Origin of the sequence: Streptomyces sp. NPDC048349, from assembly GCF_040651925.1 — a bacterium.
In the GTDB taxonomy this organism is placed as follows: domain Bacteria; phylum Actinomycetota; class Actinomycetes; order Streptomycetales; family Streptomycetaceae; genus Streptomyces.
The window spans coordinates 1-57,671 of sequence record NZ_JBEZLA010000030.1; the positions used below are offsets into that span (position 1 = coordinate 1).

The window sequence follows — 57,671 nt, forward strand, 5'->3', positions numbered from 1 at the left end:
GTACTGGACGTACTTGGGCTTTCGGCCGGTGCGGCGAGAGTGCGTGCCGGGCACCGCGACGCCGCGGACCTCCGTCAGACACCCCCTAGTGCTCCGACCGGCAAACCATTCCGGTACTAGAACCCGTGCGGGAGCCAGGGCGCCACGTCCCCGGCGAAGGCGCGGGAGGCCCGGGCCGCAGCGCCCGGGCGCAGCTCGCGGACCCGGCCCGCCGCGGCCAGTGACGTCAGGGTGATCCCGCCCAGGTACGCCGCGCCCAGCTCCCGCACCGACAGCTCCAGGTCCGCCGGCTCCGCGGTCCGCGTGCACGTGGCGGAGCCCGACCCGTCGGCCACCAGCCGCCACCGCCCCTCGTTCCACGGGCAGAACGCGTCCTCGACCTCCAGCACCATGTCCAGCGGGGCCGCGTACGACCGCGCCGCGAGTGCCGCCGCCACGTCCACCAGCCGTACGTGCAGCGAGTCGCGCATGCTCGGCTTCGACCGCCGGACGTCGCTGACCAGGTGCAGTACCGGATCGTCCACCGGCCGCCGGGACGCCCGCACCGTCCAGGTCAGGTCGATCCCGAACAGGTAGCGCCACAGCGCCGCCGTCGCCTCCGGGCCGAGCGCGTCGAGGTCCACGACCTCGACCTTGCCCTGAGAACCGGAGTGGTCCCACTCGGGCCTGACCCGGTAGCGGGCGTAGCCGGAGATCTCGCCGTCCGGGCCCTCGGCCACCACGCACTGCAGCGGGGAGGCGCCGTTGCGGTCCTCCGGGGGATCCGCCAGCACGTACCGCTCCCAGCCGGGCTGCCGGGCCGGCATGCCGGGCCGCCGGGTGGTCAGTTCCGCGTACACCCGCTCGCAGTCCGCCATCGCCTTCTCCGGGTCGACGCGCCGCACCCGCACCTCGTCCGTCCCCGGGGGCACGGAGAGCCGGACGCGGGTCGTGTCGATGTCCACGGCCAGCGCGTACGCGGCCGTGCCGTAACCGAAGCGCCCGTAGATCGCCGGATCCGAGGCCGTCAGCACGGCGAGCGGCTCACCGGCCGCCCGTACGTCGTCCAGCAGGCGCCGCATCATCGAGCGGAGCAGGCCGCGCCGCCGGTGCGTGGGGGAGACGCCCACCATCGTCACCCCGGCCGCGGGCACCAGCGCCCCGCCCGGAACCGAGAGGCGGAACGTGAACGCCGAGGCCGAGCCGACGCAGTCCCCGCCGTCCCAGACACCGAGGGAGCGTTCAGGCTCGGTCAAGGACCGGTAGAGCTCCCGGCCCTGTGCGACCTCGGGCACCCCGCCGAACGCCAGTTCCAGCTGATCGAACCAGACATCCCACTCATCCCGTTTCAACACGCGCATCTCAAGTGCCATACGGCCATCCCTATCAGGGCACTCGGTCCCCGTCGAAGAGTTTTCGGGCGGCGCGAGGACCCCCGGACGCGGGGTACCCCTGCGCGGCCACAGGCGGGATGGATAAGGTCCCGGTGCAATGGCCGGAGCACGCGTGGACACCGTCATGGCCCGGATGCGCATGCTGTCGCACCGGGCCCGCACCTCCCTGCGCAAATCCGCCGTCGACTACTTCCGCGGGGACGCCTCCGACTGGCTCGCCTTCGCCGGACTGCTCCTCACCATCCCCGCCATCGCCTGCGGCACGATGATGCTGCCGGTCTGGTTCTCGCCCTCGGCGCTCGTCCTGCCGATCGTGGCCGGCGGGCTGCTGCTGCGCCCCGCCAGCCTCCTCGCCCTGTACGCGGCCTCCGCGACCGCGCTGATCGTCGAGGCCCTGGTCCTCGGCCCCTACACCCAGGGACCGGCACGGGTCACCCCCGGCACCGTCCTGGTGGTCGCGGCCTGCGGATTCTTCGGGCTGGTCATCGCGCAGTTCCGCAGCCGCGTCGGCGTCCCCTGGCGGCGCGGCGGCACCATGCTCTTCGACCTGCGCGAACGGATCCGCGTCCAGAGCAAGCTGCCCGCCCTGCCGCGCGGCTGGCACCGCGAGATGGCCCTGCGGCCCGCCGGCGGCCAGTCCTTCTCCGGCGACTTCGTCGTCGCCGCCCGCACCAACGGAGGCCGGACCCTGGAGATCGTCCTGACCGACGTCTCCGGGAAGGGCATGGAGGCCGGCTCCCGGGCCCTGCTGCTCTCCGGCGCCTTCGGCGGCCTCCTCGGCGCGCTGCCGCCGCAGGAGTTCCTCCCTGCCGCCAACGGCTACCTCCTGCGCCAGGACTGGGAGGAGGGCTTCGCCACCTCCATCCACCTCGTCCTGGACCTGGAGACCGGCGATTACGAACTGCTCTCCGCCGGCCACCTCCCGGCCCTCCAGCTCTCCGCGGGCACCGGACGCTGGCAAGAGAAGACCGGCGAGGGCCCGCTGCTCGGCGTCTACGACGGCGCCGAATTCACCCCCGCCCGCGGGAACCTCCGCCGCGGCGACGTCCTGATGCTCTTCACGGACGGCCTGGTCGAGACGGCCGACCGCGAGATCAGCGAGGGGATCGACCGCCTCACGGGCGAGGCCGACCGCTACGTGGCCTCCGGCTGGGACGGCGCGGCCTGGCACCTGATCGAGAAGGTGGCGAAGGACGTCAACGACGACCGGGCCCTCCTCCTCATCCGCCGCTCCCCCTAACCCCACCCGCCCCCGCCGGCTCGCCGACCTCCGGTCCCGATGCGACACGGCCGCCGACGAAGCTGCGCGGACGCACACGCCCGGGGACACCCCGCACGGCCCACAGGGCCGCGAAGCCGCACCCTCGGCCCGGCAGGGCCGGACGGAGGCCGCCGGGAGCCGTGTGCGGCCACCAGGGGTCCTGGACGCCGCGGGCCGGGCCGTGCGCCGCCGGGGGCGGTACCGGCCCGCGCCGCCGGGGCCGTACCGGCCACCTGGTGCGGATTGGCACGCCCCCCGCGTCCGCGGTGGCGCCTACCGTGCCCCCATGGACCGCACGCTCGCCGCCGACCTCGCCCGGCTCCCCGACCTCCTCGACGCCACCCGCCGCGCCGCCGCCGACGCGCTCGCAGCCCTGGACGCGCGTCCCGTCGTACCTCCCGCCGGGAAGCCGGACCACGCCGCCGAGCCCCTCCCGGAGCACGGAGCGGGCGCCGAAGCCGCCCTCGCCGCCTTCCGGGAGCGCTGGGAGCCGCGGCTGTCCGCCTCCGCCGGCCCCCGCTACCTCGGGTTCGTCACCGGCGGCGCCACCCCCGCCGCCCTCGCCGGGGACTGGCTCACCGCCGCCCACGACCAGAACTCCAACTCCGCCCTCGACGGCGCGGGCCAAGACCTGGAACGCGAAACCGTCGGCTGGCTCCGCTCGCTCTTCCACCTCTCACCCGCCCACTGCGGCACCTTCGTCAGCGGCGCCACCATGTCCAACACCACCGGTCTGGCCATCGCCCGCGAATGGCTCGGCGAACGCCTCGGCGTCTCCCCGGCCGAGGACGGCGTCGCGGCCCTCGGCCCCGTCCGCGTCCTCTCCGGCGCCCCCCACTCCTCCATCGCCAAGGCCCTGTCCGTCCTGGGCCTGGGGCGGGCCGCACTCGTCAAGGTCCCGACCCTGCCCGGCCGCGAGGCCGTGGATCCGGCCGCCCTGGACCGGGCCCTGGCCGACACCCCCGGCCCGGCCGTCGTCGTCGCCAACGCGGGCACCGTCAACACCGTCGACTTCGACGACCTCCGCGCCGTCGCGGCCCTCAAGCGGCGCCACGACTTCTGGCTGCACACCGACGCCGCCTTCGGCGCCTTCGCCGCCCTCTCCCCGGACCACGCCCGCCTCGCCGACGGGCTCGACGCCTCCGACTCCCTCTGCGTCGACCTGCACAAATGGCTCAACGTCCCCTACGACAGCGCCGTCCAGTTCACCCGCCGCCAAGACCTCCAAGCCCGCGTCTTCCAGAACTCCGCCGCCTACCTCGGCCCCCTCGGCGAGCACCCCGACCTGGTCCACCTCACCCCCGAGAACTCCCACCGGCTGCGCGCCCTCGCCGCATGGTTCACGCTCCGCGCGTACGGCCGCCAGGGCCACCGGGAGATCGTCGAACGGGACATCGCCTGCGCCCGCGCGCTCGGCGAGCACCTGCGCGCGGACCCCGCCTTCACCCTGCTCGCGCCGGTCCGCCTCAACGTCGTCTGCTTCACCCTGGCCGCCGACCCCACCCCGGCCCGGCTGACCGCCCTGCGCGAGGCGGCGGCCGCCGAGGTCTTCGTCACCCCGACCGTCTACGGGGGAACCCCCGCCCTGCGCGCCGCGTTCTCCAACTGGCGTACCACGCAGGCGGATGTGGACCGGGCCGCGCAGGCCCTGCGGACAGCGGCAAGGGAGATCGCATGACGAGCAGCCCCCTGACCCTCATCGAGGTCGAGGCCCTGGCCCGTGCCGCGCACGAGGGCCAGACCGACAAGGCCGGCCGGCCGTACGCCGAGCACCTCGCGGCCGTGGCCGAGGGCGTCCGCCTGCGCGGCGGCACCCCCGAACAGCAGGCGGCGGCCTGGCTCCACGACGCCGTCGAGGACGAGGCGCTCAGCCTGGCCTGGCTGGATTCCGCCGCCCTGCCGCAGTCGGTGAAGGACATGGTCCTCGCCGTCACCAAGCGCCCCGGCGAACCGGTCGAGCAGTACACCGCCCGGATCCTCGCCACCCCCGGCGCCCTGCTGGTCAAGGAGGCCGACCTCGCGCACAACGCCGACCCCGCGCGCCTGTCCGTGCTGGACGGCCCCACGCGCGAGCGGCTGTCCGCCAAGTACGCCCGTGTCCGCTCCCTCCTGGGCCTCGCCTAGCCGCAGCGCCCGGCAGGCCGGCGGAAGCGGAACGATGGCGATTCGTCACGGGGCGGATAGTCAGGGCCCGTTGGTGGGAGGATGGTCCATGTGGGTGTGCGTGGCCGTACGCCCCGGGCCGACCAGGGGACGACCGAAGGTGTGATCAGTTGTGGCCATTTCGCTGTCAGTGGTGGTTCTGTTGGGGGTCATCCTGGTGGTGCTGATCCGCGGCAACCACATCAAGACGGGACCCGCCATCGTCGCGGCCCTCTTCGGCTTCTTCCTGGCGTCCAGCTCGATCTCGGACGACGTGAACCGTTTCCTCAACTCGCTCGCCACGATGATCGCGAACATCAAGCTCTAGGCGGCGATCCCGCACCCTCTGGGCGGCGATCCCGCACCGGCCAACCCGCCGCCCCCCGGGACCCGTTGGCCGGGCCGACGGGACGGCCGGGCAGAACGACCGAGGGCCGGGCCGGAGGAAACATCCTCCGGCCCGGCCCTCGAGTGCTCAGAGCGGGTGACGGGAATCGAACCCGCGTAGCTAGTTTGGAAGACTAGTGCTCTACCATTGAGCTACACCCGCAACGCACGCGCCGCAGGTCCGAGGACCGCGGCACGGACAGCATCCTAGCGGGTCGCGCCGCGGGAGTGCACACCGCTTTCGAGCGCGCCGCGAGCCCCCGCCGAGAAGCCGGCCCGGAAACTCCGTAAACCCCGCACATCAGAGGGTCTCCGGGCATGTACCCTACGTGTCGCACCGACGGGGTGTGGCGCAGCTTGGTAGCGCGTCCGCTTTGGGAGCGGAAGGTCGTCGGTTCGAATCCGGCCACCCCGACCACCAGCAGTGTCTCCTTCGAGCCATCGGGGGCCACCACAAGATCGCGTTGTGGGCTGATTGCCGCTTGCGGTTACTATGCAAGCTGCGTGCCCGTGTGTCTGATGTACCGGGCCGAAGTCCGCTGAACCGCTGAATCGCAGCGTGACGGCAGAATCCCCAGCAGTCAGCCACAAGGAGACCGAACCGTGAAGAGCGCCGTGGAGACCCTGAACCCGACTCGGGTTCGGCTCACTGTTGAGGTGCCCTTCGAGGAGCTCAAGGACAGCCTCGACGCGGCGTACAAGAAGATCAACCAGCAGGTCACGGTGAAGGGCTTCCGCAAGGGCAAGATCCCGGCCCGCGTCATCGACCAGCGCTTCGGCCGCGGTGCGGTGCTGGAGGAGGCCGTCAACGACGCCCTCCCGAAGTTCTACACCGAGGCGGTCAACGAGGCCGACCTGAACCCGCTGGGCCAGCCCGAGGTCGACATCACGGAGCTGAAGGACGGCGAGCTGCTGGCCTTCACCGCCGAGGTCGACGTGCGCCCCGAGATCGAGATCCCGGACTACTCCGGCATCGAGGTCGAGGTCGACGCCATCGAGGTCTCCGACGAGGACGTCGAGAAGTCCGTCGAGCAGCTGCGCGGCCGCTTCGCGTCCACCAAGGACGTCGAGCGCGCCGCCGCCGAGGGTGACGTCGTCACCATCGACCTCGAGGCCAAGGTCGACGGCGAGGTGCTGCCCGACGGCGTCGCCTCCGACGTCTCCTACACCATCGGCTCGGGCGAGCTCCTCGAGGGCATCGACGAGGCCGTCACCGGTCTCGAGGCCGGCGGCGAGGCCACCTTCACCTCGCAGCTGAAGGGCGGCTCCGCCGAGGGCAAGGACGCCGAGGTCACCGTCAAGGTCACCAAGGTCTCCGCCAAGGAGCTCCCGGAGCTGGACGACGAGTTCGCCCAGATGGCGAGCGAGTTCGACACCCTCGAGGAGCTCAAGGCCGACAGCCGCAAGCGCCTCGAGAACATGAAGCAGTACGACCAGGCCACGCAGGCCCAGGAGCGCGTCCTGGAGAAGCTGCTGGAGCTCGTCGAGGTCCCGATCCCCGAGAAGCTGCTCGCGGACGAGGTCCAGACCCGCAAGCACAACCTGGAGCACCACCAGCTCGGCCAGATGGGTCTGACCATCGAGAAGTACCTGGAGTTCCAGGGCAAGACGGTCGAGGAGTTCGACGCCGAGACCTCCGAGCAGGCGATCAAGGGCATCAAGACCCAGTTCGTCCTCGACGCGCTGGTCAACAAGGAGAAGCTGGGCGTCAACCAGGAGGAGCTCACCGAGCACCTCATGCGCCGCGCCGCCTCCTCCGGCATGTCCCCGGACCAGTTCGCCCAGGCCGTCGTCGAGGGCGGCCAGGTCCCGATGCTGGTCGGCGAGGTCGCCCGCGGCAAGGCCCTCGCGGTCGTCGTCGAGGCGGCCAAGGTCGTCGACACCAACGGTGAGGTCGTCGACCTCTCCGACGAGGACGAGGAGCAGGCCGCCGAGACGGTCGAGGCGGCCGTCGAAGGCGACGCCGAGGCGCCGGCCGACGAGGCCAAGTAACACCCCGGGCGAAGCCCGCCGAGCAGTGACCCGAAGGGCCCGGACGCCAGTGCGTCCGGGCCCTTCGGCACTGCCCCCGGACGGGCCGAGGACCTTGCGCTCCGAGCGAACAGTTCGGGAAGCGGGATGGCGTTGTCCTACCTGCGCGTTAGGGTCCATGAATACGAGGGCACGGGAGTACCCGGATGCCGGCGGACCCGTCCGCACGGCAGGGCCGCGCCCCAGAACGAGACGCTGAGACGGCACATGGCCGTCGGAGACGAGCAGGTGGATACGTGACGAATCTGATGCCTTACGCCGCGGGTGAGCCGTCCATCGGTGGCGGCCTCGGCGACCATGTCTACAACCGGCTGCTCGGCGAGCGCATCATCTTCCTCGGCCAGCAGGTCGACGACGAGATCGCCAACAAGATCACCGCGCAGCTCCTCCTCCTCGCGGCCGAGCCCGAGAAGGACATCTACCTGTACATCAACAGCCCCGGTGGCTCCGTGACGGCCGGCATGGCCGTCTACGACACCATGCAGTTCATCAAGAACGACGTCGTCACCATCGGCATGGGCATGGCGGCCTCCATGGGCCAGTTCCTGCTCACCGGCGGCGCCAAGGGCAAGCGCTTCGCCCTGCCGAACACCGACATCCTGATGCACCAGGGCTCCGCCGGCATCGGTGGTACCGCGTCGGACATCAAGATCCAGGCCCAGTACCTGCTGCGCACCAAGCAGCGCATGGCCGAGATCACCGCGTTCCACTCGGGCCAGACCGTCGAGGCGATCATCCGCGACGGCGACCGCGACCGCTGGTTCACCGCCGAGGAGGCCAAGGAGTACGGCCTCATCGACGAGATCATCTCGGCCGCGTCCAACGCGCCGGGCGGCGGCGGCACCGGGGCCTGATCCCGGCTCCCACCGTCAGTACCCAGCAGCCGACAGCCCGCAGAACGCCACCAGGATGGTGAACACCCAGATGCAGAACAACTTCTCCGCGAGCGGCCTCTACACCGGCCCGCAGGTGGACAACCGCTACGTCATTCCGCGCTTCGTCGAGCGCACCTCGCAGGGCGTGCGCGAGTACGACCCGTACGCGAAGCTCTTCGAGGAGCGCGTGATCTTCCTCGGCGTGCAGATCGACGACGCTTCCGCCAACGACGTGATGGCGCAGCTGCTGTGCCTGGAGTCGATGGACCCGGACCGCGACATCTCGATCTACATCAACAGCCCCGGCGGCTCCTTCACGGCGCTGACGGCGATCTACGACACGATGCAGTTCGTGAAGCCCGACATCCAGACGGTCTGCATGGGCCAGGCGGCCTCCGCCGCCGCGGTCCTGCTCGCCGCCGGCACCCCGGGCAAGCGCATGGCCCTGCCGAACGCCCGTGTGCTGATCCACCAGCCCTCCGGCGGCACCGGCCGTGAGCAGCTCTCCGACCTGGAGATCGCGGCCAACGAGATCCTGCGCATGCGCGACCAGCTGGAGACCATGCTGGCCAAGCACTCGACGACGCCGATCGAGAAGATCCGCGACGACATCGAGCGCGACAAGATCCTCACGGCCGAGGACGCACTCGCGTACGGCCTGATCGACCAGATCGTCTCCACCCGTAAGAGCAGCGCGGTCTGATCCTTGCCGCCAGTTGGCGTGGCACGCCGCCGGATTCCGGCGATGTGAACCACGTCAAGGGGGCCCCGCACGGGGCCCCCGGCAAGGTACCGTCGGATATGAGGCACCAGGAGCGCTGAACCAGGCGTCTCCCAGGCGAAGGGGAAGCACCTCGTGGCACGCATCGGTGACGGCGGCGATCTGCTCAAGTGCTCGTTCTGCGGAAAGAGCCAGAAGCAGGTGAAGAAGCTCATCGCAGGACCCGGTGTGTACATCTGCGACGAGTGCATCGACCTCTGCAACGAGATCATCGAAGAGGAGCTCGCGGAGACCTCCGAGGTCCGGTGGGAGGAACTCCCCAAGCCCCGTGAGATCTACGAGTTCCTGGAGAGCTACGTCGTCGGCCAGGAGCCGGCGAAGAAGGCGCTCTCCGTCGCGGTGTACAACCACTACAAGCGGGTCCAGGCCGGCGAGAACGGCGGCGCGCAGGGCCGCGAGGACGCGATCGAGCTCGCGAAGTCCAACATCCTGCTGCTGGGCCCCACCGGCTCCGGCAAGACCCTCCTCGCCCAGACGCTCGCGCGCATGCTGAACGTCCCGTTCGCCATCGCCGACGCGACGGCGCTGACGGAGGCCGGGTACGTCGGTGAGGACGTCGAGAACATCCTGCTGAAGCTGATCCAGGCGGCGGACTACGACGTCAAGAAGGCCGAGACCGGGATCATCTACATCGACGAGATCGACAAGGTCGCCCGCAAGAGCGAAAACCCGTCGATCACCCGCGACGTCTCGGGCGAGGGCGTGCAGCAGGCCCTCCTCAAGATCCTCGAGGGCACGACGGCGTCCGTCCCCCCGCAGGGCGGCCGCAAGCACCCGCACCAGGAGTTCATCCAGATCGACACGACGAACGTGCTCTTCATCGTGGGCGGCGCCTTCGCCGGCCTGGAGAAGATCATCGAGTCGCGCGCGGGCGCCAAGGGCATCGGCTTCGGGGCGACGATCCGCTCGAAGCGGGAGATCGAGGCGAGCGACCAGTTCCAGGAGGTCATGCCGGAGGACCTGGTGAAGTTCGGGATGATCCCCGAGTTCATCGGCCGCCTCCCCGTGCTGACCTCCGTGCACAACCTGGACCGCGAGGCCCTGCTCCAGATCCTCATCGAGCCGCGTAACGCGCTGGTCAAGCAGTACCAGCGGTTGTTCGAACTCGACGGTGTGGAACTGGACTTCGAGCGGGAAGCGCTCGAAGCCATCGCGGACCAGGCGATCCTGCGCCAGACGGGCGCGCGCGGCCTGCGCGCCATCATGGAGGAGGTCCTGATGTCGGTGATGTACGAGGTCCCGTCCCGCAAGGACGTGGCCCGCGTGGTCATCACCGCCGACGTGGTCCGCTCCAACGTCAACCCGACGCTGGTCCCCCGCATCGTCCCGAAGGACCAGGGACCGCACGAGAAGTCGGCGTAATCACAGAGCGGCAAGCAGAAGGGGCGTCCCCGACCGGGGGCGCCCCTCCTCGCATTCCGGACTACCTTGATCGATAGTCGGACAAAGATTCCCGTGAGCCGCGTGGGGCCCCCGCCCTCTTGATCAACTGTGTCTCGAGTCGTCTTTCAGTGAAGGGAACGAGGCATGAAGTTGAAGCGTGCAGCGGGAGTCCTGGCGGTGGCACTCGCCGCCACTGCGCTGCCGATCGTGGTGGCGTCACCCGCGTCGGCGGATCAGGGCGATTGCCAGCTCTACCTGTTTGACAGGGGCTACAACGTCGGGCCGAAGGTGGAGTCTGCTTGCAGGTCTGGCGCCAACTATTCGAACGTGGGGCGCTGGGTGAACTGCTATTGGGGCCTGACCGGTATAGGGGTCAGGACCGAAGACGCCGCGGGGGCGTGCAACGCAGCGTAGCGATGATCTGGCCGCGGCCGGCTTGCACGGAGACAAGTGCCCGTGCAAGCCGCTGGCTCGATCAGGCCTTGGTGCGGGAGGTGTTGTAGAGCTTCGCCGCCAGCGCGGCCACCTCGTCGAGGGTGCCGCTACTCCCGCCGAGCACGACCGCTGCAGGATCGGCGGCGTTGATGCCGACCAGGGTGGAGTGGTCGCCCCAGGCGCAGGAGGGGATCTCGGCGTCCTTGGGCGTCTTGCCCGTGCCGGGCTTGGTGCTGATCATCTTGATGTTGGCGCACTTCATCACCGCGCCCTCGAACCCGGCCGGGGTGAACTCCTTCGGAGCGCCGACCAGCTCGTACTTGAAGCCGAGCTTCTCGGTTTCCTTGTTGTTCTGGCCGATGCCGGCGTAGTAGCCGTCCACCGCCTTCTCCGGGTCGGCGATCTCGCCCCAAAGGCCGTTGGCCGCGAGCTGCTTGCCCTTGTCGTCATTGCCGATGCGGTACTTGGCGGTCGCGTTGTGCGCGTTCTGCACTCCGAGCGCCTCGGCCTTGGCCTTGCCCTCCCCGGTGACCGGGGTGTCGGCCGCGGGGGCACCGGAGGCGTCCGGCGCCTTCTGGTAACTGTCGACCGCAGCGGGGTAGGACAGCTTGTAGCCCTTGGTGTCGGCGGCGATGGCGCCGCCCGCTCCACCGCCCAGGAAGTACCAGCCGCCGCCCGCGATCACCGCGATCGCGACGACCACCGCGGTGATGACGCCGGCCTTCGACTTCTTCGGCTCCTGCGGGGGCATCCCGCCGTACGGGGGCTGCTGGTAGCCGTAGCCCGGCTGCTGCTGCTGCGGGTATCCCTGCGGCGGGACGCCCGGCTGCTGCGGGTAGCCGTAACCGGGCTGGGGCGCGGGCTGTCCGTAGGGCCCCGGCGGCGGCGGGGGCTGCTGCCCGTACGGCCCGGGCTGCTGCGGCTGCTGTCCGTAAGGTCCCGGCTGGTTGTAGCTCATCCCGCGTCCCCCAATGAGGTTGCTTATACGTTCCACACATCCTGTCGGAAGCCGTGGGCGGGCAGGGCTCCGGGGGCCCCCGATTACCGGTTTCATGACTGGACTGTTACGGCCCTAAACTGTGGCTCGTGACCGAGAACACGCAGACACCCAGCAGCCCCAACTCCGAACTGCCGACGACCTACGCGCCGGCCGAGGTAGAGGGGAAGCTCTACGAGCGCTGGGTAGAACGTGGGTATTTCGAGGCCGACGCGAAGAGCGAGAAGCCGCCGTACACCATCGTCATCCCGCCGCCGAACGTCACGGGCTCGCTCCACCTGGGGCACGCCTTCGAGCACACGCTGATCGACGCCCTGACCCGCCGCAAGCGCATGCAGGGCTACGAGACGCTGTGGCAGCCCGGCATGGACCACGCCGGTATCGCCACCCAGAACGTCGTCGAGCGCGAGCTCGCCAAGGAGGGCAAGTCCCGCCACGACCTGGGCCGCGAGGCGTTCGTCGAGCGCGTCTGGCAGTGGAAGGGCGAGTCCGGCGGCCAGATCAGCGGCCAGATGCGCCGCCTCGGCGACGGCGTCGACTGGTCCCGTGAGCGCTTCACCATGGACGAGGGCCTGTCCCAGGCCGTCCAGACGATCTTCAAGAAGCTCTACGACGACGAGCTCATCTACCGTGCCGAGCGCATCATCAACTGGTGCCCGCGCTGTCTCACCGCGATCTCCGACATCGAGGTCGAGTACCAGGACGACGACGGCGAACTCGTCTCCATCCGGTACGGGGAAGGCGAGAACTCCATCGTCGTGGCGACCACGCGCGCCGAGACGATGCTCGGCGACACCGCCGTCGCCGTCCACCCCGAGGACGAGCGCTACCGGCACATGGTCGGCACCGAGATCGAGCTGCCGCTGACCGGCCGCCGCATCCCGATCGTCGCGGACGAGCACGTCGACCCCGCGTTCGGCACGGGCGCCGTCAAGGTGACCCCGGCGCACGACCCGAACGACTTCGAGATCGGCCAGCGCCACGGCCTGCCGAACCTCGCCGTCATGGACGAGCACGCCGTCATCACCGTCCACGGCCCCTTCCTGGGCCTGGACCGCCTGGAAGCCCGCTCCGCCATCGTCGCCGCGCTGCGCGCCGAGGGCCGGATCATTGCCGAGAAGCGTCCGTACCCCCACTCGGTCGGCCACTGCTCGCGCTGCAAGACCGCCATCGAGCCGCGCCTGTCCCTCCAGTGGTGGGTCAAGGTCGGCCCGCTCGCCAAGGCCGCCGGCGACGCCGTCCGCGACGGCCGGGTCACGATCCACCCGCAGGACATGGAGAAGCGCTACTTCGACTGGGTCGACAACCTCCACGACTGGTGCATCTCGCGCCAGCTGTGGTGGGGCCACCGCATCCCGGTCTGGTACGGCCCGAACGGCGAGATCGTCTGCGTCGGCCCGGACGAGCAGCCGCCCTCGGGCGACGGCTGGACCCAGGACACCGACGTCCTCGACACCTGGTTCTCGTCGGGCCTGTGGCCCTTCTCCACGCTCGGCTGGCCGCAGCAGACCGAGAGCCTGGCGAAGTTCTATCCGAACTCCGTCCTGGTCACCGGCTACGACATCCTCTTCTTCTGGGTCGCCCGGATGATGATGTTCGGCCTGTACGCCATGGACGGCACCCCGCCGTTCCACACCATCGCCCTTCACGGCATGGTCCGCGACGAGCGCGGCAAGAAGATGTCGAAGTCCTTCGGCAACGCGGTCAACCCGCTGGACTGGATGGACGCGTACGGTTCCGACGCGGTCCGCTTCACCCTGGCCCGCGGCGCCAACCCGGGTGTCGACGTCCCGATCGGCGAGGACTGGGTCCAGGCCTCCCGGAACTTCGCCAACAAGATCTGGAACGCCACCCGCTTCGCGCTGATGAACGGGGCGACGATCGAGGGCGAGCTGCCGCCGGTCGAGCAGATGTCGGCGACCGACCGCTGGATCCTGTCGCGGCTGAACAAGACCGTGGCCGAGGTCGACGCGTACTACGAGGACTACCAGTTCTCGAAGCTGTCGGACTCCCTCTACCACTTCGCGTGGGACGAGGTCTTCAGCTGGTACGTCGAGCTCTCGAAGACCACCTTCTTCGCGGGCGGCGAGCAGGCCAAGGTCTCCGGCCGGGTCCTCGGCGAGGTCCTCGACGTCATGCTGCGCCTGCTGCACCCGGTGGTCCCCTTCGTCACCGAGACGCTGTGGACGACGCTGACCGGCGGCGAGTCGCTGGTGATCGCCGACTGGCCGAAGGACAGTGGTTTCCGCGACGAGGCCGCCGAGGCCGAGATCGGCTCCGTCCAGGCCGTGGTCACCGAGGTCCGCCGCTTCCGCAAGGAGCAGGGCCTGCAGGACGGCCAGAAGGTCCCGGCCCGCCTGGACCTGTCGGGTACGCCGCTGTCCGCGCACGAGGGCGCCATCCGCCAGCTGCTGCGCCTCCAGCCGGAGGGCGACTCCTTCAGCGCCACCGCGACCCTCCCGGTCGCCGGCGCCACGGTCGCGCTCGACCTGTCGGGCACCATCGACGTGGCCGCCGAGCGCAAGCGGCTGAGCAAGGACCTGGCCGCCGCCGAGAAGGAGAAGCAGCAGGCCGAGGCCAAGCTCGGGAACGAGGCCTTCCTGGCCAAGGCTCCCGACAACGTCGTGGACAAGATCAAGGGCCGGCTGGCCAAGGCCGAGGCGGACATCGCCCGGATCCAGGCCCAGCTGGACGGGCTGCCCGCCGCCTAGTCCGCGCGGGCACCAGAGGTACGAAGAAGGCCCCCACGCCGTCGGTCGACGTGGGGGCCTTCCCCGTACCGGAACAGCGGGCAACGCCCGTGACGTCCACGACTTCGTGGGGCGGGAGCTGACGCAGCTGACTCCGTGTGTCGCGGCTGGATGCCGTCTGATGCTGTCGTGTTGCTGCTGGCCTGCGGCATTTGTTCCCACATCTCCTGCCCGCAGGCTTGCATAACGATTCGGTCGCCCCGGCGGCCGAAGGTCCCGAAACGCCCGGGCCGAAGGTCGCGCAGGTCGGCGTCCGTAGACTGGGTTCCGTGAGTGAGCAGCAGCCCGAGAGCCACGACCGCGACCGCGACGGCGCCTTCGACGAATCCGACGAGTTCGACCAGATCGTGGCGGAAGAGTCCGACCGCGACCCCGACCTGGCGGTGATCGAGGCCGGCAGCCGTACCCTGCGCGCCCAGGCCGGACCGCCCCAGGGCGACCCGGTGCCCGCCCGCCCCCTCGACCCGGAGGTCGCGAAGGCGCTGCTGGAGGTGGAGCAGGAGCTGGCCACCCGCTGGGGCGAGACCAAGCTGGAGCCGTCCGTGACGCGGATCGCCGCGCTGATGGACCTCCTGGGCGAGCCGCAGCGCGCGTACCCCTCCATCCACGTCACCGGCACGAACGGCAAGACCAGCACGGCCCGCATGATCGAGGCCCTGCTGAACGCCTTCGAGCTGCGCACCGGCCGCTACACCAGCCCGCACGTGCAGTCGGTCACCGAGCGGATCAGCCTCGACGGGGCGCCGGTCACCGCCGAGCGGTTCATCGAGACGTACCACGACATCAAGCCGTACGTGGAGATGGTCGACGCCTCCCAGGAGTACCGGCTCTCGTTCTTCGAGGTGCTCACCGCAATGGCGTACGCGGCCTTCGCGGACGCCCCGGTGGACGCCGCCGTGGTCGAGGTCGGCATGGGCGGCACCTGGGACGCGACCAACGTCATCGACGGCTCGGTCGCCGTGGTCACCCCGATCAGCCTGGACCACACCGACCGGCTCGGCACCACGCCCGGCGAGATCGCCCAGGAGAAGGGCGGCATCATCAAGCAGGGTGCCACCGTGATCCTGGCGCAGCAGCCGGTGGACGCGGCGCAGGTGCTGCTGAAGAAGGCCGTCGAGGTCGACGCGACGGTGGCCCGCGAGGGCATGGAGTTCGGCGTGGTCTCGCGCGAGGTCGCGGTCGGCGGCCAGCAGCTGACGCTGCGCGGGGTCGGCGGGGAGTACGAGGGCGTCTTCCTGCCGCTGTACGGGGCGCACATGGCGCACAACGCGGCGGTGGCGCTGGCGGCGGTCGAGGCCTTCTTCGGGGTCGGCACCGGCGGTCAGGAGCACGCGCGGGTGCTGGACGCGGACACCGTGCGCAAGGCCTTCGCCTCGGTGACCTCGCCGGGCCGCATGGAGGTCGTGCGGCGCAGCCCGACGGTGGTGCTGGACGCGGCGCACAATCCGGCGGGGGCTGCGGTCACCGCGGAGGCGGTCACCGAGTCCTTCGGCTTCAGCCGGCTGATCGGCGTCGTGGCCGCGAGCGAGGGCAAGGACGTCCGCGGGGTGCTCGAGGCCTTCGAGCCGATCTTCGCGGAGGTGGTGGTGACGGAGAACTCCAGCCACCGGTCGATGGGCGCCGACGAGCTGGCGGCCATCGCGGTGGAGGTCTTCGGGCAGGACCGGGTGCAGGTGGAGCCGCGGCTGGACGACGCCCTCGAGGCGGCGATCACCCTGGCGGAGGAAGAGGCCGAGTACGGAGGGGCCGGGGTCCTGGTGACCGGTTCCGTGATCACGGTGGGCGAGGCCCGCCTGCTGCTGAAGAGGGGCTGAGGATGCGCACGCTGTGTGCGAGCACGCTGATCGGCGAGTTCTTCGTGATCGGCTTCGCGGGCCTGGTGGCCATGAAGAACCCCGACCTGACCCAGGCCGCGGTGTGGACGGTGTGCGGGGTCACGATGGCGCTCTCGGTGCTGCTGTGCGGGATGCTCTCGCGTCCCGGGGCGGTCCAGCTGGGCTGGGCCCTGCAGATCGGCCTGATCGTGAGCGGGTTCGTCGTCCCGACGATGTTCTTCCTCGGCGCGGTGTTCGCGGGGCTGTGGTGGTGCTCGGTGCACTACGGCCGCAAGATCGACACGATCAAGGCCCGCTGGGCGGCCACGGCGGAGGCCGCGCCGGCGGCTCCCGGGACGCCTGACGCTGCGTGACAGCTCCCCCGATAGGGCCTGTAGATTCGTCCTACCGCACCCGTATGCCGCAAGGAGCCGCAACATGACCCAGCGCACCCTCGTCCTGCTGAAGCCCGACGCCGTCCGTCGCGGTCTGGTGGGCGAGATCATCGGCCGTATCGAGCGGAAGGCCGGCTGGACCATCCCCGCGCTGGAGATGCGCACCCTGGACCAGGAGACGCTCGAGGCGCACTACGGCGAGCACAAGGGCAAGCCCTTCTACGAGCCCCTCATGGGCTTCATGGCCAGTGGTCCGATCGTGGCGCTGGTCGTCGAAGGGGAACGCGTGATCGAGGGCGTCCGCCAGCTGGCCGGTCCCACCGACCCTATCGCCGCCGCGCCCGGCTCCATCCGGGGCGACTTCGGCACCATCGTCCGGGAGAACCTGATCCACGCCTCGGACTCCGAGGAGTCCGCGGAGCGCGAGCTGAAGCTGTTCTTCCCGGCGCTCTGACCCTGACGCGACATCAGCCAAATAGCGCTCATGACCTGGGGCGACCGAAGTAATTTCGGTCGCCCTTCGGTATTTCCGGGCAGGAGCGGGAACGCCTGGGCAGGACACGTCGTCACCAGTAAGGGGGCGGGTATCCATTCCGGCGGGATTGCCGGAGTCCCGTCGCGCGGTGTTCGCACTCGCGGCACTACGATGGGGCCTCCACCCACACACCCACTCGCCGACCTGACAGCAGCCGCTATCAACTGGAAGGCCAGACGCTCCTCATGGGGAACAAGGGGAACAACATGTCGTTCATCGGCCGTGACATGGCGATCGACCTCGGGACCGCCAACACGCTGGTGTACGTGAGGGGCCGGGGGATCGTCCTGAACGAGCCGTCCGTGGTCGCCATCAACACGAACACCGGCGGCATTCTGGCGGTCGGCTCCGAGGCGAAGAAGATGATCGGGCGCACGCCCGGCAACATCGTCGCCGTAAGGCCCCTCAAGGACGGCGTCATCGCCGACTTCGAAATCACCGAGCGCATGCTCCGGTACTTCATCCTCAAGATCCACAAGCGACGCTACCTGGCGCGTCCGCGCGTCGTGGTCTGCGTGCCCTCCGGCATCACCGGAGTGGAGCGGCGCGCCGTCATCGAGGCGTCCACGCAGGCCGGCGCCCGCCAGGTGCACATCATCGAGGAGCCCATGGCCGCCGCCATCGGCTCGGGTCTGCCCGTCCACGAGGCCACCGGCAACATGGTCGTGGACATCGGCGGCGGGACCACCGAGGTCGCCGTCATCTCCCTCGGCGGAATCGTCACGGCGCAGTCCATCCGGGTGGCCGGCGACGAGCTCGACAACGCGATCATCCAGCACATCAAGAAGGAGTACTCGCTCCTCCTCGGCGAGCGCACCGCCGAGCAGATCAAGATCACCATCGGGTCGGCGTACGACCTCGACAAGGACGAGCACACCGAGATCCGCGGCCGCGACCTGGTCTCCGGGCTGCCCAAGACGGTCGTCATCTCGGCCGCCGAGGTCCGCAAGGCCATCGAGGAGCCCGTCAACGCCATCGTCGACGCCGTCAAGACCACCCTCGACAAGTGCCCGCCGGAGCTCTCCGGCGACATCATGGACCGCGGCATCGTCCTGACCGGCGGCGGCGCCCTGCTCCGCGGCCTCGACGAGCGTCTGCGGCGCGAGACCGGCATGCCCATCCACATCGCGGAAGACCCGCTCGACTCCGTCGCGCTCGGATCCGGCAAGTGCGTCGAGGAGTTCGAGGCCCTCCAGCAGGTCCTGGACGCCCAGCCCCGTCGCTGACCACACCCCTCCGCGCCGGAGGGACCATGCGGAACACACAAGGATCCGCCGTACGGGTGCTACCGGGCCCGTGCGGCGGATCGTTGATATACAGGCAAAACAACATTCCGACGAGGAAGGCACGGCCGCCGCACGTGAGGGACACACGAGAAAGCCGGCTGCTCCTGGTGCTTCTGATCGCCATCGCGTTCGCACTGATCACGGTGGACATCAGGGCAGGCGAGGAGTCGCCGGTCGACGGTGCCCGGCAGGCCGCCGCAGCGGTCTTCGGCCCGGTCGAGAAGGGCGTGGCCACCGCCGTCGACCCGGTCGCCAACGCCATAGGGGCGGTCCGGGACTCCGGCGAACGCCACAACCGCATCGCCGTGCTGGAGCAGCAGAACGCTGCCCTGAAGGCCAAGCTGGGCAGCGAGGACCAGACCCGCAGCCGCATCCGCGAGCTCGACGAGATGCTCAAGCGGGCGGGCGCCGGACAGTACGGCATCAAGGGTGCCGAGGTCATCGCCATAGGAGCGGCCCAGGGATTCTCCTGGACCGTCACCATCGACGCGGGGAGCAAGGACGGCATCGAGCGCGACATGACCGTCCTCAACGGGGACGGACTCGTCGGCCGGGTCACCACCGTCGGTCCCGACACCGCCACCGTCGTGCTCGCCAACGACCCCGACTTCACCGTCGGCACCCGCCTGGAGAAGACGGGCGAACTCGGCTTCGCCACCGGACAGGGCGACCGCGCCCTGTCCGTCCAGATGCTCAACGGCAAGGCCAAGATCGGCCCCGGAGACCGCCTCGTCACCTTCGGCTCGCACGGAAACAAGCCCTTCGTGCCCGGCGTCCCGATCGGCGAGGTCATCAAGGTCGACCCCGCCCGCGGCGACCTGACCCGCACCGTCTGGGTACGGCCGTTCGTGGGCTTCTCGCGCCTGGACATCGTCGGCGTCGTGGTGATGCCGCCGCGCGAGGACCCGCGCGACGCCGTCCTGCCGCCCAAGCCCGAGGCCCCCAAGCCCATCCCGACGGTCACCGTCACGGTCACCCCGTCCGGGTCCGCCAGCGCGCCCGGCCAGCCGGCCGACGAGTAGGAGCACACCGACCATGCGCTTCAACCGGATCCTGCTCTCGGCCACGCTCATCGTGGTCGCCCTCGTCGTGCAGGTCACCGTGCTGGGCCGGCTCCAACTGCCCGGCGCCGTACCGGACCTGCTGCTGCTCACCGTCGTGGCCCTCGCACTCGTGTACGGGCACGTCAGCGGCGCCCTCATCGGCTTCGCCGCGGGGCTCCTCGCCGACCTCGCGCCCCCCGCCGACCACGCCGCCGGACGGTACGCCCTCGTCCTGTGCGTCATCGGCTACGTGGCCGGCCTGGTGCGCCCCGACAACGGACGGTTCCGCTCCGCCTGGGGTCCCCTGCTCACCGTCGTCGCCGCGGCGATCGGCTCCACCCTGCTCTACGCGAGCGTGGGCGCCCTCGTCGGCGACACCGCCGCCCGCCACGTGGGCCTGACCGGGCTGCTGTTCACCGCCACCCTCTACGACCTGCTGCTCGCGCCGTTCACCGTGCCGTTCGTCATGGCGCTGGCCCGCCGGGCCGAGAACGACCCGATGGCCGTCGAAGCCGGCGGCGGACCGCCGCAGGGCAAGGACGTGTCCTCCGGCTGGCTGGCCGGCGGCACCGGCCTGCGCATCGGCAGCCAGCGCGGCGGCCTGCGCCTCAAGACCGCGCGCTCCCGCGCCAACAAGGCCGTCCGCATAAAGGGCGTCAAGGCCGTCAAGGGCGTGAAGAGCGTCAAAAAGCTGTGAGGGAGGAGCCGACGTGACCAATGTTCCGGAGACCGGCCGCACCTCCCGGGTGCAGATCCGGCTCGTCATCATGCAGGTGCTCGTCCTCTCGATGCTGATCACCCTCGGCGGGCGCCTGTGGTACCTCCAGATCCGCAACGGCGAGGAGTACTACCACGAGGCGAAGAGCAACCACGTCCAGCGCGTCGTCCGGCCCGCCGTGCGGGGGTCGGTCCTCGACGCCCGCGGGGTCCCGCTCGCCGACAACGAGACCCGGCTGGTCGTCTCCGCCAGCCGCACGGCGCTGATGAAGATGAAGGACAAGGGCAAGGGCGTGATGACCCGCCTGGCCGACGTCCTGGGCATGGCCCCCAAGGAGGTCATGGACAAGGTCCGGCTCTGCGACTCCCAGACCCCCAAGCCCTGCTGGAACGGCTCCCCCTACCAGCCGATCCCGATCACCCTCGAAGCCAGCACGCAGCAGGCGCTGCAGCTGCGCGAACGACCCGAGGACTTTCCCGGCATCACCGCAGAGCCCACCGCCGTCCGCCGCTACCCGGCCCCCGGCGGGGCCCGTACGGCCCAGGTGCTCGGCTACCTCTCGCCGGTCACCGACGAGGAGATCCAGAAGGCCAAGGACACCGACTCGCCGCACCTGCGCTCCGACCAGGTCGGCCGCTCCGGCATCGAACGCACCTATGACAAGCAGCTGCGCGGCAAGGCGATGGTCACCTCCTACGAGGTCGACAACCTCGGCCGGGTCATGCACCAGACCGAGTCCGATCCGGGCGTGCCCGGATCCACCCTCGTCACCAGCATCGACGCCCGTGTCCAGTCCGTCGCCGAGTACGAGCTCCAGGCGGCCATGAAGACCGTCCGCCAGGAGACCGACAAGATCACCGGCCGCAAGTACGAGGCCGACTCGGGCGCCGTCGTCGTCATGGAGACCAAGACCGGCCGCATCGTCGCCATGGCCTCCCAGCCCGACTACGACCCCAACGCCTGGGTCGGCGGCATCTCCGCCAAGGACTACGCCCGGCTCACCAGCAAGAACTCCAACTACCCGTTGCTCAACCGGGCCATCCAGGGCCAGGCCCCCGCAGGCTCCATCTTCAAGGTGGTGTCGGCGAGCGCGGCCGTCCGGGCCGGCTACGACTTCGACGACAAGTACAACTGCAGCGCCTCCTACAGCATGGGCAACCGCAGCTTCGCGAACTTCGAGTCCAAGGGGCACGGCCCCATCACCCTCGGCGAGGCCCTCAAGTTCTCCTGCAACACGGTCTTCTACGCCCTCGGGCACAAGGAGTGGCAGCGCGACGGCGGCCTGAAGCCCAAGAAGGACGCCCACGACTGGTTCTACCGCACCGCCCGCGAGTTCGGGCTCGGCTCGGAGACCGGGATCGACCTGCCGAACGAGGTCACCGGCCGCATCCCCGACCGCCGGTGGAAGAAGAGCTTCTGGGCCGCCAACAAGGACTCCTGGTGCAAGCAGGGCAAGAAGGGCGGCACCTACGTCGAGCAGATCGCCTACGAGAGCTGCCTCGAAGGCAACCAGCTGAAGGCGTTCGACAGCATCAACTTCGCCATCGGCCAGGGCGACGTCCTCGTCACCCCCATCCAGATGGCCACCGCGTACTCCGCCATCAGCAACGGGGGCACCCTCTTCAACCCCACCGTCGGCAAGGCCGTGATCAGCCCCGACGGCAAGCGCGTCGAGATGATCAAGCCCAGGTCCCACGGGAGGCTGCCGATCGACGCCAAGACGATCGCCAACCTCGACAAGGGCCTGCGCATGGTCGTCGAGCCCGGGGGCACCGCCGCCTGGCGGTTCGGCGGCTGGCCGCTGGACAAGATCCCCATGCGGGCCAAGACCGGGACCGCCCAGGTGTACGGCAAGCAGACCACCTCGTGGCTGGCGACCTACACCGACGATTTCACGATCGTCATGACCATCTCCCAGGGCGGCACCGGCTCCGGGGCCTCCGGTCCCGCCGTCCGCAACATCTACAACGCCATCTACGGCCTCGACATGTCGGGCAAGCAGGACGTGAAGAAGGCCCTGCTGCTGGGGCCCGAGACGAAACTGCCCAGGATCCGCCCCGACGGCTCCATCGACTCGCCCGACATCCGGCCGTACGTGCCGCCGTCCCCGGAGGAGCTGGCGCCGCCCGCGCTCGCCGGCCCGCCCGCCCAGCGCCCCGCGCAGCACGACTGAGGACCGAAACGACATGCAGACCGCCAACAAGTTCTCCGTCTCCCGGTATGCGCCCGAGCGCGGGGCCCTCGCCAAGCTCACTGCCCGCGACTCGGTGGTGCGCCGGCTCGACTGGCCGATCCTCCTCTCCTCGCTGGCGCTGTCCTTCATCGGCGCCCTGCTGGTGTGGTCGGCGACCCGCAACCGGACCTCCCTGAACCAGGGGGACCCGTACTACTTCCTGGCCCGGCACGCCCTGAACACCGGCATCGGCCTCGTGCTGATGATCGGCACCATCTGGCTCGGCCACCGGACGCTGCGCGGCGCGGTGCCGATCCTGTACGGGATCTCGCTCCTGCTCATCCTCGCGGTGCTCACCCCGCTCGGCGCCACCATCAACGGCGCCCACGCGTGGATCGTGATCGGCGGCGGATTCTCCCTCCAGCCCTCCGAGTTCGTGAAGATCACGATCATCCTGGTCATGGCGATGCTGCTGGCGGCCCGGGTGGACGCGGGCGACCTCACCCACCCCGACCACCGCACGGTCGTCAAGGCCCTGTGCCTGGCGGCCGCGCCCATGGGCATCGTCATGCTGATGCCCGACCTCGGCTCCGTGATGGTCATGGTCGTCATCGTGCTCGGCGTGCTGCTGGCCTCCGGCGCCTCGAACCGCTGGGTGCTGGGCCTGCTCGGCTCGGGCGTGGCCGGTGCCGTCCTGATATGGCAGCTCGGCGTCCTCGACGAGTACCAGATCAACCGCTTCGCGGCCTTCGCCAATCCCGAACTCGACCCCGCCGGCGTCGGTTACAACACCAACCAGGCGCGCATCGCGATCGGCTCCGGCGGGCTCACCGGCTCCGGGCTCTTCAAGGGCTCGCAGACCACCGGCCAGTTCGTGCCGGAGCAGCAGACCGACTTCGTCTTCACGGTGGCGGGGGAGGAGCTCGGCTTCGTCGGAGCCGGGCTGATCCTGCTGCTCCTGGGCGTGGTGCTGTGGCGGGCCTGCATGATCGCCCGTGAGACCACCGAGCTCTACGGGACGATCGTGTGCGCCGGCATCATCGCGTGGTTCGCGTTCCAGTCCTTCGAGAACATCGGGATGACCCTCGGGATCATGCCGGTGGCCGGGCTCCCGCTGCCCTTCGTCTCGTACGGGGGCTCGTCGATGTTCGCCGTCTGGGTGGCCATCGGGCTGCTGCAGTCCATCAAGGTGCAGCGGCCATTGTCGGCCTGATCCCCGTTTCACCCTGCCGTCCTGATCCGGTCGGGATTAAGTTCGGTCTATGGCGGACACGAAGCGCGAGATCGAGCGGAAATTCGAGTTCACTAAGGCGTCGGCGGCCCGGCGCGGGGTGCCGGACCTGACGGGCACGGCCGCCATCGCGGCCGTCTGCGACCAGGGCACGGTCGACCTCGACGCCGTCTACTACGACACCCCGGACCACCGGCTCGCCGCCGACGGCCTGACCCTGCGGCGCAGGACCGGCGGTGCCGACGCGGGCTGGCACCTCAAACTGCCCGTCTCCCCGGGCGTCCGCGACGAGATCGCGGCGCCGCTGGGCGACACCGTCCCGGCCTCCCTGACCGCCCTCCTGCGCTCCCGGGTGCGCGGCACGGGCCTGGAGCCGCAGGTCAGGCTCCTGTCCTCACGCCAGGTCAGCCACCTCCTGGACGCCGAGGGGGCCCTGCTCGCGGAACTGAGCACCGACACGGTCCGCGCGGAGCGCGGCAAGGCCACCGCCGCCTGGACCGAGGTCGAGGTCGAACTCGCCGACGGGGCGGACCCCCGGCTGCTCGACGCGGTCGAGAAGACCTTCCGCAAGGCCGGGCTCCGTCCCTCCGGCGCCCCCTCGAAACTCGCCCGGGCCCTCAGCGAGACCGGCGCCGGGGACGAGGCCGAGGCCGGCGCCGGGGCCCCGTCGCCGGCCGCGGCGGATCCCGGTGAAGGCACGGCGGGCGCGCACGTCCTCGCGTACCTGCGCGAACAGCGCGACACCCTGATCGCCGCGGACCCGGCCGTGCGCCGCGGACTGCCGGACTCCGTCCACCGGATGCGGGTCGCCACCCGACGGCTGCGCAGCACCTTCAAGAGCTACCGCAAGGTGCTGGACCGGGCCGTCACCGACCCGATCGGCGAGGAACTGCGCTGGCTCGCCGGCGAACTCGGCGTCGACCGCGACCAAGAGGTCCTGCACGAGCGGATCCAGACCCGCCTCGACGAACTGCCGCGCACCCTGCTGCTCGGCCCGGCCCGCGGCCGGCTGCGGACGTGGAACAACACCCGCCGCTCGGGGTCGCGCCGCCGGGCGCTGGCGGCGCTCGACAGCGCCCGCTACCTCGCCCTGCTGGACCGTCTCGACGCGGTGCTGGCCGAGCCCCCGCTGCGCAAGGCCGCCGGCGGGCGGCCCGAGCGCGTCCTGCCCAAGGCGGTGCTGCGCGACTTCGAGCGCCTCGCCGGCCGGGTCGAGGGCGCGCTCGCCATGGAGCCGGGTGCAGAACGCGACCTGGCCCTGCACGAGGCCCGCAAGGCGGCCAAGCGCGCCCGCTACGCGGCGGAGGCGGCCACGCCCGCACTCGGCAAACCGGTGAAACGCCTGGCCAAGGCCGTGAAAGCGGTCCAGAGCCTGCTCGGCGACCACCAGGACAGCGTCGTCTCCCGCGAGGCCCTGCGCGGCCTGGGCGTCGAGGCGTCCGCCGCGGGCGAGCCGTCCTTCACCTGGGGCGTGCTCCACGCCCGGGAGGAGGCCCTGGCCGAGCGGAGCGAACGGGAGCTTGCCGGCGTCTGGGCGAAATCCTCTGATCCGGCGCTGCGGGCGGCGCTTGGATGATCATGTGGATGGGGGCGGCCGGGCCTAGAGGTACGCTTGAGAGCTGCCCCCTGCCCGCTTCACGAAAGTCGCGTGATGACCGAGTCGGTCTTCCCTCAGCTTGAGGCCCTGCTTCCGCATGTGCAGAAGCCGATCCAGTACGTCGGTGGTGAGCTCAACTCCACGGTGAAGCCGTGGGAGTCGTGCGACGTCCGCTGGGCGCTCATGTACCCGGACGCGTACGAAGTCGGGCTGCCCAACCAGGGCGTCATGATCCTGTACGAGGTGCTGAACGAGCGCGAGGGCGTGCTCGCGGAGCGCACCTACAGCGTGTGGCCGGACCTCGAGGCCCTGATGCGCGAGCACAAGGTGCCGCAGTTCACCGTGGACAGCCACCGCCCGGTCTCGGCCTTCGACGTGTTCGGCCTGTCCTTCTCCACGGAGCTGGGCTACACCAACATGCTCACGGCCCTGGACCTCGCGGGCATTCCCCTCGAGGCCAGGAACCGCACGGTCGACCACCCGATCGTCCTCGCGGGCGGTCACGCGGCCTTCAACCCCGAGCCGATCGCGGAGTTCATCGACTGCGCGGTCATCGGCGACGGCGAGCAGGCCGTCCTCGACATGACCGAGATCATCCGCACCTGGAAGGCCGAGGGGCGGCCGGGCGGGCGCGAGGAGGTCCTGCTGCGCCTGGCGAAGACCGGCAACGTCTACGTGCCGGGCTTCTACGACGTCGAGTACCTGCCGGACGGCCGCATCGGCCGTGTCGTGCCCAACCGCTCCGGCGTGCCGTGGCGGGTGTCGAAGCACACGGTCATGGACCTCGACGAGTGGCCGTACCCCAAGCAGCCGCTGGTCCCGCTGGCCGAGACCGTCCACGAGCGGATGTCCGTCGAGATCTTCCGCGGCTGCACCCGCGGCTGCCGTTTCTGCCAGGCCGGCATGATCACGCGTCCCGTGCGGGAGCGAAGCATCACCGGCATCGGCGAGATGGTGGAGAAGGGTCTCAAGGCGACCGGCTTCGAGGAGGTCGGCCTCCTGTCGCTGTCCTCCGCGGACCACACCGAGATCGCGGAGATCGCCAAGGGCCTCGCGGACCGCTACACGGACGACAAGGTGGGACTGTCCCTGCCGTCGACCCGCGTGGACGCCTTCAACGTGGACCTGGCCAACGAGCTGACCCGCAACGGCCGCCGGTCGGGCCTGACCTTCGCCCCCGAGGGCGGCTCCGAGCGCATGCGCAAGGTCATCAACAAGATGGTCTCGGAAGAGGACCTGATCCGGACCGTCGCCACCGCGTACGGCAACGGCTGGCGCCAGGTGAAGCTCTACTTCATGTGCGGCCTGCCGACCGAGACGGACGAGGACGTCCTCCAGATCGGCGACATGGCGGTCAACGTCATCGCCAAGGGCCGCGAGGTCTCCGGCCAGAACGACATCCGCTGCACGGTGTCCATCGGCGGCTTCGTGCCGAAGCCGCACACCCCGTTCCAGTGGGCGCCGCAGCTGTCGGCCGAGGAGACGGACGCCCGCCTGGGCAAGCTCCGCGACAAGATCCGCGCCGACAAGAAGTACGGACGCTCCATCGGCTTCCGCTACCACGACGGCAAGCCGGGCATCGTCGAGGGCCTGCTCTCGCGCGGTGACCGCCGCATCGGCGACGTCATCCGCGCCGTGTACGAGTCGGGCGGCCGCTTCGACGGCTGGCGCGAGTACTTCTCGTACGACCGCTGGATGGAGGCGGCGGACAAGACGCTGCCCGCGTACGGCGTGGACGTGGCCTGGTACACGACGCGCGAGCGCACCTACGAGGAGGTCCTGCCCTGGGACCACCTGGACTCCGGTCTCGACAAGGACTGGCTCTGGGAGGACTGGCAGGACGCCCTCGACGAGACCGAGGTCGAGGACTGCCGCTGGACCCCGTGCTTCGACTGCGGCGTCTGCCCGCAGATGGACACGCACATCCAGATCGGCCCGACGGGCAAGAAGCTGCTGCCGCTGTCGGTCGTGAAGTGACCCCGGGCTGAGCCCGGCCCCGACGCGCCCCCCGCCGTTCCCGGCGGGGGGCGCGTCGCGTTCGTCCGGGACCGGCGGGGCCCCGTGCAACGGCCGGGCCCCGTCGCGCGTCGTCAAGGGCATGGACCTGGAAAAGCAGGAGAAGCCCGGCAGCCAAGAGCCCCCACCCGCAGGGCAGGGGTGCGTGTTCGCGCTGGTCCGCATCCCGGTCCGGATCCTGGCCGTGGTGATCGTGCTGCCCGTGCGCGTGGTCTGGGACCTCGCCGTCCTCGCGGCGCGCACCGTCCACCGGCGCGCCCTGCGCCCGGCCGGTGACGCGGCGGCCCGCGCCTGCGCCTGGCTCTACCGCCACCTGCTGACCCCGGCCGGGCGCGCACTCGCCCGGCTGGCACGGGGGACCGGGCTGCTGCTCACGTGGACGGCACTGGCCGTCCTCTACTGGCCCTGGGCGGGGCTGTGGCGGTACGTGCTCGCTCCGGCCGGGACCGCCCTGCGGCAGTGGGTCCTGGTGCCGCTCGGCAAGGGATGCGCGCTGCTCGGCCGGGCAGCCGCCATCGCGCTGGAGTGGCTGGTCAAGGCACTGTTCGTGTGGCCGTGGGCCGCGCTGTGGCGCCACGTGCTCGTCCCCGTCGGCGCCTCGCTGTACCGGTACCTGCTCGAGCCCGCCGGCCACGGGCTCGTCGCCCTGGTCCGGGCCGTGTTCCGGCACCTGCTGAAGCCTACGGGCGCCGCCGTGGCCTGGACGGTCACCGCGGTGTTCCGCTACCTCCTCGTGCCACCCGTCCGGGGCGCCGCCTGGCTGGCCGGCGCGATCCACCGGTACCTCCTCACCCCGGTTGGGCACGCCCTGGCGTGGTTGCTGCCGCGCGCCTTCGCCGCCGTGTTCGTCTGGCCGTGGGCGGCGCTGTGGCGCCACCTCCTCGTACCGGCCGCGGCCGGCGCCCACCGCTACCTGCTGACCCCGCTCGGGCACGCTCTGGCCCGGCTGGCCGGCGGCCTGTACCGGTACGTCCTGACCCCCCTCGGCCACTTCGCCGCCTCCGCCTGGAGGCTCGCCGGACGCGTCAGCCGCGCCCTGGGGCGCGGGCTCCTGTGGCTCTGGCGCGGCTGCGTCGCCCGGCCCGCCGCATGGGTCTACCGCCAGGTGGCCACGCCCGCCGGACATCTGGTCCGCGAAGTGTGGCGGGCCTCCCGCACCGCGGCACGCCAGGTGTGGCGCACCTCCCGCACCGCCGCGGGTGAAGCGGCGCGGACGGCCCGCACCGCCGTCCGGGACGCGCGGGCCGGGGTACGCCAGGCCCTCTTCGGTACTCCTCCCAGGGAACCGGCGAGGTCACGGGCGCGTACTCTGGGTAGTACGACAGCCGCAGGCAACACGCCCGCTCGCGAGATCTCCCTGCACGAACCGCAGGGGTGAGCCGGGGGCAGGGCGCGGCCCGCAGGCCCCCAGACGCTCAGGGCGACGCGCGAGCCGCGGAGCCCCGCACAAGGAGAAGAACCACTGGGCAAGCGACAGCCCGAAGGCCCGCCTCCCGCACCGGTGGTGCAGCGCATCCGACTGCGCTACACCAAGCGCGGCCGCCTCCGGTTCACCAGCCACCGCGACTTCCAGCGCGCCTTCGAGCGGGCCCTGCGCCGGGCCGAGGTGCCGATGGCGTACTCGGCCGGCTTCACCCCGCACCCGCGCGTCTCGTACGCGAACGCCGCCCCCACCGGGACCGGCAGCGAGGCCGAATACCTGGAGATCGCCCTCGCCGAGCCCCGCGACCCCGAGAAGCTCCGCGAGCTGCTCGACGAGTCGATGCCGGCCGGGCTCGACATCATCGACGCCGTGGAGGCCCGCACCTCGGGCCTCGCGGACCGGCTCACGGCCTCCGTATGGGAACTGCGCCTGGACGGCGTGGAGCCCGCCGAGGCCGAGCGCGCGGTGACGGCCTTCCTGGCCGCCGAGACCGTGGAGGTGCAGCGACGTACCAAGAACGGAATGCGGACCTTCGACACGCGCGGCGCTGTAGTCAGCCTCGAGGCAGTTCCTGCGCCGGCTGATAGGCCCCTGGACAATGCCTGTGCGATACTGCGCCTGGTTGTTCGGCATCTGACACCTGCCGTGCGACCCGACGACGTCCTGTCCGGTCTCCGAGCTGTGGCCGACCTGGCGCCGCCGGTCCCCTCTGCGGTGACCAGGCTGGCGCAGGGGCTCTTCGACGAGGAGTCCGGCACGGTGACCGACCCGCTCGCGCCCGACCGCGAGGCTGACACGGCCGCCCCACCCACGGCCGCCGTAGCCGCCGACGCGAAGGCGCCGGAAGGTCCCGCCGCGTAGGGATCGTCGTCGTCGCGCAGCCCTGGCACTCGGGAGCCACCTGGGTCGGGCCGCGCACTGACCTGAAGACTTCCGCCAGGCCGTACGGACAACACGTACGGAACCGGCGGCCATGGACTACAGCTCCCGTGTGGCGAACGCGCCCCGGAGGCCGGCTCCGCGCTCGTTGCGCGGAGCCGTGCCGGACCGGAAGTCAGCCGCGGCGCCCGGGAGCGTGACGGGAGAACCGCCCGCAATGCTCAACAACGAAAACGACACCACCGACAACAGCAGCCCCAGCGACAACCTGCCCCCGCGCAGGCGTCGCCGCGCCGCATCCCGGCCCGCCGGCCCGCCCGGTGCCACCGCCGCAGAGGCGACCCCGGTGACCGAGGCCGCCCCGGCCGCCCCCGCGGCGGAGCCCGCAGCGGCCGCCGCCCCCGCTCGTCCCCGCCGCCGTGCGACCCGCGCCGTCGCCGCCCCCGAGACCCCGGCCGTCGAGGTCGTCGTCGAGGCCCCGGCCGCCGTGGCCCCGGCCGCCGAGACCGAGGAGCCCGCGGCTCCCGCTCCGCGTGCCCGCCGCCGTGCCACCCGCGCCGTGGCCGCTCCCGAGGCTCCGGCTGCCGAGGCTCCGGCCGCGGTGGAGGAGGAGGCTCCGGCCGCTCCCGCGCCCCGTGCCCGCCGCCGTGCCACCCGCGCCGTGACCGCCCCCGAGGCTCCGGCCGCCGAGGCCCCGGTCGAGGCTCCGGCCGCCGAGGCTCCGGCCGTGGTGGAGGAGGCTCCGGCCGCTCCCGCTCCGCGTGCCCGCCGCCGTGCCACCCGCGCCGTGACCGCTCCGGCCGCCGTGACCGCTCCGGCCGCCGAGGCCGCGCAGGTCGTGGAGGCCCCGGCCGCCGAGGCTCCGGCCGCTCCGGCCGCCGTCGCCGCCGTCGCCGAAGAGGAGCCCGCCGCTGCCGCCCCGGCCCGTGCCCGACGCCGCGCCACCCGCGCCGTCGCCGCCCCGGCCGCCGCCGAAGAGGCTCCCGCCGAGGCGAAGGAGGAGGCCCCCAAGGCCGCCCGCGCCGTGACCGTCGCCGACGCCGTGGACTCCCCGAAGCGCGGCGGACGCCGCCGCGCCACCCGCTCCGCCGCTCCGGCCGCCGCCGCGCCGCAGCCCGCCGTCGAGCCCGAGGAGCCCGCCGCCCCGGCCCGGGCCCGTCGCGCCGCGCGCCCCGCCGTGGCCGTGTTCCAGGCTCCGGTGTTCGCCGAGCCGATGTTCCAGACCCCCGAGACCGCCGCCATGGCCGCCGCGGCCGCTGCCGCCGCCGTGGAGGCGGAGGAAGCGGAGGAGGAGGCCGAGACCGAGGTCGAGGCCGAGGCCGCGCCGGCCCCCGCCCCGCAGCCGACCGGACGCCGCCGTCGCCGTGGCCGCGGCGCCGCCGCCGAGTCCGCGCCGGTGTCCCTGCCCGAGGTGCTCGCCGAGGAGGAGCCCGAGGCCGAGGCCGCCGAGCTCGAGGAGGAGTCCGCCGAGTACGAAGAGGGCGACGAGTCGGGCGAGCGCCCGTCCCGCCGCCGCCGTCGTGGCGGCCGCCGCCGTCGCCGCGGCGAGGCCGCCGAACTCGACGAGTCCGCCGAGGAGGAGCCCGAGGCTCCGGCCGCCGAGCAGGCCGACGAGGAAGAGGGCGAGGAGGACGAGGGTGACGAGGCCGAGGCGCTGGGCTCCAGCTCCAGCCGCCGCCGTCGTCGCCGTCGCCGCCGCAGCGGGGACGCCGCCGAGTCCGCCGAGGCGGGCGAGGAGGACGGCGTCCGCACCGTCGTCAAGGTCCGCGAGCCGCGTCCGGCCCGCGAGCGCGGCGAGTCCACCTCCTCCGACGAGGTCCAGTCCATCAAGGGCTCGACCCGCCTGGAGGCGAAGAAGCAGCGCCGCCGCGAGGGTCGTGAGCAGGGCCGCCGCCGCGTCCCGATCATCACCGAGGCCGAGTTCCTGGCCCGCCGCGAGGCCGTCGAGCGCGTGATGGTCGTCCGCCAGAACGGCGACCGCACGCAGATCGGCGTCCTCGAGGACAACGTGCTCGTCGAGCACTACGTCAACAAGGAAGAAGCCACCTCGTACGTCGGCAACGTCTACCTGGGCAAGGTCCAGAACGTGCTGCCGTCGATGGAGGCCGCCTTCATCGACATCGGCAAGGGCCGCAACGCCGTCCTGTACGCCGGCGAGGTCAACTTCGAGGCGCTCGGCATGGCCAACGGGCCGCGCCGCATCGAGTCCGCCCTCAAGTCCGGCCAGTCGGTCCTCGTGCAGGTCACCAAGGACCCGATCGGCCACAAGGGCGCCCGCCTGACCAGCCAGGTCTCCCTGCCCGGCCGCTACCTGGTCTACGTGCCCGAGGGCTCGATGACCGGCATCAGCCGCAAGCTGCCCGACACCGAGCGCGCGCGCCTGAAGACCATCCTGAAGAAGATCGTCCCCGAGGACGCCGGCGTCATCGTGCGCACCGCCGCCGAGGGCGCGAGCGAGGACGAGCTGCGCCGCGACGTCGAGCGCCTGCAGGCCCAGTGGGAGGACATCCAGAAGAAGTCGAAGCAGATCTCGACCTCTTCGCCGAGCCTGCTGTACGGCGAGCCGGACATGACCGTCCGCGTCGTGCGCGACATCTTCAACGAGGACTTCTCGAAGGTCATCGTCAGCGGTGACAGCGCCTGGGAGACCATCCACGGCTACGTGAACCACGTCGCCCCGGACCTGGCCGACCGGCTGTCGCGCTGGACCTCCGAGGTCGACGTCTTCGCGACGTACCGGATCGACGAGCAGCTCGCCAAGGCGCTCGACCGCAAGGTGTGGCTGCCCTCGGGCGGCTCCCTCGTGATCGACAAGACCGAGGCGATGATCGTCATCGACGTCAACACCGGCAAGTTCACCGGTCAGGGCGGCAACCTCGAGGAGACCGTCACCAGGAACAACCTGGAGGCGGCCGAGGAGATCGTGCGCCAGCTGCGGCTGCGCGACCTCGGTGGCATCGTCGTCATCGACTTCATCGACATGGTCCTGGAGTCCAACCGCGACCTGGTCCTGCGGCGCATGCTGGAGTGCCTGGGCCGCGACCGCACCAAGCACCAGGTGGCGGAGGTCACCTCGCTGGGCCTGGTCCAGATGACCCGCAAGCGGGTGGGCCAGGGTCTGCTGGAGTCCTTCTCCGAGACCTGCGTCCACTGCAACGGCCGCGGCGTCATCGTGCACATGGAGACGCCGACGGCGGTCGGCGGCGGCAACGGCAAGCGCGCCAAGCGCCGCGGCGGCAAGGCCGAGTTCGACCAGCACGAGCACGAGGTCGAGACGGTCGAGGCGGAGTTCGAGACCGTGGAGGAGCTGGCCGCCGAGGTCGCCGCTCCGCGCGCCCTGCCCGAGCCGGAGTTCGTCGCGGACGAGGAGCTCTACAGCAGCCCGGCCGAGGCGGAGGCCGCCGCGGGTCTGAGCGGCCGCCGCAACCGCCGCCGGGCCACCCGCAAGGCGACCGCCCCGGCGGGCGCCCCGCGCGGTGCGGCCGCCCAGGCTCCGGCCCTGGAGCCCGTCGTCGAGGCCGAGCCCGTCAGCGAGCCGGCCGACACGGTCCTGGAGCCGGCCGCCGAGGTCGTCACCGAAGCCGTGGAGGCGGCGGAGACGGTCGAGGCCGCTGTGGTCGAGGCTCCGGTCGAGGCCGCGCCGGTCGAGGAGGCCGCGCCGAAGGGCCGTACCCGTCGCCGGGCGACACGCAAGGCCACCGCCCCGGCGGGCGCCCCGGCCGAGGCGGCCCCGGAGCCGGTCGTGGTGGCCGAGCCGGAGCCCGAGCCGGTCGTGGAGCCCGAGCCCGAGCCGGCCGTCGTGGCCGCCGAGCCCGAGCCCGTCGCCGAGGCCCCCGTGGCCGAGGCCGCGCCGGCCCGTCCGCGCCGGCGTGCCACCCGCAAGGCCACCGCACCTGCCGGTTCCCCGGCGGGCGCGGCCGAGGCCGCCGTGGTGGTCGTCGAGGCGCCGGTGACCGAGGCCCCGGCGGCCGAGGCTCCCGCGGCCGAGGCTCCGGCCGAGGAGGCGGTCGAGGCCGCTCCCGCCAAGAAGGCCGCCCGCAAGGCTCCGGCCAAGAAGGCGACCGCGGCGAAGAAGGCCACCACCGCCAAGAAGGCGACGGCGGCCAAGAAGACCGTGGCCAAGAAGGCGGCCACGACCAAGAAGACCGCGGCGAAGCGGGCGACGAAGAAGACCGCGGCGGCCGAGCAGCAGACGCTGCCCTCCGTCTCGGCTCCGACCGAAGCCTGATCCGCTCCGCACCGTGGGCCCCGCCGAGGCGGGGCCCACGGCCGTGCGGGAGCCCGGTTTGACCCTCCGGAACCGGCCCCGTAACCTAGACCGTCGGCGTGTCTTGAACGATTACCGTTCTGTGCGCCGCGCTCCTGAGCACCTTCCTCCAGGCCCTGCCCGGAGAGGCCGCTCGTCCATTCCGGATCAGTGCGGGCCCCGGCCCGACTGAGCGGCTGGCTTCAGGAGCATCCGTCCCGAGTGAGAGAGAGATCCGCGTGTACGCCATCGTGCGCAGCGGTGGTCGCCAGCACAAGGTTGCTGTCGGCGACATCGTTGAGGTTGACAAGATTTCCACTGCCAAGGTTGGCGACACGGTCGAGCTCTCGACCCTGCTCGTTGTCGACGGCGAAGCCGTGACCAGCGACCCGTGGGTCCTGGCCGGCATCAAGGTCACGGCCGAGGTCGTGGACCACCACAAGGGCGCCAAGATCGACATCCTGCGCTACAAGAACAAGACCGGCTACCGCCGTCGCCAGGGTCACCGCCAGCAGTACACGGCGATCAAGGTCACCGGTATCCCCGCGGCTGCGAAGTAAGAGGGACTGAGACATGGCACACAAGAAGGGCGCATCGTCCACCCGGAACGGGCGCGACTCCAATGCCCAGCGGCTCGGCGTGAAGCGCTTCGGCGGTCAGGTCGTCTCCGCTGGTGAGATCCTCGTCCGCCAGCGCGGCACCCACTTCCACCCGGGCGCGGGCGTCGGCCGTGGCGGCGACGACACGCTGTTCGCGCTGCAGGCCGGCTCGGTCCAGTTCGGCACGCACCGCGGCCGCAAGGTCGTCAACATCGTTCCGGCCGCCTGATCCAGCTCCGGCTGATCACGCGTACGTAACTTCCCGAGGGCGGATCTCAGCTCTTCCCGGCGCGAGCCGGGAAGAGAGGTCCGCCCTCGGCGCGTTGTCACAGAGGCACGCACAGGCACGTTTAATGGGCAGCAAGGCCTGCTCGGGACATTCCCGTATGTATCTGGAGGAACACCATGACCACCTTCGTGGACCGCGTCGAGCTGCACGTCGCCGCGGGTAACGGGGGCCACGGCTGCGCCTCCGTTCACCGGGAGAAGTTCAAGCCGCTCGGCGGTCCCGACGGGGGCAACGGCGGTCGTGGCGGCGATGTGATCCTGGTCGTCGAGCAGGCGATCACCACCCTGCTGGACTACCACCACAGCCCCCACCGCAAGGCCACCAACGGCAAGCCCGGCGAGGGCGGCAACCGCTCCGGCAAGGACGGCCAGGACCTGATCCTGCCCGTGCCGGACGGCACCGTCGTCCTCGACAAGGAGGGCAACGTCCTCGCCGACCTCGTCGGCCAGGGCACCACCTACGTCGCCGCCGAGGGCGGCCGCGGCGGCCTCGGCAACGCCGCGCTCGCCTCCGCCCGCCGCAAGGCCCCCGGCTTCGCGCTCCTCGGCGTCCCCGGCACCACCGGCGACATCGTCCTGGAGCTCAAGACCGTCGCCGACGTGGCGCTGGTCGGCTTCCCGAGCGCCGGCAAGTCCTCGCTGATCTCGGTGCTCTCCGCCGCCAAGCCGAAGATCGCGGACTACCCCTTCACCACCCTCGTCCCGAACCTGGGCGTCGTCACCGCCGGCTCGACCGTCTACACGATCGCCGACGTCCCCGGCCTCATCCCCGGCGCCAGCCAGGGCAAGGGCCTCGGCCTGGAGTTCCTGCGGCACGTCGAGCGCTGCTCGGTGCTGGTGCACGTACTGGACACCGCCACGCTCGAGTCCGACCGCGACCCGGTCGGCGACCTCGACGTCATCGAGGAAGAGCTGAAGATCTACGGCGGCGGCCTGGAGAAGCGCCCGCGCCTCGTCGTCCTGAACAAGGTCGACATCCCGGACGGCCAGGAGCTGGCCGACATGGTCCGCCCCGACCTGGAAGCGCGCGGCTACAAGGTCTTCGAGGTCTCCGCGGTCGCCCGTACGGGCCTGAAGGAGCTCTCCTACTTCCTCGCCGAGGTCGTCGCCAAGGCGCGCGCCCGCAAGCCGAAGCAGGAGGCGACCCGCATCGTCATCCGCCCGAAGGCCGTGGACGACGCCGGCTTCACCGTCACCTACGACGAGGCCGAGGACGTCTACACGGTGCGCGGCGAGAAGCCGGAGCGCTGGGTCCGCCAGACCGACTTCAACAACGACGAGGCCGTGGGCTACCTGGCCGACCGCCTCAACCGCCTCGGCGTCGAGGACGCGCTGAAGAAGGCCGGCGCCCGCGCAGGCGACGGCGTCGCCATCGGTTCCGACGAGAACGCGGTCGTCTTCGACTGGGAGCCGACCATGATGGCCGGTGCCGAGATGCTGGGCCGCCGCGGTGAGGACCACCGCATGGAGGCCCCGCGCCCGGCCACCCAGCGCCGCAAGGAGAAGGAAGCCCGCCGGGGCGACTCGGCACAGCAGGAGTACGACGAGTTCCGGCCGTTCTGATTTCCCTTCACCCGGGCGGCTTTGAAGGCGTCTTTACACGGGTCGCCTAGGATCCTCCGGGTGAACAGCACCAACCTCCCCACCGTTTCCGTCGTGGTGATCGCGTACAACGACGCCGGGCTCGTGGGCGAGGCCGTCTCCTCGGCCCTCGCCCAGGGCCCGGTGGTCGCCGAGGTCATCGCGGTGAACGACGCCTCGTCCGACGGCACCGCGCGGGTGCTGGACGAGCTGGCTGCCGCACACCCGCGCCTGAAGGTGGTTCACCGTACGGAGAACAGCGGAGGGTGCGGCACCCCGCGCAACGACGGGATCGCCCGCGCGAGCTCCCCGTACGTCCTGTTCCTCGACAGCGACGACGTCCTGCCCGCGGGCGCGGCCGAGGCGCTGGTGCGCGCCGCCGTGGAGCACCGCGCCCCGGTCACCGTCGGTGCCGCCGTACGGCGCGAGCTGCCGCTCCACCACGACGTGCCGTGGATGCCGGGCCTCTACACCCCCGGCGACGTCATCGAGCGGCCCGTGGACCGCCCGGAGCTGGTTCGCGACACCCTGTGCGTCAACAAGCTGTACGAGCGCGCCTTCCTGGACGCGCACGGACTGCGCTTCCCCGACGGCCGCTTCGTCTACGAGGACTTCGTCTTCACCTCGCGGGTGCTGGCCGCCGCCCCCCGCATCGCCGTGATCGGCGACCTCGTCTACGTCTGGCACGTGCGCCGCGCCGCCGCCCAGGTGTCGATCTCCCTGGACCGCAAGGACGTCTCGAACTGGCGCTCCCGCATCGAGGCCCACCGCACGGCCTCCCGCACCCTCGCCGCGGCCTCCCCGGCGCTGGGCAGCGCCTGCCAGGTGAAGTTCCTCGAGTACGACCTGCGCATGTACCTGCGCGAGCTCGGCCGGGACCCCGAGTACCGGGCCGCCTGGTGGGCCCTGACCCGCGCCTACCTCGACACCTTCGCCGAGGCCGACATCGAGGCCGCCGCGCCCCACGCCCGCTGGATCGTCCGGGTGCTGCGCGCCACCGAGACCCCGCCCGCCGACATCGAGCGGCTCACCCGGCTGGCCGCCGAGCCGCCGCGCCTGCTGCCCCCGTACGCGGCCGCCGCCGACGGGACGCCGGTGTGGAGCGAGGAGCTCCCGGTCGAGCTGGACGGCCTGGCCGGGCTGCCGACGGACCGGCTGCCCGTCACCATCGACGCCGAGCCGGCCGGCCGCGCGTCCGTCCGGATCCGCCTGCACGACCTGTACGGACGCCTCGCCGCGGCCGGTCCGCGCACCGTGCAGCTGAACTTCCAGCCCCGCGCGGGCGGCGAGCCGGTCCTCGCCCAGCCCGTGGAGCTGCGTCCCGACCCGGCGGGCGGCTGGGTCGCGCTGCTGCCCTTCCGCCTCGCCGACGTGGCCGCCACCGGCCGCCGCCAGGGGCTGCGCCGGATGCAGGCGTGGAACGTGGGGGTGGGCGTGCAATGCGCCGACGGCACCTCCCTGTTCACGTCCCTGCGCCCCCGGGGCCGGCTGCTGCGCCGCCGGGCCCTGCCCAGCAGCCGGTACGGTGTGCTGCTGGCGCAGCCCTACCGCACGGGGGCGGGTGCGCTCGCGCTGCGCCTCGCGCCCGGCGCCGAGGGGGCGCTGTACCTCGTACGCAACCGCCTCCACCGGGCCCGGGCAGGCCACGGGGCGGGCTGAAGACCGTTTCCTTCACACACTCGGACAGGACCAGGGAGATACACATGACGTTTCTGATCACCGGTGGCGCCGGATACATCGGCGCGCACGTCGTCCGGGCGATGCTGCTCGCGGGCCAGAAGGTGGTCGTCCTCGACGACCTCTCCACGGGCAACGAGAACCGTGTCCCGGAGGGCGTACCGCTGGTGGTCGGCTCGGTCCTGGACCGGCTGATCCTCGACGAGACCATCGCCGAGCACAAGATCACCGGGGTGGTGCACCTCGCGGGCAAGAAGCAGGTCGGCGAGTCCGTCGAGAAGCCGCTGTACTACTACCACGAGAACGTGCAGGGCCTGACGGTCCTGCTCCAGGCCGTGGCGGCCGCGGGCATCCGCAACTTCCTCTTCTCCTCCTCCGCCTCCGTCTACGGCATGCCCGACGTGGACCTGGTCACCGAGGACACCCCGTGCGCGCCGCTGAGCCCGTACGGCGAGACCAAGCTGGCCGGCGAGTGGCTGGTCCGCGCCGCGGGGAAGGCGCACGGCATCTCCACCGCGTGCCTGCGCTACTTCAACGTGGCGGGCGCCGCCACCCCCGAGCTCGCCGACACCGGTGTCTTCAACCTGGTCCCGATGGTCTTCGAGCGCTACGACGCCGGCCAGGGCGCCAAGATCTTCGGTGACGACTACCCGACCCCGGACGGCACCTGCATCCGCGACTACATCCACGTCGAGGACCTGGCGGAGGCCCACGTGGCGGCCGCCCGCAAGCTCGCCGAGTGGGCCGCGGCCGGGGACTTCAAGGACCTCACCGTCAACATCGGCCGCGGCGAGGGCGTGTCCGTCGCCGAGATGGTCGAGCTGCTGAACGAGAACACCGGGCACGACTACGCCCCCGTGATCAGCCCGCGCCGCCCCGGCGACCCGGCGAAGGTCGTCGCCTCGGCCGACAAGATCACCGGCGAGCTGGGCTGGAAGGCCCGGCACGACGTCCGCGAGATGGTCGTCTCCGCCTGGGCGGGCTGGGAGGCCAACAAGGCCGCCCGCCGGGACGCCCACAAGGACGTCCACGAAGCCTGAGCCCGAGCCTGCGCCGGCCCGAGCCTGCGCCGGCCCGGCACGAAGCCGCCCGCCCCGGACGCATCCGGGGCGGGCGGCTTCGTACGCGGGGACCGCCGGTGCGGCGGTCGGCGCTCAGCGCTCCAGGAACGCGAACAGGGCTTCCCACCGGTCGGTGATCTCGGCGCTGGAGTACCGCTTCACCGACTGGAAGGCGGTGTCGCCGAGCCGGTCGCGCAGCGCGCGGTCGGACATCAGGGCGTCCAGGTGGCCGGCCAGTTCCATCGTGTTGCCCAGCCGGGCCAGCAGCCCGTCCTCGCCGTGCGCGACGATCTCCCGTACGCCCGGCGCGCAGTCGAATGCGGCCACCGGCACGCCCGCCGCCATGGCCTCCAGCAGGGTGATGGGGAACCCCTCGGCCCGGGAGGCCTGCGCGAACACGGAGGCACCGCGCAGGGCGCCCAGCACGTCGTCCGTGCTGCCCATCCACTCCACCGAGTCGTCCAGTCCCAGCGCGGTGCAGTGCGCCCGCAGGGCCGGCTCCTCCAGACCCGCCCCGTAGATCCGCAGGACCCAGTCGGGGTGGTGCGGGGCGGCGTCGGCCCACGCGTCCAGCAGCAGGTCCACGCCCTTTTCGAAGGCGAGGCGGCCGACGCTGGCGACGACCTTCTCGGTGCGCGGAGCGGGGGACTGCGGCATGAACGGCAGCGGGTTCGGCATGCTCCCGACGTTCTGCATGCCCGCGCGGATCCACAGGTCCGCATCCTCGGCCGTCAGCACCAGCAGCCGGTCGACCTCGGAGTAGTGCCGCCGGACCCGCTCTCCGCGGGTGGACTTCTGGCTGGCCTCGAAGGACTCGTGGCTCATGCCGATGACGCTGAGCCCCTTGGTGTCGGCGAGCGCCACCCACTCCATCGCCCAGACCTGGGTGACGATCACGACAGCGCCGGGGCGGGCGGCACGGAACAGCTCGCTCAGCGTCTCCGCCTTGGCCCGCATCCGCGCCCGCCGGGCGGCCTGGCGGCGCCGCTCGGGCGCGTTCAGCCGGCCCTTGATCCCGCTCAGCCGGCGCGCGGCCGGCGGGTGGGCCTCGTACAGCGTGGTCATCTCGTACGGGAGGTCCTCGGGCAGCTTCTGCCGGATCTCCTCGGCGACCGGGGCGATGCCGACGATGTGCACCTTGTGGCCGCGTTCGGTGAACAGCCGGGCCATCTGGTGCGACCAGGTGGTCACCCCGCCGAGCTCGTCGACGTTGTTGGAGACGAGGAAGATGTCACGGCCGCCCGGGGTGGCGGTCTGCTGGCTCACTTGCCGCTCCTGGTGAAGAACTTCTCGACGATCTGGCGGGCCGCGTCCCCGCGGTCGTACTCGCCGAATTCGGTGAGGAAGCGCTGGCGCGCCTCCGCGTACTTGGCGTCCGCCTCCTCGAAGGCGGAGACGGCCTGCAGGAGTTCGTCCGCCGTCGCTACCACCGGGCCCGGGGCCTTCTCCTTCAGGTCGAAGTACGTGCCGCGGATGTCGTTCGCGTACTTCTCGTAGTCGTACGCGAAGAACAGCATCGGCCGGTCCAGGACCGCGTAGTCGAACATCACGGACGAGTAGTCGGTGATCAGTCCGTCGGCGAGGGCCAGCAGCGGGGTGATGTCGTGGTGCCGGGAGACGTCGATCACCCGGCCCGCCACCGACGGCGGCAGGGAGACGCTGTTGAGGTAGTGGGTGCGCACCAGCAGCGTGAAGCGGTCGCCGAGCCGGTCGGCGAACTCCTCCACGTCGAAGGGGAAGGAGAAGCCCTCCACCGAACCGTCGGCGGCCGCCCGGAAGGTCGGCGCGTAGAGCAGCACCTTCTTCTCCGGGTCGATGCCGAGTTCGGCCGCCAGCGGACCGCGCACCCGCTCCCCGCTCTGCGCCTCGCTGCGGTGCGCCTCGACGAGGGCGTCGTTGCGCGGGTAGCCCGTGCGCAGCAGCACCTCGTCGCGCAGCCTGAAGCCCTTGGCGAGGGTGCGGGTGTCGTGCTCGGAGCGGATGAGGAAGTGGTCGAAGCGGTCGACCGCCGCCTGGAATCGGGCCTGGCCCGCGCGGCCCTGCGCCTTGGTGCGCGGCTCGTGGAAGCCCATCCGCTTGAGCGCGGAGCCGTGCCAGGTCTGGATGTACGTGGTGCCCGGGCGCTTGGCGAGGGCCAGCGGGAAGCCCTGGTTGTCGACCCAGAACTCGGCCTGGGCCAGCGCCCGCAGGTAGGGCCAGCTCCAGCGGCGCACCAGGGTGGCCTCCTTGGGGAAGCCGGTGGGCCGGGCACCCGCGTAGGACCAGATCGCCTCGAAGGGGGCGCCCTGGCGCACCAGCTCCTCGTAGATCGCCTTCGGGCTGTCGCTGTACTGCTTGCCCATGTGGCTCTCGAAGACGACCGTGCCCTTCTTGACCGGCAGCTTCGAGAAGACCTCGTGGTAGACCTTCACCTTCTGCTCGCCGGAGCCCATGCTCCGGCGCACGCGCAGGGCCTTGCGCAGGCCCCGCTTGACCACGTTCGCCGTCTTGCCCTGTATGGCGTTGTTGATCAGGCTCCGGGTGCGGACGGCGGCGGCGCTCTCGGCGGTGAGGACGTAGGAGAGGTTGCCCTTCTTGGTGACCTCCGGCTCGAAGCGGTCGGACACCAGCCGGGTCAGCCGCGGCCGCACGCGCAGCCGGGCCGCCGACTCCAGGTCGACGCCGCCGACCGAGACGCGGGTGGTGATCTTGTCGCTGCCGGCGGTGAGCTTCAGCCGGACGTCCCAGACGGCGTCGATGATGCCGAGCGGGCGCACGGTGCTGCCGATGTCGGCCGTGCCGCTCCACTCGATCGTGTCACCGGCGTGGCGCACGGTTGCCACCGGGAAGCTGAAAGAACGCACGCCGATCTGCCGTCGCGCCCGGAACTCGAGCGAGGCCTTCAGATCCGCGTCGGCCGGGATGCGGCCGAGCGGGTTCACGACGGCGCCGGACAGCGTGACGGTGCCGCGCCCGTCGTCCTCGTAGGAGGTGAGGCGGTTCCCCAGCTGCAGGGAGGGGAGCGGGGCGGTGTGGAAGCCCTGGTCCGTGACGTCCAGTATCCGGCGGGCCTCGGTGTCGGCGGGGTCGTCGACGTGCCGGGCGCACCAGTAGATGCGCCCGTCGCGCTCGGCGAGGGGGGAGGAGAGCCGGCCCTTGTTGGTCATGGCGTCGGCGGCCGGGAGCAGGTTGTCCCAGTCCTCCTTGCCCAGCAGGTAGGCGCAGATGGCCTGGAGGTACGTGACGTTCTCGTACGCGGCGGGGTCGATCCCGGCGAGGTAGCCGTTGGCGAGCCGGGCGAACTCCTGGCGGTACGCGTCGCTCAGCAGGGGAAGGTCGCGCAGGTGCAGGACCAGGTCGTGCTTGAGGAACTTGGCGTCCTTGGCGGACTTGATGTCCGTGTGGCCCTTGGCCGCCAGCAGCTCGTCGACGCGGCGGTGGATCTCCATCCGGTGGACGAAGTTCGCGATCTCGTGGCGCCGGTTGCTGATCGACTTCGCCGCGGCCTTCTCGACCACGTTCCAGAAGTAGACCTGGTTGGGGATCAGCGTGATGCGGCGCGCGGCGACGTACGCCTGCGCGGAGAAGAGCAGGTCCTCGTAGTGGATCCCGACCGGGAACTCCAGGCCCTGCTCCAGCAGGAACGAGCGCCGGTAGCACTTGTTCGTGGAGAGGGTGTCGTAGACCAGCAGGTCGGGGAACTCGGTGATCGACTCCAGCGTGCGCGTGCGCGAGTAGATCCAGGGGTACCACTCGGTGGTCTTCTCCCACCGGTTGTCCACGTGCACCCGGACGCACATGCCCGAGACCAGGTCGGAGCCGGTGCGCTCGGCGGCGTCCAGCATGTTCCGGCAGGCGTTGCGCTCGAGGACGTCGTCGCTGTCGAGGAACATCACGTACGTGCCGGTGGCCTGCTGGATGCCGTGGTTGCGGGGGGCTCCGCAGCCGCCGCTGTTCTCCGGCAGCCGGAAGGCGCGCACCCTCCCCGGATGCGCGGATTCCAGTTCCTGGGCGACCGCGTAGGACCGGTCCTTGCTGCAGTCGTCGACGATCACGACTTCGACCCCGTGGAGGGTCTGGTCCAAAACCGACTGGACTGCTGTCGACAGACGCTCTGCGTCGTTGTAGACGATGACGACCACGGAGACGTCGGGCACGTGCACCTCGATCCCTTCGTTCGTTTCGTTTGGTCAGCTCATTCCGCTTATCTCGTCCACGCTACCGTGCGCCGCACTCGTCTCAGGCAGGCCGACTCCCGGCGTGCATACTTCTAAGGAAGAGGTGAGTGGCTGGTCCGGTCGCCGACAATCACCCGTTCGGACCCAGCAGGAAGTGTTCATGACGAAGCTGTCCGTAGTCGTTCCTTGCTACAACGAAGAAGCCGTCATCGACCGCTTCGACGTGGAGATCCGCAAGGTCCTCGAGGCCCTGCCCGTCGAGTACGAAGTCTGTTACGTCGACGACGGGAGCCGCGACGGCACCCTCGGCAAGCTCCGGAAGATCGCTGCCGAACACGGCGAACAGACGCGGTACGTCTCCTTCAGCCGCAACTTCGGCAAGGAGGCCGGCATGCTCGCCGGCCTGCGCGAGGCCACCGGCGACGCCGTCGTGATCATGGACGCAGATCTCCAGCACCCGCCGGAGCTCATCGCGACCATGCTCGACTACTACCGGCAGGGCCACGACCAGATCATCGCCCGCCGCACGCGCGAGGGCGACAAGAAGGTCCGCTCCGCGCTCAGCCGCCTGTACTACCGCGGTGTGAACCGCTGGGTCGACGTCGAGCTCACCGACGGGGTCGGCGACTTCCGGATGCTCTCGCGCCCGGCCGTGGACGCACTGCTGTCGCTGCCGGAGTACAACCGGTTCTCCAAGGGCCTGTTCTCGTGGATCGGCTTCGACACCGTCCACTTCGACTACCGCAACGCGCAGCGCGAGGCGGGCGAGACGAAGTGGAAGTTCGGCTCCCTGCTGAACTACGGCATGGACGGCCTGATCTCCTTCAACAACCGGCCGCTGCGGATCGGGATCTGGCTCGGCGTGTCGCTGGTCGCACTGACCTGCCTGTACGCGCTGTGGATCACCGTCATGGCGATCACCAACGGCGTCGAGTCCCCGGGATACGTCACCCTGGTGGCGATCATCACCGGCCTGGGCGGCGTCCAGATGATCATGCTCGGTCTCATCGGCGAGTACATCGGCCGCATCTACTACGAGACCAAGCGCCGGCCGCACTTCCTGGTGAAGGAGGCGCACGGAGCGGAGCCGGCCGACGGCGCCGTGCCCGCGCACGGCACGGCCCGCGCGCAGACGGTGACGATCGCGGAGCGCAGCACGGAGCGCAGCGCCCGATGAGCGGCGGGCGCAAGGAGCAGCTCGGCCAGATCGTCCGTTTCGCGCTCGTGGGCGGGGTCAACACCGGCACCTTCTTCGGCATCTACCTGCTCCTGCACCCGTGGATGCCGTACTTCGCCGCCTACTCGCTCGCCTTCGTGCTCGCGATGGTCGGCTCGTTCTTCATGAACACCTACTTCACCTACCGGACCAGGCCGACGTGGAAGAAGTTCCTCCTCTTCCCGCTGACGAACGTCACCAACTACGTGATCCAGTCGGCCGGCCTCTACGCCCTGGTGGCCTGGGCCGGCATGGACACCCGCATCGCCCCGCTCGTCGCGGCCGTCGTGGCCATTCCGTTCACCTTCCTGATCTCGCGCAGGATCCTCGTCCCGGGCGCCGCGCGGGCCGCGGAGCCCGAGCCCGTGGAGGCCGGGCCGTCCAGGGTCTGAAACCCCCGCGCGACCGTCGGCCGCCACCCCGTAGATTTGAGCAGGCAGGCATTCCGGCAAGGGGCAAGGGGACAAGACGTGTCAGCGGCTAGGCAAGGTGTCGTGGACGCCCGCAGGATCGTGGTCAAGGTCGGCTCCTCCTCCCTGACCACGGCGGCCGGCGGACTCGACGCCGACCGGGTGGACGCACTGGTCGACGTCTTGGCCAAGGCCCGCAGCGGCGGCGAGAAGGAGATCGTCCTCGTCTCCAGCGGAGCCATCGCCGCCGGCCTCTCCCCGCTCGGGCTGCGCCGGCGCCCCACGGACCTGGCCCGGCAGCAGGCCGCCGCCAGCGTCGGGCAGGGCCTGCTCGTCGCCCGGTACACCGCCTCCTTCGCCCGCTACGGCGTCCGCGTCGGCCAGGTGCTGCTCACCACCGACGACACCAGCCGCCGGGCGCACTACCGCAACGCCTACCGGACCCTGGACCAGCTGCTGGCCATGGGCGCGCTGCCCGTCGTCAACGAGAACGACACCGTCGCCACGGACGAGATCCGCTTCGGCGACAACGACCGGCTCGCGGCCCTGGTCGCCCACCTGGTCCGGGCCGACCTGCTCGTGCTGCTGTCCGACGTGGACGGCCTCTACGACGGCGACCCTTCGCTGCCCGGCACCACCCGCATCGACGAGGTCCGCGGCCCCGAGGACATCGCGCACGTCTCCATCGGCAGCGCGGGCAAGGCGGGCGTGGGCACCGGCGGCATGGTCACCAAGGTCGAGGCGGCCCGGATCGCGGCCGCCGCCGGGATCCCGGTGGTCCTGACCTCCGCCAGCCAGGCCGCCGACGCGCTGGCCGGGCGCGCCACGGGCACGCACTTCCACGCCACGGGCCGCCGCTCGGCGGACCGGCTGCTCTGGCTCCAGCACGCCTCCACGCCCCAGGGGCACCTGGTCCTCGACGACGGTGCGGTGCGCGCGGTCACCGAGCGCGGCAGCTCGCTGCTGCCCGCCGGGATCGCGGCGGTCGAAGGCGACTTCGTGGCGGGGGACCCCGTGGAGCTGCGCTCCGCGGACGGCCGCGCCGTGGCCCGCGGCCTGGTCAACTTCGACGCCAAGGAGCTCCCGCAGCTCCTCGGCCGCTCCACCCGAGAGCTCGCGCGGGAACTCGGACCCGCGTACGAGCGGGAGGTCGTCCACCGGGACGATCTGGTCCTGCTGCAGGGCTGAGGTTCGGCAAAACCGCCGCGCGGCGAGCCGTGGGCTGGTCAACTGTGAAGGGCGGGCGACACGCGTGGCGGAGACAGGAGGCGGCTGGTGAGACGAGCGCTGACCAGTGTCGGTCCGGGGGACGGTGACGACGGTGGCGGGGACGGGCAGAACCACGACTCGCGCCTGTGGCACGTGACCCTGAGCGTCTCCGGCAAGCCGGCCCCGCTGTCGGACGTCCGGCGCGGACTGGAACAACTGGCCCATGACCACCCCTTCCTGCTGACCAGCCGCTACGCCGACGACCACGCCGAGATCCGGTACTGGGAGGAGGCCCGCGACCTGCACGACGCGGCGGCCGTCGCCCTGCGGCTGTGGGGCGAACACCGCTCGTCGGCGCAGCTGCCGCCCTGGGAGATCGTCGGCCTGGAGGTCATCGACCGCGCCACCTACCACCAGCGCGTGGCAGAGGGCTACGGCCCGCCCCCGGCCCACCCGGTCGGCGTCCACCCGTACTGAGCAAACCGGCGCCCGACGGAGCCCGGGGGCGGCCGAGGCGCGGAGCCCGGGGGCACCCCGGGCTCCGAGGTGCGCCGGCGGTCAAGGTGCAGGCCGCGGGCGGAGCCCGGGTGTGCGCCGGGCGCGTCTCGGGGGCTGGAAACCCCGTCGGCCGGGGGGCGGCCGGGGACTACCCTGGGCGGCATGACCTCGCTCGACGACGCCACCGCCACCTCGCCCGTCCTCGCCACCGCGCAGCGGTCCCGCACCGCGGCCGCCGCCATCGCCCCGCTCCCGCGGTCCGCCAAGGACGCGGCCCTGCTGGCGATCGCGGACGCGCTGGAGGCCCGTACCGCCGAGATCATCGCGGCCAACGCCGTCGACACCGACAAGGCGAGGGCCGCCGGTACCAGCGAGACCGTCATCGACCGCCTCACCCTGACCCCGGAGCGCGTCGCGGCCATCGCCTCCGACGTACGGGACGTCGCCGCCCTCCCCGACCCCGTCGGAGAGGTCGTCCGCGGCAACACCCTGCCCAACGGGATCGACCTCCGGCAGATCCGCGTCCCCCTCGGCGTCGTCGGCATCATCTACGAGGCCCGCCCCAACGTCACCGTCGACGCCGCCGCCCTCTGCCTCAAGTCCGGCAACGCCGTCCTGCTCCGCGGCAGCTCCTCCGCGTACGCCTCCAACACCGCGCTCGTCGGCATCCTGCGCGACGCCGTCGTCGCCGCCGGACTGCCCGCCGACGCGATCCAGCTCGTCCCCGGCGAATCCCGCGACTCCGTCCGCGAGCTGATGCGCGCCCGCGGTCTCGTCGACGTGCTGATCCCGCGCGGCGGCGCCTCCCTCATCAAGACCGTCGTCGAGGAGTCCACCGTCCCGGTCATCGAGACCGGTACCGGCAACTGCCACGTCTACGTCGACGCGCGGGCCGACCTCGACATGGCCGTCGAGATCCTCATCAACTCCAAGGCCAGTCGGCCCTCCGTCTGCAACTCCGCCGAGACCCTCCTCGTCCACCGCGACATCGCCGACGCCTTCCTGCCGCGCGCCCTCGACGCCCTCGCGGACGCGGGCGTCACCGTCCACGGCGATGCCCGGGTCATGGCTGCCGCCCAGGACACCAAGGCCACCGCACTGCCCGCCACCGACGAGGACTGGGCCGCCGAGTACCTGTCCTACGACATCGCGGCCGGAGTCGTGGACTCCCTCGACGAGGCCGTCGCCCACATCCGCCGCTGGACCTCCGGGCACACCGAGGCGATCGTCACCACCTCGCAGGCCGCCGCGCGCCGCTTCACCCAGCTGGTCGACTCGACCACGGTGGCCGTGAACGCCTCCACCCGGTTCACGGACGGTGGCCAGTTCGGCTTCGGCGCCGAGATCGGAATCTCCACGCAGAAGCTGCACGCCCGGGGCCCGATGGGCCTTCCCGAGCTGACCTCCACCAAGTACATCGTCACCGGTGACGGTCACGTCCGGTAACCGGAAGACGAACACGGCGTGGCCGGATTCGGCGCACACCCTGCCCAAAGCAGCCCCCCAGGTCTAGGCTGGTCCCGTGCCGGACGACGTGGGGGGCAAGTTCCCGGACGACGGGGAGCCCGACGACGACCGCGGAGGCGCGGACAAGGACTTCGCCTCCGTGGTGTTCGACGAGGCCTTCGTCCGGAACGCCGAGATCCATGAACCGAGCGCCGCGGAGCGCCAGCGGGCGGCCGACCGGGCGCGCGCCGAGGCCGAGGCCGCCCGCGCGGTCGCCGGAGGCTGGACGGGCGACGACGACCACGACGTCTACGGATACGGCCACCCCGACGGGTACGGACTCGACGACCACGGCTGGGACCACGACCGCGGCTACGGCGCCGACGGCCCCTACGGGCCGTACGGGGCCTACGGCGGCACCCTGCGCCCCTACCGCGGCCGCTCGCCCTGGCTGCGTCCCGTCGCCTGGGTGCTCGCCTTCGTGATGGGCCTCGGCATGGTCGCGCTCGCCTTCAGCGCCGTCTACCGCAGCGCCTCCGGAGAGCCGGACCCCGCCCCTGCGCCCGCCAGCACCCCCCTGAGGGAAGTCACCGGCGTCGGCGCGTTTACGTACCCCTCCGACCGCCAACCCTGAAGGTACGACCCCACGCGCACACGCAGGAGCTGGGGGCTTCTCTGAAGCGGGGACAGCGGGGAGAAGCGATGGCCGTGCCAGGAGATCCACCCAACGGCACCCCCGAGGGCATCGGAGGGGGTGACGACGAATTCCGGTCGGACGAACTCCGCTCGGTGGTGTTCGACGAGGACTTCGTCCGCGCTGCCCGGCTCCAGGAGTTCTCCGCGCAGGAGCGCATGGGCGAGCACGCCCGGGCCGTCCGCAGCCGCTCCATGTGGTCGACCGGCGGCTCCCGGCCCCGGACCGGCACCCCGGGCCGGGCCGCCCGTCAGGGCATGCTGCTCGTGCTGCTCATCGCCACGGCCTTCGCCTGCGCCGTCTACATGGGGCTGCGCAACCCGTACGTACCGCCGCCCGGGGGTCCCGCCGCGCCGCTCGGCAGCACCGTCGTCCCGCTCGCTCCCACAGCGGCCGTGCCCGGCGGACGGCCCGCCGACCTGTACGCGAACAGTCCCGCCGCCGAATACCGGGTCGGGGCGGCCGGGATCACCCTGCCGGCCGTGCGCCGCACCCACCACTTCACCGACACCCAGGTCGTCACCGCGCTGTCCATCGCCAAGGACTACCTGGTGCAGTCCTCGCTGGACCCCGACGTCCTGGCCGGTACCGCCTCCCGGCCGGTGCGGGTCCTGCTCGACCCGGACCAGCTGGCGCAGTTCGACCGCAGCATGGCCTCGCCCGCCGGCGACGGCCGGCACGCCGCCACCGGCTGGCTGGTCCGCTTCGACCCGGCCACCGCCGTCGTGGCCGACTCCCGGGTACGGGTCCGGGGCACCCTCGCCTTCGAGGAGGTCGCCCCCGACCACCTGGAGGTCACCACCGACCACACCTTCGTGTACGCCGTCCGCCCGGCCACCGGAGCCCCCGCCGCGGTCGACGGCGCCTCGCTCTTCACCGTCCGCCGCGAGCTGCGGCTGCGCTTCGACCGGGAGGACCTGGGCGCCCGGCGGGCGGAGCTGGTCACCGCGTACGTGATGGCCGGGCCGCAGGCCTGCTCCAGCGATCCGGCCGGCGGATTCCGCCCGCTGCCGGCCGGAACCGGCCCGACCACGGTGGGCCCGGCCGCCAGCGACCCGTACGCCAGCGGCCACCCGCGGCGCACGGCGGGGCTGTGCGGCGTGCTCGCCCCGTCGGCAGCCCAGCCCGCCACCGAGCCCGCGAGCCCGCAGACGACGCCGGTCAGCCCTGCTCCGTAGCCCCGCCCTTGCCCTGCGAGCCGCTGCCGGAAGCGGAGGCGGACCCGGTGCCCGATCCGTTTCCGGTGAACTTGTCGCGGAGCTTGCCGCCCATGTCGGCCGCGCCGCCCGCGATGTCGCCCACGAGCTTGAACAGCGGATCCTTGCTGGTGCGCACCGAGTCGGCGTAGTGCGCGGCGGACTGCCGGAAGGAATCGCCGACCGAGGTGTCCTTGTCCTCGTCCCGCCGGGGGTAGTGGCCGTCCATGATCCGCTGGAAGTCGCGGTTCTCCGACCACTTCTTCAGCTCGGCCGCCCGCACCGTGGTGAAGGGGTGCGTCCGCGGCAGCATGTTCATGATCTTCAGGACGGAGTCGCGCAGGTCGCCGCTCGACTCGTACTCCTCGGCCTGGGCCAGGAAGGCGTCCACGTTCATCTCGTGGAGGTGGTTGCCGCCCGCGACCTTCATCAGCCCGCGCATCGAGGCGTGGACGTCCTGCCCGACCAGCAGCCCGGCCCGGTCCGCCGAGAGCTCCGACTTGCGGAACCACTCCCGCAGCGCCGTCACGATCGCCATGACCGCCACGTTGCCGAGGGGGATCCACGCCACCTTCAGCGCCAGGTTCGTCAGGAACAGCAGGATCGTGCGGTACACCGAGTGCCCCGACAGCGCGTGGCCCACCTCGTGGCCCACCACCGCCCGCATCTCCTCCTCGTCGAGCAGCTCGACCAGGCTCGTCGTCACCACGATGATCGGCTCGTCCAGCCCGATGCACATGGCATTGGGCTTCGGGTCCTGCTGCACGTACATCTGCGGGACCTTCTCCAGGTCCAGGATGTAACAGGCGTCCCGCAGCATCTCGTACAGGTGGGGGAACTGCGCCTCGCCCACCCGCACCGAGTCCGACAGGAACAGCAGCCGCAGGCTGCGCTCCGGCAGCAGCCCGCTCAGCGCCTTGAACACCGTGTCGAAGCCGGCCAGCTTGCGCAGCGCGACCAGCGCCGAGCGGTCCGCCGGGTGCTCGTACGCCCGCGAGGAAATGCCCGGGAACCTCCTGCGGTCCCGCGCCAGCACCTTCTCGAACCCTGTTTGCGTCATAGCGCCCTCCCCTGGATCGGCCTGCCGGCCCTGCGTCTATCCTCTCCAACGCCTGAGTCGGCGTGAGCGTGCCCCAGGCCCCCGCATACGATGTGAGCGAAGTCTCCGCCCGCTCCCCGACTCGATAGGTACCTGCCTGATGAGCCTCTCCACCACCGCCCACAACCTGGTCGTCCTCGCCTCGGAGGGGGCCGGGCAGCACGGCGGCAACCACGACAGCCTCAACCCCTACCTCACCGGCGGCGGTGCGCTCTTCATCCTCCTGCTGATGCTCTGGGTGACCACGCGCCTCAACCGCGACCGCTAGAGCTCTGACCGGCGAACCCTTCCGGTCAGAGCACCGGGTCGCCCCGACCTGGACCGCCGGGACCTCCGGGCCAGTAGGCTCTGCGCTCATGGGAGAGCAGGAGACGCCTACCGGCCCGGTCAAGCGCCGGCTCGGCGTGATGGGCGGCACATTCGACCCGATCCACCACGGGCACCTGGTGGCCGCCAGCGAGGTGGCCGCGCTGTTCCACCTGGACGAGGTGGTGTTCGTGCCGACCGGCCAGCCGTGGCAGAAGTCGCAGCGCGCCGTCTCGCCCGCCGAGGACCGCTACCTGATGACGGTCATCGCCACGGCCTCCAACCCGCAGTTCTCGGTCAGCCGCATCGACATCGACCGCGGGGGTCCGACGTACACGATCGACACCCTGCGGGACCTGAAGGCGCTGAACGACGACGCCGACCTGTTCTTCATCACCGGTGCCGACGCGCTCGCCCAGATCCTGACGTGGCGCAACGCCGAGGAGCTGTTCTCGCTCGCCCATTTCATCGGGGTCACCCGGCCCGGCCACGTCCTCACCGACGACGGACTTCCCGAGGGCGGTGTCTCCCTCGTCGAGGTGCCCGCCCTGGCCATCTCCTCCACGGACTGCCGCGCACGCGTCGCCGAGGGGGATCCCGTCTGGTACCTGGTGCCCGACGGCGTGGTGCGCTACATCGACAAGCGTGAGCTGTACCGGGGAGCCTGAGCTTCCGGAGAGAGGGGCCCCGCGGTGAACGACCGACAGGATCCGTACGACCCGTATGCCACCCACGAGCAGCAGCTCATCGGCTACGACGCGTACGGGCGGCCGGTGTACGGCCAGGCACCCGCGCAGCCCGCCCAGCCCGCCCAGGACTACGGACAGCAGCAGTACGGCTACGACTACCAGGCGCAACCCCCGCAGGGGTACGCCCAGCAGCCGCAGCAGCCGTACTACCCCGAGCCGGCGCCGGCCGCCCAGGACTACGGGCAGCAGGCCCCCGCCTACGGCTACGACACGCAGCACACCCGGCAGGCGCAGCAGTGGATCCCGCAGCAGACGGCCCCCGAGCCCCAGCGGCAGCCCGAAGCCGAGCCCGAGCCCCCGCGGACCGGGCAGGTCCCCCCGCCGCGCCGGCCCGACGCCGAGTCCCAGGCGGGGCGGGACTACCGCACCGAGATGTTCGCGTTCATCGACCAGCCGGACGAGGACTCCGAGGACGTCATCGACTGGCTCAAGTTCACCGAGAGCCGGACCGAGCGCCGTGAGGAGGCCCGACGCCGCGGCCGCAACCGGGTGGTGGCGCTGATCGTCGTCCTCGCGCTGTTCGTCGTCGCCGGCCTCGGCTACCTCTGGTACGCGGGCAAGCTGCCCTTCCTCGACGGTCCCGGGCAGAAGGAGAACGCCGCGGCCGCCGACGCCGGGCCGCAGAAGCGCGACATGATCGTCGTCCACGTGCACAACACCAAGAAGGGCGGCACCTCCTCGGCGCTGCTCGTCGACAACGTCACCACCAAGCAGGGCGCCACCGTCCTGCTGCCCAACACCCTCGGCGTCCCCGGCGCGGACGGGACCTCCACGGGCCTCGGCAAGGCCGTGGAGGAGGGCGGCCTCGGCACCCGCGAGGCCCTCGACTCGGTGCTCGGCACGCACATCGGCGGCACCTGGCGGCTGGACACGCCCTTCCTGGAGAACCTGGTCGAGCTGGTCGGCGGCATCGAGGTCGACACCGACACGGCCGTCCCGGCCGACGACGCCGTCAAGGCGCCGGCCGTGGCCCAGGGCCAGAAGCAGAGCCTGAGCGGCCCGATGGCCGTCGCGTACGCCACCCACCGGGCCCAGGGCGAACCGGAGGCCAAGCAGCTGGAGCGCATGGGCAAGGTGCTGTACGCCGTCCTGCGCAAGGTCCCGAGCGACCCGAAGGCGGCCGCGGTGACGGTCGACAGCATGGGCCAGATCCTCGATCCGGCCCTGAACGCGCAGACGCTCGGCGCCCTGCTGTCGCGGCTCGGCGCGCACGCCAAGGTGGGTGCGTACCGCACCGACGTCCTCGGGGTGAAGCCCGACGGGGGCCTGACGGACGACGCCACCAAGAAGGTCGTCAAGGAGGTGCTCGGCGGCTCCGTCGTGGCGGCGCAGCCCGGTGCGGCCGCGCGCGTGGGCCTCAAGGACGCCACCGGCGACGAGAAGGTGCAGGTCGCGGCGAAGGCGGCGCTGCTGAACGGCGGCTACGACTTCGTGGACGGAGGCAAGGCGGACAAGACCGCGGCCGCCTCGCAGATCACCTACCAGGACGACGCCCAGAAGGACCGGGCGATCGAGGTCGCCAAGACGCTGGGGCTGCCCGAGACGGCCGTGAAGAAGGGCGAGAACGCGGTGAACGCGGACGTCGTGGTGATCCTGGGCAAGGACTACAAGGCGTCCTGAGCCGGAGTCCGGGGGCTCTCACCGGGGGGGTGCGCCCGGGCGGAACGTTCCGCGCGGGCGGTGTCGGCGGTACATGAGACCCTTGTAAGGATCTGCCCGCCAACCCGAAAGCATGGCCAGTGACCGCCACGGACCGCTCCATCGAGCTCATCACCACCGCCGCCCAGGCTGCGGCCGACCGGCTCGCGCACGACATCATCGCGTACGACGTCAGCGACGTGCTGTCGATCACCGACGCCTTCCTGCTCGCCTCGGCGCCCAACGACCGCCAGGTCAAGTCGATCGTGGACGAGATCGAGGAGCGCCTGCTCAAGGAGCTCGGCGCTAAGCCGGTGCGCCGCGAGGGCGACCGCGACGCCCGCTGGATCCTGCTCGACTACATCGACATCGTCGTCCACGTCCAGCACAGCGAGGAGCGGGTCTTCTACGCGCTGGAGCGCCTGTGGAAGGACTGCCCCGAGATCGAGCTCCCCGAGGACGCCAAGCTCACCATCGGCAAGGCCGAGGAGCACGCCAAGCTGCGCGAGGCCGCCGGCGACGACGAGCTGGACGGTGATCTGTTCTGAGCACCACCACCAAGGGCACGACCGGCAGGAAGATCGTCCTGTGGCGCCACGGTCAGACCGCGTGGAACCTGGAACGCCGCTTCCAGGGCTCCACGGACATCGAGCTGACCGAGACCGGAGTGGCGCAGGCGCGCCGCGCCGCCCGGCTGCTCGCCTCGCTGAAGCCGCACGCCATCGTGGCCTCCGATCTCCGGCGCGCGGCGGCCACCGCCGCGGAGCTCGCCGCCGTCACGGGGCTGCCCGTGGAGCACGACCCCGCGCTGCGCGAGACGTACGCGGGCGAGTGGCAGGGCCTGACGCACGACGAGATCCTCGCGAAGTACGGCGAGCAGTACGCGGCGTGGAAGCGCGGCGAGCCGGTCCGCAGGGGCGGCGGTGAGCTGGAGACCGAGGTCGCCGACCGCGCCGCGCCGGTGGTGCTCGAGCACGCCGACCGGCTGCCGCAGGGCGGCACGCTCGTCGTGGTCAGCCACGGCGGCACCATCCGTACGACCATCGGCCGCCTGCTGGGCCTGGAGTCGTTCTACTGGGAGGGCCTGGGCGGGCTCTCCAACTGCTGCTGGTCCGTCCTCGGCGAGGGCGCGCGCGGCTGGCGCCTGCTGGAGCACAACGCCGGCACGCTGCCGGAACCGGTGCTCGGCGACGACGACTGAGCGGCTCCGTGCCGCTCCCCGCGGGGGCTTCCACCCGGATTTCACTTTCCGGCTGGTCACAGGCTAGAGTTCTTCTTGTTCGCAGCGCGGAACACCGGAGACGGGGGGAGCGCGGCGGAGAGCGGGGCTATAGCTCAGTTGGTAGAGCGCCTGCATGGCATGCAGGAGGTCAGGAGTTCAATTCTCCTTAGCTCCACAATCAGGATCCCGTCCCCAACAGGGGGCGGGATCCTTGTTTTTGTACCCTTTGCGATTGCTGACCCCGCACGTACCGGCATGGCAGAATCGGACGGCCGGAGGGGGAGACGACGGCCCGATGCGGGAGGGAGTCGCTGACGGATGGGTGCACACCGGCGGCGGTGCGACTGGTGCAACAACGGCACGCCGATCGTGCGTGACATGGATCCGGTCAACCCCGACTACCAGTACTGGTGCGAGGAATGCGCGCGGGCGCTGATCATAAAAGGCGACCCGATCGAGACGTACCGGGAGCTGGAGGGGGAGCCGATCTACGGCCGGCTGCTCGACGAGCACTGCACGCTCAAGCGGTTCTACCAGTTCGCAAGAGCGTGACGGAATAGGTTAAAACGGACATGGCCCGCGGTCGACGGAAACCGATTTTTGGACCAGGGCCATGACCGTGTAATGTTTGGGACGTCGCCAAGGGGAACCGGAAACGGAAGCCGGGCGGCAGGCAGAACAAGGGGCTATAGCTCAGTTGGTAGAGCGCCTGCATGGCATGCAGGAGGTCAGGAGTTCAATTCTCCTTAGCTCCACAGTGAAGAAGCGGGCCACCCGGATCGGGTGGCCCGCTTCTCGTTGTGCCGACTGCCGACTGCCGACTGCCGACTGCCGACTGCCGACTGCCGACCGCCGATCTGCCGGCTGCCGGTACGGTCCGCGGGGCGGATCAGAGCCAGCCCAGCCGTGCGGCCTTCACCCCGAGCTCGAACCGGCTGGACGCCCCGGCCAGGGCCGACAGATCGGCCACCATCCGCCGCTGGGTCCGCACCGAAACCCCCAGGGCGCGCGCCACCACGGCGTCCGTGACCCCCTCGGCGAGCATGCGCAGCAGTTCCCGCTCCTGCGGGGAGGGCGAACCGGGCGCCGGACCGGTGGCCTCCGCGACCGCCTGCAAGGTCTCGGCGCTCTTCCAGTACGCCGTGAAGAGCGCGTGCAGGGCCCGCACCACCGGTGCGCTGCGCACCAGCAGCGCCGTGGGCTGGCCCGCCTGCGCATCGCCGGGAAGAACGGCCTCCTCGCCGTCCACGATGAGCAGGCGCATCGGCAGGGTGGGCGACAGGCGGATCTCCCCGCCGTGCTCGTCCGCCCAGCGCAGGTAGGTGAGCGCCTGCCGGTCCTTGCCGATGGCGTGCAGGTAGATGCTGCGGAACCGGACGCCGCGCAGGATCGCCTGCTCGTTGAGCGGGCGGCCCGCCTCGATGGCCTCGGGGGTGAGCGAACCCTCGGGCTGGAGCGAGAGCACCTCGCGCTCGCAGCGGCTCGCGAGGGTCTCCAGCCGCGTACGGATCTCGTCCTTGCCGTGCAGGACCTCCGTCCCGCTCGCCGCGTCCGCCCGTCCGGCCGTCACGTACTCGGTGGCCAGCAGGGTCAGGGCGGCCCGGGTCTGGGCCACCCGCTCCTGGCGCAGGGCCAGTTCCTGCTGCTCGCGCTGGAGCATCATCTCCAGGCCCAGATCGGGGCTGACCGCCCGGACGTCGGCGGGGTCGTCCCAGGACGGCCGGAGCAGCGCCAGCTCCACCAGCCGCTCCAGTGACTCCCGCACGCGCTGCTCGGGGATCGACAGCCTCTCGGCCAGCCGGTCCGGGCTCTGCTCGCGGTGCAGGAGTACGGCCCGGTAGACCGCGAGGACATCCGCGTCGAGGGCCGACTGCGTCTGCGACATACCCGTCACCCTTCCGAGGGGGCGTCCCGCGTCCGGGTGCTGTGCGGGACCTCGTCGTAGCGTTCCACGGCCCCGGGCCGGCCGTCTTGGACGAACCCGACGTCCGGGCGGAGGGGCCCGGACGACCCGGGTCAGGCCGTCAGCACGGCGCTGGTGACCTCGCCGCTGACCCGGTCCACCTCGGCGGGACCGGGCCGGGCCGACGCGCGCAGGGCCAGGAACCGCGAGGGGGAGTGGGCGGTCATCGCCTTGAAGTCCCGGTTCAGATGGGCCTGGTCGTAGAACCCCGCCAACGTGGCGGCCTCGGACGGGCGCATCCCGGCCGACAGCGAGCCGAGGACCCGGCGTACCCGCAGCACCCGGGCCGCCGTGCGCGGCGGGAGCCCGATCTGTTCGCGGAAGCGGCGCTCCAACTGCCGTTCGCTCCACGAGGTCTCGGCGGCCAGCGTGTGCACGGGCAGGGTCCCGCCGCTGCGTTCGAGCCGGTCCCACGCCCACACGGTACGGGGGCACGGCGCCGGGCCGTCCCGGATCCACAGCCGCAGCGCCGCGTCGAGGATGCGGAACCGGTCCTGCCAGCCGGCCGTACCGGCCAGGACGCCGCACAGGTCCGGGTAGCGGGTCCCGGTCAGGGCGGAGGTCTCGCCCACCGTGTTGCCCAGCTCGTGCATGTCGACGCCGAAGAGCCGGAACGCGGCCCACGGGCGCAGGGTGACCTCGATGCCGTGCAGGTGGCCGTCGTGCTCGCCGAGGGTGGGGCGGGACACCATCCCGGAGACGAGCGGGGCGGCGGTGTGCACGAGGGTCTGGCCGGTCGCCGCGCACCGGACCCGCAGGGGCCGGCCCCCGAGGTTCAGCACGAGGGTCACCGCCGCGCACGGGATCTCCAGGCGGCGGCGGGGCCGGCCGAGGGCGAGCCGGAAACCGCGGTACCCCAGGACGCCCGGTCGCAGGGCCGGGTGCGGCAGC

At 71.5% G+C, this 57,671-nt stretch carries 48 protein-coding genes and 4 tRNA genes (1 of these 52 running past the window's edge); 44 read left to right on the top strand and 8 right to left on the bottom strand.

Annotated features, from left to right (window positions below; translation table 11 throughout):
* Nucleotides 1–116 precede the first annotated feature (116 nt).
* Nucleotides 117–1,352, bottom strand: coding sequence for a GNAT family N-acetyltransferase (locus AB0D44_RS17950; protein WP_362591430.1), 1,236 nt, complete (start codon nt 1,350–1,352; stop codon nt 117–119).
* Nucleotides 1,353–1,470: 118 nt separating this feature from the next.
* Between AB0D44_RS17950 and AB0D44_RS17955 the strand changes: the two genes are divergently transcribed.
* From AB0D44_RS17955 to AB0D44_RS17970, 4 genes are all read left to right on the top strand, one after another.
* Nucleotides 1,471–2,613, top strand: coding sequence for a PP2C family protein-serine/threonine phosphatase (locus AB0D44_RS17955; RefSeq protein WP_362591433.1), 1,143 nt, complete (start codon nt 1,471–1,473; stop codon nt 2,611–2,613).
* A gap of 307 nt (nt 2,614–2,920) precedes the next feature.
* On the top strand, nt 2,921–4,312 hold the full coding sequence (locus AB0D44_RS17960) for a pyridoxal-dependent decarboxylase (RefSeq protein WP_362591436.1): 1,392 nt from the start codon (nt 2,921–2,923) through the stop codon (nt 4,310–4,312).
* A complete protein-coding gene (locus AB0D44_RS17965; RefSeq protein ID WP_362591438.1) occupies nt 4,309–4,758 on the top strand; it encodes an HD domain-containing protein in 450 nt (149 codons plus the stop codon). Before AB0D44_RS17960 ends, AB0D44_RS17965 begins: the two co-directional genes overlap by 4 nt.
* Nucleotides 4,759–4,909: 151 nt before the next feature.
* Nucleotides 4,910–5,104, top strand: coding sequence for a hypothetical protein (locus AB0D44_RS17970; protein WP_362591440.1), 195 nt, complete (start codon nt 4,910–4,912; stop codon nt 5,102–5,104).
* Nucleotides 5,105–5,255: 151 nt separating this feature from the next.
* Here AB0D44_RS17970 and AB0D44_RS17975 read toward each other — a convergent pair.
* Nucleotides 5,256–5,326, bottom strand: a tRNA-Gly gene (locus AB0D44_RS17975).
* 178 nt (nt 5,327–5,504) lie between these two features.
* Between AB0D44_RS17975 and AB0D44_RS17980 the strand changes: the two genes are divergently transcribed.
* The 6 genes from AB0D44_RS17980 to AB0D44_RS18005 all read left to right on the top strand — a co-directional run bounded on the left by AB0D44_RS17980 (nt 5,505) and on the right by AB0D44_RS18005 (nt 10,647).
* Nucleotides 5,505–5,581, top strand: a tRNA-Pro gene (locus tag AB0D44_RS17980).
* Nucleotides 5,582–5,766: 185 nt separating this feature from the next.
* Nucleotides 5,767–7,155, top strand: coding sequence for a trigger factor (gene tig / locus AB0D44_RS17985; RefSeq protein ID WP_362591443.1), 1,389 nt, complete (start codon nt 5,767–5,769; stop codon nt 7,153–7,155).
* 275 nt (nt 7,156–7,430) lie between these two features.
* Complete coding sequence (locus AB0D44_RS17990) at nt 7,431–8,048, top strand: ATP-dependent Clp protease proteolytic subunit (protein ID WP_362591446.1); 618 nt, start codon at nt 7,431–7,433, stop codon at nt 8,046–8,048.
* 55 nt (nt 8,049–8,103) lie between these two features.
* Nucleotides 8,104–8,772, top strand: coding sequence for an ATP-dependent Clp protease proteolytic subunit (locus tag AB0D44_RS17995; protein ID WP_362591449.1), 669 nt, complete (start codon nt 8,104–8,106; stop codon nt 8,770–8,772).
* 153 nt (nt 8,773–8,925) lie between these two features.
* Nucleotides 8,926–10,212, top strand: a complete 1,287-nt coding sequence (clpX, locus tag AB0D44_RS18000; protein WP_030649983.1) for an ATP-dependent Clp protease ATP-binding subunit ClpX — start codon at nt 8,926–8,928, stop codon at nt 10,210–10,212.
* A 165-nt stretch (nt 10,213–10,377) separates the two neighbouring features.
* Complete coding sequence (locus tag AB0D44_RS18005; RefSeq protein ID WP_362591452.1) at nt 10,378–10,647, top strand: hypothetical protein; 270 nt, start codon at nt 10,378–10,380, stop codon at nt 10,645–10,647.
* Nucleotides 10,648–10,708: 61 nt separating this feature from the next.
* Here AB0D44_RS18005 and AB0D44_RS18010 read toward each other — a convergent pair whose 3' ends face one another.
* On the bottom strand, nt 10,709–11,626 hold the full coding sequence (locus tag AB0D44_RS18010) for a hypothetical protein (protein ID WP_362591455.1): 918 nt from the start codon (nt 11,624–11,626) through the stop codon (nt 10,709–10,711).
* A gap of 128 nt (nt 11,627–11,754) precedes the next feature.
* On the opposite strand from AB0D44_RS18010, the gene AB0D44_RS18015 reads away from it, so the two are divergent.
* From AB0D44_RS18015 to galE, 19 genes are all read left to right on the top strand, one after another.
* Nucleotides 11,755–14,376 (top strand): valine--tRNA ligase, encoded by a 2,622-nt coding sequence (locus tag AB0D44_RS18015; protein ID WP_362591458.1) that lies wholly within the window; start codon nt 11,755–11,757, stop codon nt 14,374–14,376.
* Nucleotides 14,377–14,684: 308 nt separating this feature from the next.
* Entirely contained in the window at nt 14,685–16,229 is a 1,545-nt protein-coding gene (locus AB0D44_RS18020; RefSeq protein ID WP_362591461.1) for a folylpolyglutamate synthase/dihydrofolate synthase family protein, read from the top strand.
* A gap of 2 nt (nt 16,230–16,231) precedes the next feature.
* Nucleotides 16,232–16,603: a DUF4233 domain-containing protein gene (locus tag AB0D44_RS18025; RefSeq protein WP_362591464.1), complete on the top strand. Its 372-nt coding sequence runs from the start codon at nt 16,232–16,234 to the stop codon at nt 16,601–16,603.
* Nucleotides 16,604–16,667: 64 nt separating this feature from the next.
* Nucleotides 16,668–17,078, top strand: coding sequence for a nucleoside-diphosphate kinase (ndk, locus tag AB0D44_RS18030; protein ID WP_362591466.1), 411 nt, complete (start codon nt 16,668–16,670; stop codon nt 17,076–17,078).
* A gap of 287 nt (nt 17,079–17,365) precedes the next feature.
* The gene (locus AB0D44_RS18035; RefSeq protein ID WP_008738981.1) at nt 17,366–18,385 is read left to right on the top strand and encodes a rod shape-determining protein; all 1,020 of its coding nucleotides are present in this window, start codon (nt 17,366–17,368) and stop codon (nt 18,383–18,385) included.
* Between the two features lie 134 nt (nt 18,386–18,519).
* The gene (gene mreC, locus AB0D44_RS18040) at nt 18,520–19,467 is read left to right on the top strand and encodes a rod shape-determining protein MreC (RefSeq protein WP_362591469.1); all 948 of its coding nucleotides are present in this window, start codon (nt 18,520–18,522) and stop codon (nt 19,465–19,467) included.
* A gap of 13 nt (nt 19,468–19,480) precedes the next feature.
* Nucleotides 19,481–20,185, top strand: a complete 705-nt coding sequence (mreD, locus tag AB0D44_RS18045) for a rod shape-determining protein MreD (protein ID WP_362591472.1) — start codon at nt 19,481–19,483, stop codon at nt 20,183–20,185.
* 13 nt (nt 20,186–20,198) lie between these two features.
* Nucleotides 20,199–22,379 carry a penicillin-binding protein 2 gene (gene mrdA, locus AB0D44_RS18050; protein ID WP_362591475.1) on the top strand — a complete coding sequence of 727 codons (2,181 nt, stop codon included), beginning with the start codon at nt 20,199–20,201 and terminating at the stop codon, nt 22,377–22,379.
* Nucleotides 22,380–22,392: 13 nt separating this feature from the next.
* Complete coding sequence (gene rodA, locus AB0D44_RS18055; protein ID WP_362591478.1) at nt 22,393–23,592, top strand: rod shape-determining protein RodA; 1,200 nt, start codon at nt 22,393–22,395, stop codon at nt 23,590–23,592.
* Between the two features lie 49 nt (nt 23,593–23,641).
* Nucleotides 23,642–25,186, top strand: a complete 1,545-nt coding sequence (locus AB0D44_RS18060; RefSeq protein WP_362591480.1) for a CYTH and CHAD domain-containing protein — start codon at nt 23,642–23,644, stop codon at nt 25,184–25,186.
* Nucleotides 25,187–25,258: 72 nt separating this feature from the next.
* Nucleotides 25,259–27,184 (top strand): TIGR03960 family B12-binding radical SAM protein, encoded by a 1,926-nt coding sequence (locus tag AB0D44_RS18065; RefSeq protein ID WP_362591483.1) that lies wholly within the window; start codon nt 25,259–25,261, stop codon nt 27,182–27,184.
* Nucleotides 27,185–27,305: 121 nt separating this feature from the next.
* Nucleotides 27,306–28,601 (top strand): hypothetical protein, encoded by a 1,296-nt coding sequence (locus tag AB0D44_RS18070; RefSeq protein ID WP_362591486.1) that lies wholly within the window; start codon nt 27,306–27,308, stop codon nt 28,599–28,601.
* Between the two features lie 126 nt (nt 28,602–28,727).
* A complete protein-coding gene (locus AB0D44_RS18075; protein WP_362591488.1) occupies nt 28,728–29,507 on the top strand; it encodes a TIGR03936 family radical SAM-associated protein in 780 nt (259 codons plus the stop codon).
* A gap of 235 nt (nt 29,508–29,742) precedes the next feature.
* The gene (locus AB0D44_RS18080) at nt 29,743–33,753 is read left to right on the top strand and encodes an Rne/Rng family ribonuclease (protein WP_362591491.1); all 4,011 of its coding nucleotides are present in this window, start codon (nt 29,743–29,745) and stop codon (nt 33,751–33,753) included.
* Between the two features lie 257 nt (nt 33,754–34,010).
* Nucleotides 34,011–34,331, top strand: a complete 321-nt coding sequence (rplU, locus tag AB0D44_RS18085) for a 50S ribosomal protein L21 (RefSeq protein ID WP_030013082.1) — start codon at nt 34,011–34,013, stop codon at nt 34,329–34,331.
* A gap of 13 nt (nt 34,332–34,344) precedes the next feature.
* Nucleotides 34,345–34,599, top strand: a complete 255-nt coding sequence (rpmA, locus tag AB0D44_RS18090) for a 50S ribosomal protein L27 (protein ID WP_226732937.1) — start codon at nt 34,345–34,347, stop codon at nt 34,597–34,599.
* A gap of 176 nt (nt 34,600–34,775) precedes the next feature.
* The gene (obgE, locus tag AB0D44_RS18095; protein ID WP_362591494.1) at nt 34,776–36,221 is read left to right on the top strand and encodes a GTPase ObgE; all 1,446 of its coding nucleotides are present in this window, start codon (nt 34,776–34,778) and stop codon (nt 36,219–36,221) included.
* Nucleotides 36,222–36,281: 60 nt separating this feature from the next.
* The gene (locus AB0D44_RS18100; RefSeq protein ID WP_362591496.1) at nt 36,282–37,898 is read left to right on the top strand and encodes a glycosyltransferase family 2 protein; all 1,617 of its coding nucleotides are present in this window, start codon (nt 36,282–36,284) and stop codon (nt 37,896–37,898) included.
* A 44-nt stretch (nt 37,899–37,942) separates the two neighbouring features.
* On the top strand, nt 37,943–38,956 hold the full coding sequence (gene galE / locus AB0D44_RS18105; RefSeq protein ID WP_362591499.1) for a UDP-glucose 4-epimerase GalE: 1,014 nt from the start codon (nt 37,943–37,945) through the stop codon (nt 38,954–38,956).
* A 114-nt stretch (nt 38,957–39,070) separates the two neighbouring features.
* Here the strand turns inward: galE and AB0D44_RS18110 are convergent, their stop codons facing one another.
* The gene (locus AB0D44_RS18110; protein ID WP_362591502.1) at nt 39,071–40,243 is read right to left on the bottom strand and encodes a glycosyltransferase; all 1,173 of its coding nucleotides are present in this window, start codon (nt 40,241–40,243) and stop codon (nt 39,071–39,073) included.
* The gene (locus AB0D44_RS18115; RefSeq protein ID WP_362591505.1) at nt 40,240–43,119 is read right to left on the bottom strand and encodes a CDP-glycerol glycerophosphotransferase family protein; all 2,880 of its coding nucleotides are present in this window, start codon (nt 43,117–43,119) and stop codon (nt 40,240–40,242) included. The genes AB0D44_RS18110 and AB0D44_RS18115 overlap by 4 nt, the downstream gene beginning before the upstream one ends.
* Nucleotides 43,120–43,294: 175 nt before the next feature.
* Here AB0D44_RS18115 and AB0D44_RS18120 point away from each other — a divergent pair, with 175 nt between their 5' ends.
* The 7 genes from AB0D44_RS18120 to AB0D44_RS18150 all read left to right on the top strand — a co-directional run bounded on the left by AB0D44_RS18120 (nt 43,295) and on the right by AB0D44_RS18150 (nt 49,785).
* Entirely contained in the window at nt 43,295–44,311 is a 1,017-nt protein-coding gene (locus AB0D44_RS18120; protein WP_362591507.1) for a glycosyltransferase family 2 protein, read from the top strand.
* Nucleotides 44,308–44,742 carry a GtrA family protein gene (locus tag AB0D44_RS18125; protein ID WP_362591510.1) on the top strand — a complete coding sequence of 145 codons (435 nt, stop codon included), beginning with the start codon at nt 44,308–44,310 and terminating at the stop codon, nt 44,740–44,742. Before AB0D44_RS18120 ends, AB0D44_RS18125 begins: the two co-directional genes overlap by 4 nt.
* Nucleotides 44,743–44,820: 78 nt before the next feature.
* Complete coding sequence (gene proB / locus AB0D44_RS18130; RefSeq protein ID WP_362591513.1) at nt 44,821–45,948, top strand: glutamate 5-kinase; 1,128 nt, start codon at nt 44,821–44,823, stop codon at nt 45,946–45,948.
* A gap of 99 nt (nt 45,949–46,047) precedes the next feature.
* Nucleotides 46,048–46,446 (top strand): hypothetical protein, encoded by a 399-nt coding sequence (locus AB0D44_RS18135; protein WP_362591607.1) that lies wholly within the window; start codon nt 46,048–46,050, stop codon nt 46,444–46,446.
* Between the two features lie 183 nt (nt 46,447–46,629).
* Complete coding sequence (locus AB0D44_RS18140) at nt 46,630–47,913, top strand: glutamate-5-semialdehyde dehydrogenase (protein ID WP_362591516.1); 1,284 nt, start codon at nt 46,630–46,632, stop codon at nt 47,911–47,913.
* A 76-nt stretch (nt 47,914–47,989) separates the two neighbouring features.
* On the top strand, nt 47,990–48,547 hold the full coding sequence (locus AB0D44_RS18145; RefSeq protein WP_362591519.1) for a hypothetical protein: 558 nt from the start codon (nt 47,990–47,992) through the stop codon (nt 48,545–48,547).
* Between the two features lie 68 nt (nt 48,548–48,615).
* Complete coding sequence (locus tag AB0D44_RS18150; RefSeq protein WP_362591522.1) at nt 48,616–49,785, top strand: hypothetical protein; 1,170 nt, start codon at nt 48,616–48,618, stop codon at nt 49,783–49,785.
* On the opposite strand, the gene AB0D44_RS18155 is transcribed toward AB0D44_RS18150, so the two are convergent.
* Entirely contained in the window at nt 49,769–50,863 is a 1,095-nt protein-coding gene (locus AB0D44_RS18155; protein WP_362591525.1) for a M48 family metallopeptidase, read from the bottom strand. The two genes, AB0D44_RS18150 and AB0D44_RS18155, sit on opposite strands and share 17 nt — an antisense overlap.
* A 139-nt stretch (nt 50,864–51,002) precedes the next feature.
* On the opposite strand from AB0D44_RS18155, the gene AB0D44_RS18160 reads away from it, so the two are divergent.
* The 8 genes from AB0D44_RS18160 to AB0D44_RS18195 all read left to right on the top strand — a co-directional run bounded on the left by AB0D44_RS18160 (nt 51,003) and on the right by AB0D44_RS18195 (nt 55,572).
* Nucleotides 51,003–51,170: a hypothetical protein gene (locus AB0D44_RS18160; RefSeq protein WP_362591528.1), complete on the top strand. Its 168-nt coding sequence runs from the start codon at nt 51,003–51,005 to the stop codon at nt 51,168–51,170.
* A gap of 88 nt (nt 51,171–51,258) precedes the next feature.
* Nucleotides 51,259–51,876, top strand: coding sequence for a nicotinate-nucleotide adenylyltransferase (gene nadD / locus AB0D44_RS18165; protein WP_361751290.1), 618 nt, complete (start codon nt 51,259–51,261; stop codon nt 51,874–51,876).
* 24 nt (nt 51,877–51,900) lie between these two features.
* Nucleotides 51,901–53,577, top strand: coding sequence for a LytR C-terminal domain-containing protein (locus tag AB0D44_RS18170; RefSeq protein ID WP_362591531.1), 1,677 nt, complete (start codon nt 51,901–51,903; stop codon nt 53,575–53,577).
* Nucleotides 53,578–53,696: 119 nt separating this feature from the next.
* Complete coding sequence (gene rsfS / locus AB0D44_RS18175) at nt 53,697–54,143, top strand: ribosome silencing factor (RefSeq protein WP_362591534.1); 447 nt, start codon at nt 53,697–53,699, stop codon at nt 54,141–54,143.
* On the top strand, nt 54,140–54,796 hold the full coding sequence (locus tag AB0D44_RS18180) for a histidine phosphatase family protein (RefSeq protein WP_362591610.1): 657 nt from the start codon (nt 54,140–54,142) through the stop codon (nt 54,794–54,796). The genes rsfS and AB0D44_RS18180 overlap by 4 nt, the downstream gene beginning before the upstream one ends.
* A gap of 123 nt (nt 54,797–54,919) precedes the next feature.
* A tRNA-Ala gene (locus AB0D44_RS18185) sits at nt 54,920–54,992 on the top strand.
* Between the two features lie 143 nt (nt 54,993–55,135).
* Nucleotides 55,136–55,369 (top strand): hypothetical protein, encoded by a 234-nt coding sequence (locus tag AB0D44_RS18190; RefSeq protein ID WP_008738908.1) that lies wholly within the window; start codon nt 55,136–55,138, stop codon nt 55,367–55,369.
* A gap of 130 nt (nt 55,370–55,499) precedes the next feature.
* Nucleotides 55,500–55,572, top strand: a tRNA-Ala gene (locus tag AB0D44_RS18195).
* A gap of 134 nt (nt 55,573–55,706) precedes the next feature.
* On the opposite strand, the gene AB0D44_RS18200 is transcribed toward AB0D44_RS18195, so the two are convergent.
* Nucleotides 55,707–56,702 (bottom strand): LuxR family transcriptional regulator, encoded by a 996-nt coding sequence (locus AB0D44_RS18200; protein ID WP_362591537.1) that lies wholly within the window; start codon nt 56,700–56,702, stop codon nt 55,707–55,709.
* A 131-nt stretch (nt 56,703–56,833) separates the two neighbouring features.
* Nucleotides 56,834–57,671, bottom strand: the 3' portion of a protein-coding gene (locus tag AB0D44_RS18205) for a helix-turn-helix domain-containing protein (protein ID WP_362591540.1). The gene runs 47 nt beyond the window's last position; 838 of the gene's 885 nt are visible here — the last part of the coding sequence; the start codon falls outside the window, past its right edge; it ends in the stop codon at nt 56,834–56,836.

What these genes read in the sequence shown, in the direction of transcription:
- AB0D44_RS18200 (WP_362591537.1), bottom strand. Translation starts at nt 56,702, where the DNA reads ATGTCGCAGACGCAGTCGGCCCTCGACGCGGATGTCCTCGCGGTCTAC.
- AB0D44_RS17955 (WP_362591433.1), top strand. Translation starts at nt 1,471, where the DNA reads ATGGCCGGAGCACGCGTGGACACCGTCATGGCCCGGATGCGCATGCTG.
- AB0D44_RS18160 (WP_362591528.1), top strand. Translation starts at nt 51,003, where the DNA reads ATGAGCCTCTCCACCACCGCCCACAACCTGGTCGTCCTCGCCTCGGAG.
- AB0D44_RS18140 (WP_362591516.1), top strand. Translation starts at nt 46,630, where the DNA reads ATGACCTCGCTCGACGACGCCACCGCCACCTCGCCCGTCCTCGCCACC.
- AB0D44_RS17960 (WP_362591436.1), top strand. Translation starts at nt 2,921, where the DNA reads ATGGACCGCACGCTCGCCGCCGACCTCGCCCGGCTCCCCGACCTCCTC.
- ndk (WP_362591466.1), top strand. Translation starts at nt 16,668, where the DNA reads ATGACCCAGCGCACCCTCGTCCTGCTGAAGCCCGACGCCGTCCGTCGC.
- AB0D44_RS17995 (WP_362591449.1), top strand. Translation starts at nt 8,104, where the DNA reads ATGGTGAACACCCAGATGCAGAACAACTTCTCCGCGAGCGGCCTCTAC.
- AB0D44_RS18190 (WP_008738908.1), top strand. Translation starts at nt 55,136, where the DNA reads ATGGGTGCACACCGGCGGCGGTGCGACTGGTGCAACAACGGCACGCCG.
- AB0D44_RS18080 (WP_362591491.1), top strand. Translation starts at nt 29,743, where the DNA reads ATGCTCAACAACGAAAACGACACCACCGACAACAGCAGCCCCAGCGAC.
- AB0D44_RS18005 (WP_362591452.1), top strand. Translation starts at nt 10,378, where the DNA reads ATGAAGTTGAAGCGTGCAGCGGGAGTCCTGGCGGTGGCACTCGCCGCC.
- rpmA (WP_226732937.1), top strand. Translation starts at nt 34,345, where the DNA reads ATGGCACACAAGAAGGGCGCATCGTCCACCCGGAACGGGCGCGACTCC.
- galE (WP_362591499.1), top strand. Translation starts at nt 37,943, where the DNA reads ATGACGTTTCTGATCACCGGTGGCGCCGGATACATCGGCGCGCACGTC.
- mreD (WP_362591472.1), top strand. Translation starts at nt 19,481, where the DNA reads ATGCGCTTCAACCGGATCCTGCTCTCGGCCACGCTCATCGTGGTCGCC.
- AB0D44_RS18125 (WP_362591510.1), top strand. Translation starts at nt 44,308, where the DNA reads ATGAGCGGCGGGCGCAAGGAGCAGCTCGGCCAGATCGTCCGTTTCGCG.
- AB0D44_RS18150 (WP_362591522.1), top strand. Translation starts at nt 48,616, where the DNA reads ATGGCCGTGCCAGGAGATCCACCCAACGGCACCCCCGAGGGCATCGGA.
- AB0D44_RS18060 (WP_362591480.1), top strand. Translation starts at nt 23,642, where the DNA reads ATGGCGGACACGAAGCGCGAGATCGAGCGGAAATTCGAGTTCACTAAG.
- AB0D44_RS17965 (WP_362591438.1), top strand. Translation starts at nt 4,309, where the DNA reads ATGACGAGCAGCCCCCTGACCCTCATCGAGGTCGAGGCCCTGGCCCGT.
- AB0D44_RS18155 (WP_362591525.1), bottom strand. Translation starts at nt 50,863, where the DNA reads ATGACGCAAACAGGGTTCGAGAAGGTGCTGGCGCGGGACCGCAGGAGG.
- AB0D44_RS17950 (WP_362591430.1), bottom strand. Translation starts at nt 1,352, where the DNA reads ATGGCACTTGAGATGCGCGTGTTGAAACGGGATGAGTGGGATGTCTGG.
- AB0D44_RS18035 (WP_008738981.1), top strand. Translation starts at nt 17,366, where the DNA reads ATGTCGTTCATCGGCCGTGACATGGCGATCGACCTCGGGACCGCCAAC.
- AB0D44_RS18120 (WP_362591507.1), top strand. Translation starts at nt 43,295, where the DNA reads ATGACGAAGCTGTCCGTAGTCGTTCCTTGCTACAACGAAGAAGCCGTC.
- nadD (WP_361751290.1), top strand. Translation starts at nt 51,259, where the DNA reads ATGGGAGAGCAGGAGACGCCTACCGGCCCGGTCAAGCGCCGGCTCGGC.
- AB0D44_RS18070 (WP_362591486.1), top strand. Translation starts at nt 27,306, where the DNA reads ATGGACCTGGAAAAGCAGGAGAAGCCCGGCAGCCAAGAGCCCCCACCC.
- AB0D44_RS18025 (WP_362591464.1), top strand. Translation starts at nt 16,232, where the DNA reads ATGCGCACGCTGTGTGCGAGCACGCTGATCGGCGAGTTCTTCGTGATC.
- AB0D44_RS18010 (WP_362591455.1), bottom strand. Translation starts at nt 11,626, where the DNA reads ATGAGCTACAACCAGCCGGGACCTTACGGACAGCAGCCGCAGCAGCCC.
- rodA (WP_362591478.1), top strand. Translation starts at nt 22,393, where the DNA reads ATGCAGACCGCCAACAAGTTCTCCGTCTCCCGGTATGCGCCCGAGCGC.
- obgE (WP_362591494.1), top strand. Translation starts at nt 34,776, where the DNA reads ATGACCACCTTCGTGGACCGCGTCGAGCTGCACGTCGCCGCGGGTAAC.